Origin of the sequence: Mesorhizobium sp. BH1-1-5, from assembly GCF_020165615.1 — a bacterium.
Taxonomy (GTDB): Bacteria; Pseudomonadota; Alphaproteobacteria; order Rhizobiales; family Rhizobiaceae; genus Mesorhizobium.
Map to the genome: position 1 here is coordinate 1 of NZ_JAIUIM010000032.1, position 55,311 is coordinate 55,311.

Below are 55,311 nucleotides of genomic sequence, written 5' to 3' on the forward strand. Positions count from 1 at the left end.
ACGCTAACGCTGTCACCTATTCCCTGTCTCACAACAGGGGTGCAGTCCAACTGCCTACTGCCTACTGCCTACTGCCTACTGCCAGACGCTCTTTGCGCCACGCCGCCGGCGCCACCCCAACCGACTGGCGGAAGAACCGCGAGAAATAGGCTGGGTCGTTGAAGCCGGTCTCATAGGCGATGTCCTCGACCGTGCGGATGGTGAAGAGCAGCAGCCGCTTGGCCTCGACCAGGCGCCTTTCGCCGATCGCCTGACGCACGCCGGAGCCCAGCACCTGATGCGCCGCCTTGTCGAGCAGATGGCGCGTGGTGCCGAGTTCCTCGACATAGCGCTCGACCGGCCAGTCGTCGCGGAAGTGTCGGTCGATCAGCCGCCTGAGCCGGCCGCCCAGGGCGACCGCCGCGGGCACCATGATCGCATGCGACTGGGCGTCGAGGCGGGCGATGTGCGACAATGCCACTGCGACCAGCGGCGGCAGGATCTTTTCCGCGCCGGCTTGAGCCTCGGCATATTCGGCCTGGATCATCCTGACCGTGTCGCCGAGCCTTTGCCAAAGCGCTTCCTCACCACGTGCGGTGATGAGAACCGGCTGGTCGAGCGCCAGCGCCGAGTGCTCGGCGATCGCCGCGAGCGCCGCGTCCGCGACCGAGACGACGATCGCGTCGGTGCCCGGCTCGATGTCGAACCCATGCACCACGCCGCTCGGCATGAAGCTGACCGTCGGTGCCGAAAAACTCCAGGTCCTGTCCTCGATCCGGTAGATGCCCTGCCCGCTCGTCCAGAACGTGACCTGCGCCATTTGCGGGTGTTTGTGGGCCAGAACCTGGCCGCGGTGCACCGAAGCGCGGGCCTGCACGGTCTCGACATGCAGGAAGCCGACGTCGAGCGCCCGTGCCGGCTCGCCGTAGACGAAGAATTCCGGAATGGCGGTCTGGCCCATGAGCAGCCGGAAAAAGTCCAAGCGGTTTTGCGCTTTCGTCCATAAACCATTAGCTCGGCTCCCGCTACTCTCCACCAATCAAGGGAGGATCATGATGCGATCGGAAGAATTCCGGGCCGACAAGTCGCGGCCGTTCACGGGCGCCGAATATCTGGCGAGCCTACGCGACGGGCGCGAGGTCTATATCAATGGCGAACGGGTGGCCGACGTCACCAGCCATCCGGCGATGCGCAATTCGGTGCGCTCGCTGGCACGCCTCTACGACGCGCTGCATGATCCCAACCAGCAGGCGGTGCTGACCTCGCCGACCGACACCGGCTCCGGCGGTTTCACGCACAAATATTTCCGCGTCGCGCACTCCTCCGCCGAGCTTGCCGCGCAGCAAAGCGCGATCGCGCATTGGGCGCGCATGACCTATGGCTGGATGGGCCGCACCGCCGACTACAAGGCGGCGCTAATGAACACGCTCGGCGCCAATGCCGAATGGTACGGACCGTTCAAGGACAATGCGCGCGCATGGCACAGCAGAGCCCAGGAAGCGGTCCTGTTCATGAACCATGCCATCGTCAATCCGCCGATCGACCGCCACAAGCCGGCCGAGCAGGTGAAGGACGTTTTCGTGCACATCACCAAGGAGAACGATGCCGGCATCTGGGTGTCGGGCGCCAAGGTGGTGGCGACGTCGTCGGCGCTCACCCACTATAATTTCCTGGCGCAGAGCTCGGCGACGGTGACGGAGGATCCGTCGCTGTCGGTGATGTTCATCGTGCCGATGAATGCGCCGGGCATAAAGATGTTCTGCCGCGTCTCCTACGAACAGACCGCCAACACTGTCGGCCATCCCTTCGACTATCCGCTGTCGTCGCGCTTCGACGAGAATGACGCGATCCTGGTGCTCGACAATGTCTTCATCCCCTGGGAGGACGTGCTGGTGCTGCGCGACGCGCAAAAAATCCTGTCCTTCCATCCGGCGTCGGGCTTCATGCATGGCTACTGCTTCCAGGGCTGCACGCGCTTTGCGGTAAAACTCGACTTTCTCGCCGGCTTGCTCGCCAAGGCGCTGCGCGCGACCGGCGGCGATGCCTTCCGCGGTAACCAGGCGGCGCTCGGCGAGGTGATTGCGCTGCGCCACATGTTCTGGAGCTTCTCCAACGCGATGGCGCACAATCCGATTCCCTGGGCCAACGGCGCGGTGCTGCCCAATCTCGAGGCCGCGCTCGCTTACCGCACCTTCATGTCGGAAGCCTATCCGCGCGTCATCGACACGGTGCGCCGCGTGATCGCTTCCGGGCTGATCTATCTGCCCTCCTCGGCGCGCGATTTCGACAATCCGGAAATCGACCGCTATCTCGCGCAGTATGTGCGCGGCTCCAACGACATGGGCCATGTCGAACGCATCAAGATCATGAAGCTGTTGTGGGACGCGACCGGCACCGAATTCGGCGGCCGCCACGCGCTCTACGAGCTCAACTATGCCGGCGCGCCGGAAGAGGTGCGGCTGCAGGTGCTGAAGGGCGCGGAGCGCGGCGGGCGGCTGAAGCAGATGGAGGAACTCGTCGACCAATGCATGGCCGACTATGACGAGAAGGGTTGGACCGGCGACACCTGGCTGCCACCCCTCGGCGCCCAGGCCAACTGACGGAGGCCAGCCATGGAAGCGGCCATGACGTCACAAGTCGCGAGGCTGGAATTCCGCGAGGCGATGGCGCGGGTCTGCGCGCCGGTCAACATCGTTACCACCGATGGTTCGGCCGGGCGCGGCGGCTTCACCGCGACCGCCATGTGCAGCGTCTCCGACGATCCGCCGACGCTGCTGGTGTGCATGAACGAGCGCTCGGCGCAGACTGCAATGTTCCTCGCCAACCAGCGTTTTTGCGTCAATGTGCTGACCCAGTCGCACATGCATCTGGCGGCAAAATTCGCCGGCGCGATCCGCGACATGACCGAGCGCTATCAGGCCGCGCGGTGGCAGACCATGCCGTCCGGCATGCCGGCGCTGCTCGACGCGATCGTCAGCTTCGATTGCGAGATCGGCGCGGTGAACAAGGTCGGCACGCACAATGTGATGTTCGGCCGCGTCGTCGACATCCGTCACGGCAGCGACGAGGCGGCGCTGCTGTATGTCGGCCGCAACTACATGCAGCCGAGCGCGCTGGGGAGTTTTGGCGGGTGAGAAGCGCCCTTCCCTTCTCCCCTTGTGGGTGTCGCCGAAGGCGACGGATGAGGGGTGCTCCAGCGGAGTGAGACGCTGGCGTTCCCTGGAACACCCCTCATCCGTCTCGGCGCTGCGCGCCGATCCACCTTCTCCCACAAGGGGAGAAGGGAAATCCTAGCCCTCCATCGACTCCGACTGGATCAGGCTATCCAGCATATCTAGCAGGCGCTCATGCTCCGCGGCGCCGTAGCGCTTCTCGATTGCCTCGTAGATGGCGGTGCGCTCGGGCGCCAGTTCCTCGATCAGCGCCACGCCGGTCGGACTGATGGCGAGCAGCGCGCGGCGGCCGTCATCCTTCACCTTGTTGCGGGATATGAACTCCCTCTCCTCCAGCGCCTTGATGATGCGGGTGAGGCTCGGCGGCAGGATCGAGGCGCGGTTGGCGAGTTCGGTCGCCTCCAGCGGGCCAGTCTCGGCGAGAACGCGCAGCACGCGCCACTGCTGCTCGGTGATATCATGGCGGGCGAGCATCGGCCGGAAATGCGCCATGATCACTTCGCGGGCGCGAAGCAGAGCCATGGGCAAGGAGCGGCGGGTGCTGGGCGGTAGCAAAATCAGGTCTCCGAAAAATTCCAGTCCAGTACGACTCGCAACAAAGGTCTAGGGCGGGATCGCAGCTATATCCGCGATTTTGCCGAGAGCGGCAATCCCACCCCGGGAGTTGCATCCGCAGAGAGAACGACGCTTGACATTCCCGCGTCAAGATGTAATTCACATGTTAACTACAAGACGGGTGCTGCCGGCGGAGGAACCCTTGCCCCATATGTCGATCGAATATTCGGCGAATCTCGACGCGAAGCTCGACATGGGCGAACTCTGCGCGCTGGTCTCGCGCACCATCCTCGAAACAGGCTTGTTCGAACCGGGCGCGGTCCGGGTGCGCGCCTTCCGCGCCGAAGCCTATGCGATTGCCGACCGGCTCCCGGAGAACGGCTTCATCGACATGAACTTCCGCATCGGCAAGGGTCGCAGCGCGGCGGAAAAGAAGAGCGCCGGCGTGGCCATCTTCGCGGCGGTCACCGATCATCTGGCATCGCTGTTCGCCACGCCGCATTTCGCGCTATCGCTGGAGATCCGCGAGATCGACGCTGAGCTAAGCTGGAAGAAGAACGCGATCCATCCGCGCCTGCGTGGCAAATAACCGGGCGCGGCAAGCAATCGACAGGAAGCACACCCATGGCGGCATTGGACGACAATCTGAAGAAGGCCGAGGCCTATCTCGAACGCTTCCGAAAAGGCGGCGTGCTCAACCAGATCGCCGGCGAGGCGGTGCCCGCGGCCGACGGTTCGACCTATGAGACGATCTCGCCGATCGACCTCAAGCCGATTGCCACCGTGGCGCGCGGCAAGGCCGCCGACATCGACCGCGCCGCCAAGGCCGCGAAGGCCGCGTTCAAGGACTGGGCGGCGATCTCCGGCGATGCGCGCAAGAAGCTCATGCACAAAATCGCCGACGCCATCGTCGCGCGCGCCGAGGAGATCGCCTTCGTCGAATGCATGGACACTGGACAGTCGTTGAAATTCATGGCCAAGGCGGCGCTGCGCGGCGCCGAGAATTTCCGCTTCTATGCCGACCGCGCGCCGGAGGCGCGTGACGGCCGTTCGCTCAGGGCGCCCGGCCAGCTCAACATGACGACACGCGTGCCGATCGGCCCGGTCGGTGTGATCACGCCGTGGAACACGCCCTTCATGCTGTCGACCTGGAAGATCGCACCGGCCTTGGCCGCCGGCTGCACGGTGGTGCACAAGCCGGCCGAGCTGTCGCCGCTCACCGCCCGGCTGCTGGTCGAGATCGCCGAGGAAGCCGGCCTCCCCAAGGGCGTGTGGAACCTCGTCAACGGGTTCGGCGAGGATGCAGGCCGGGCGCTGACCGAGCACCCCGACATCAAGGCGATCGGCTTCGTCGGTGAAAGCCGCACCGGCTCGATGATCATGAAACAGGGCGCAGAGACGCTGAAGCGCGTGCATTTCGAGCTCGGCGGCAAGAACCCCGTCATCGTCTTCGCCGACGCCGACCTGGAGCGCGCTGCGGACGCCGCCGTCTTCATGATTTATTCGCTGAACGGCGAGCGCTGCACCTCGTCGTCGCGCCTTTTGGTCGAGGCCTCCGTGCACGACAAGTTCACCGACCTTGTGGCGGAGAAGGCCAAGCGCATCAAAATCGGCCACCCGCTCGATCCCGAGACCGTGGTCGGTCCGCTAATCCATCCGGTGCACGAAGAAAAAGTCCTCTCCTATATCGAGATCGGCAAATCGGAAGGCGCGGTGGTCGCCGCCGGCGGCGGCAAGTTCGATGGCCCGGGCGGCGGCTGCTATGTCAGCCCGACGCTCTTCGTCGGCGCCACCAACAAGATGCGCATCGCCCAGGAGGAGATTTTTGGGCCGGTGCTGACAGCAATCCCGTTCAAGAACGAGGCGGAGGCTCTGGCGCTGGCCAACGACACGCAATACGGCCTGACCGGCTATCTCTGGACTTCCGACGTCACCCGCGCGCTGCGCTTCACCGATGCGCTCGACGCCGGCATGATCTGGGTGAATTCGGAGAATGTGCGACATCTGCCGACGCCGTTCGGCGGCGTCAAGAGCTCGGGTATCGGCCGCGACGGCGGCGACTGGTCGTTCGACTTCTACATGGAAACCAAGAACATCGCGTTCGCCACGGCGCCGCATTCGATCCAGAAGCTCGGCGGCTGACCGGAGACACAAATGGCCCTGCCCCAACCCAACCTCTACCCCGCCTTCAACATCGTGCGGCTCAGCCATGTCGAGCTCGCCGTCACCGACCTGGCAAAATCCCGCGCCTTCTATGTCGACACGCTCGGCCTGCAGGTGACCGACGAGACCAGCGGCGCGATCTATCTGCGCGCCATGGAGGAACGCGGCCATCACTGCATCGTGCTGCGCAAGGCGACAACGCCCGAAGCGCGCGAGCTCGGCTTCAAGGTGTTCTCCGACGAGGATATCGACAAGGCCGAGCATTTTTTCAAGGAAAAAGGCCTGCCGGTGGAATGGGTCGAACGGCCCTACCAGTCCCGCACCTTCCGCACGCGTGATCCGCACGGCATCCCGCTCGAATTCTATTCCAGGATGGAGCGGCTGCCGCCAATCCACCAGAAATACGCTCTCTACAAGGGCGTGAAGCCGCTGCGCATCGACCACTTCAACTGCTTCTCGCCGAATGTCGACCAGTCGGTGGCCTTCTACAACGAACTCGGCTTCCGCGTGACCGAATACACGCAGGACGAAGAGACCGGTAAGCTGTGGGCCGCCTGGACGCACCGCAAGGGCGGCGTGCACGACATTGCCTTCACCAACGGCCTTGGCCCGCGCCTGCACCACGTTGCCTTCTGGGTGCCGACGCCACTCAACATCATCGACCTGCTCGACCTGATGGCGACCACCGGCTATGTCGGCAACATCGAGCGCGGACCTGGACGGCACGGCATCTCCAATGCCTTCTTCCTCTACATCCGCGATCCGGACAACCATCGCATCGAGATCTATTGCTCGGACTACCAGACGGTCGATCCCGATCTCGAGCCGATCAAGTGGGATTTGAAAGACCCGCAGCGCCAGACGCTGTGGGGCGCGCCGGCGCCGCGAAGCTGGTTCGAGGAAGGCAGCGTGTTTGCCGGTGTCGAGCCGCGCAAGTCCGATCTGGCGGCCTCGCCGATCGTGGCGCCTTGATGGGCTGTTAGGAGATGTTCGCGTTCCTTCGCCCCCCTCTCTGTCCTGCCGGACATCTCCCCCTCAAGGGGGGAGATTGGCTATTCACCGGAGTATCAGCATGAGCGCGAGACGGCTCGCCACCTTTACCGTCGGCGGCAAGATGCGCTACGGCGCGATCACCGATAAGGGTGTTGTCGATCTTTCGTCGCGCCATGCCGAATGGCCGACGCTGCGCGAGGTGATCGCGGCCGGTGCGCTCGTGAGACTCGCCGAGGGGGTCGAAGGTCTCGCCGCCGATTTCAGCGTCGAGGACATCGCCTACGAAATCCCGGTGCCCTCGCCGGAAAAGATCATCTGCGTCGGCGTCAACTACCCGGACCGCAACGAGGAGTACAAGGACGGGCAGGCTGCGCCCTCAAATCCGTCGCTGTTCATCCGTTTTCCGCGTTCCTTCGTCGGCCATGGCGCGGCACTGGTGCGGCCGCCGGAATCGCCGCAGCTCGACTATGAGGGCGAGGTCGTCATCGTCATCGGCAAGGGCGGGCGACGCATCGCCGAAGCCGATGCGCTCGGCCATATCGCAGCACTTTCGCTCGGCAACGAAGGCACGATCCGCGACTGGGTGCGCCACGCCAAGTTCAACGTCACGCAAGGCAAGAATTTCGACCGCACCGGCTCGATCGGACCGTGGCTGGTGCCGTTCACCAACGAGGCGCAGATCGCCGACATCGCGCTCACCACCCGCGTCAATGGCGAGATGCGCCAGCAGGACCGCACCGGGCGCATGATCTTCTCCTTCCGCAAGATCATCAACTACATCTCGACCTTCACCACGCTGGCGCCGGGCGACGTCATCGTCACCGGAACGCCGACGGGTGCCGGCGCCCGCTTCGACCCGCCGGTCTGGCTGAAGCCGGGTGACGTCATCGAGGTGGAGGCGGAAGGCATCGGGCTTCTGCGCAATGGCGTCGTCGACGAAGAGGCAGCCCGATGATGACGGAAAGCCAAATCGAGGACGCCGCCCGCAGGCTGTTCGAAGCCGAGCGCGACCGGCGCCAGATCAGACTGCTCAGCCTCGATTTTCCAGAGGCGACGATGGACGACGCCTACCGCGTGCAGGCGGCGCTGGTGAAGCGCAAGGCCGCATCGGGACTGACGATCAAGGGTTGGAAGATCGGCCTGACCTCGAAGGCGATGCAGTCGGCGCTCAGCATTGACATTCCGGATTCCGGCATCCTGTTCGACGACATGTTCTTCGAAGATGGCGGCACCGTGCCTGCCGATCGTTTCATCCAGCCGCGCATCGAGGCCGAGATCGCCTTCGTCATGAAGGCGCCTTTGGCTGGTCCCGACATTTCGGTCGACGACGTGCTCGACGCCACCGATCACATCACGCCGGCGCTTGAAATCCTCGACACCCGCATCGAGCGGATGAACAAGGAGACCGGCAGGATCCGCACCTTCTTCGACACGATCTCGGACAATGCGGCCAATGCCGGCATCGTCGTCGGCGGCCGCGCCGCCGGCCCACGCGAGGAGGATCTGCGCTGGATCGGCGCGATCGTGTCGCGCAACGGCGAGGTCGAGGAGACGGGCCTCGGCGCCGGCGTGCTCGATCATCCCGCCAAGGGCATCGTCTGGCTCGCCAGCCGGCTGCACCAGTACGGCATGCGGATCGAGGCCGGCCAGGTCGTGCTGTCGGGCTCCTTCATCCGGCCGGTCGAATGCCGGCATGGCGACCGGATCGTCTCGGATTTCGGGCCCTTTGGCGCGATCCGCATCGCCTTCGCCTGATCCAGGCATTTCTCAGCTTCTGAAAGAAAAAAGGCCGGGCGCGAAAGCGGCCCGGCCAAGAATGAAGGTCATAACCTTCAGAGGGGAACACCGCCCGGCGCAATGGGAGGAAAACACCGAGCGATGCCTCTTATTTGGGGCCTAAACGGTGTATTTTCCACGAACGGAATTCCAAAAAAGATCGGAAATGCGAAAAAATCTCGCGCAATCATCAGGAATCCTCAGCCGGCGGCCGATGCTTTTTCCAGAAGGTCGGCATAGTGACGCCGTGAAACGTCTGGATGCGACCTCAGACGGCTCTTCAGCACATTGGCCCCGACATTGCGGAAGAGCGGATTGTCGGGGTCGCTGGCCGGGCCGCGCGCTTCGGCGGCGAGTTCCTCGGGCAGGTCGAGCAGCGGGATCGTCGCGTCGAGGCGGGCGCTGAAGAAGAACGGCACGGAAATGCGCTCGACGCCGGCCGGCGGCGTCACCACGCGGTGCACAGTTGCCCTGAGATAGCCGTTCGAGGCGAGCTCGAGCAGTTCGCCGATGTTGACGACGAGCGTTCGCGGGATGGGATCGACATCGACCCAGCTGCCATCATACTCGACCTGCAGGCCCTTGTTCTCGTCCTGCAGCAGCAGGGTGAGAAAACCGCCATCCTTGTGCGCGCCGACGCCCTGGTCGTCACCGGTGGCGTCACGGCCAGGATAGCGCACGATCTTCATGCGATGGTTCGGCTCGCCGCGATAGATCGGGTCGAAAGCGTCTTCCGGTTGGTCGAGCGACAGCGCGAAAGCCTTGAGCAGCCGGATCGCCACGTCGGTCGCCTTGGCTTGCCAGGCAAGCAGCGCGGACTTGAGATCGGGAAGCGCGGCCGGCCACTGGTTCGGGCCTTGCAGCCGCGTCCAAGCCGGCACGCCCAGCCCTTGCGAAACGGCCGGGCGCTCGACCCCGATGTCCAACTGCTCGCGCCAGTCGGCCTTGCCCCCGGTCAGCTCGCCACCGGCGCGCGTATAGCCACGAAACTGCGGCGACTTCACCATCTCGATGCCGAGCTTGTCGGCTTCCGGCAGGGCGAAGAAGCGGCGCGCCGCGTCGAGCACCGCATCGATTTCCGGCTGGGTGATGCCGTGGCCGCTCAGATAGAAGAAGCCGACATCGCGGGCTGCCGTGCGCAAATCAAACAAGAAAGTTCGAAGCTCCGACGGGCCCTGCTCCAGGCGGTCGAGATCGAGCACCGGAATTATTCTGAGCATGGACAGGCTCCTCTTGGCGTAACTCTTGTTTTTCGCAATTCCGTACGGAAAACCGCTGCACTTTCCTTGGAATTGCTCCAGCGCCCTGCCGCAAGATGACATGCGCGCCATTGCGGGTGAAGAACGCGCCGACCAATCTCATTGCAAACGGCGCAAGCCGGCGCTCAATTCCCGGCTTTTGCGGCAAATTGCGTTCGCGACCCCATCCATGCCCTGCCCTGTCAGCGATGATCCAGCCTTGCGACCAGCCGGTCGCCGATCCATTGGATGCCGCAGACCAGCACGATCAGCACAATGACCACGGCGACCATGACGCTGGTCTCGAAGCGCTGGTAGCCATAGCGGATGGCGAGGTCGCCGAGGCCGCCGGCGCCGATGGCGCCGGCCATGGCCGAAGCGCCGACCAGCGTCACCAGCGTCACCGTGAAGCCGGCGACGATGCCCGGCAGCGCTTCCGGCACCAGCACTTCGCGGATGATCGTCCAGCGGTTGCCGCCCATGGCGCGCGCCGCCTCAATCAGGCCGTGGTCGACCTCGCGCAGCGACACTTCGGCGATGCGCGCGTAGTAGGGCGTCGCCGCGATCGACAGAGGAACGATCGCCGCCCAGGTGCCGATCGAGGTGCCGACGATCAGCCTCGTCACCGGGATCAGCGCCACCAGCAGGATGATGAAGGGCACCGAACGGAAGCCATTGATGATGGCGCCGAGGATGCGGTTGAGCCAAAGGCTCTCGGCGATGCCGCCGCGATCGGTGGCAACCAGGGCAAGGCCGAGCGGCAGGCCGAAGACCAGCGAAATGATGCCGGACGCTCCGGTCATCAGCACCGTCTCCCAGATCGAGCGGAGCAGGAGTTCAAACAGGATCGGCGACATGGCCAAGCACCTCCACCCGCGCCCCGCGGTCTTTCAGGAAAGCGATAACTGCCGCCAGATGCGCGGCGTCGGCTCCAGGGACCGCCACGAACAGCGTGCCGACCGGCTGCTGCTGCACGTGGTCGATACCGCCATGCACAAGCCGGAACGGGCCGGGCACGTTGACGCTCAGCTCAGAGAGCAGCGGGCCACGCGCGGCCTCACCGGAGACATCGATCCTGAGGATCGTTTCCGCGCCTTCGCCTTTGGCCAGTCGGCTGGCGATCTCCGGCGGCAGTTGCGGCCGGATGCCGCCGAGCAAGCTGCGGGTGATCTCCGATTTCGGGTTGGCGAAGACCTGCCAGACGGCGCTCTCCTCGACGATGCGGCCGGCATCGATCACCGCCACGCGGTCGGCGATGGAACGGATCACCTCCATCTCGTGCGTGATGAGCAGGATGGTCAGCCCGAGCCTGGAATTGATGTCCTTGAGCAGCGCCAGGATCGAGCGCGTCGTCTCCGGATCGAGGGCCGAGGTCGCTTCGTCGGACAAGAGCAGCGCCGGGCGCGCGGCGAGCGCCCTGGCGATGCCGACACGCTGCTTCTGTCCGCCCGACAGCGAGGCCGGATAGGCTTTGGCCTTCTCCGACAGGCCGACGAGCTGCAGCAGCTCGGCCGCGCGCGTCATGCGCTCGGCGCGCGGCCACCCTTCGATCTTGAGCGGCAGCGCGACATTCTCCTCGACGGTCTTCGCCGACAGAAGGTTGAAGTGCTGGAAGACCATGCCGATGCGGCGGCGCAGCGGCTGCAGCTCGCGTTCGCCCAGACGGCCGATCTCGCGGCCCTCGATGAAGACCTCGCCGGAATCGGGCCGCTCCAGCCCGTTCAGACAGCGGATCAGCGTCGACTTGCCGGCGCCGCTGCGGCCGATGATCCCGAGGATCTTGCCCTTCTTCACGTTAAGCGAAACGCCGTCGAGCGCCGCCGTCGCGCCGAAGCGGCGCTTCAGGTCGACGAGGCGGACGACGTCTTGCGATCTCGCGGGATCGATAACGACCGGGTCGCCTATCTCGGCCGTGACGTGCTGGTTCATCTCTGTTTCCGTTTCAGTGCCGCTCAAACGCGACTGCGGCCCGCTCAACAGCGGACCGCCAACTTCCGACGGCCAGGCCCCGATCAATAGGCGCTGATCCCGGTGCCCTTGTAGACCTTGTCGAACTCGGCTTTGACCGCCTCGTTCTGGTAGGAGGCGACCAGCGCCTTCACCCAGGGCTCGTTCTCGGTTCCTGCCTTGACGGCGATGAAGTTGCGGTAAGGGTTGTCGGCCACCGGTTCCTGCGCGATGCGGTTTTCAGGGCCGAGGCCGCTTTTCAGCGCCCAGTCGGTGTTGACGACGGCGGCATCGAGATCCTCCACCGAGCGGCCGACGATGCCGGCGTCGAGTTCCTTGATCTCGAACTTCTTCGGGTTGTCGGCAATGTCGGCGGTGGTCGCCAGGATGCCGGTGCCGTCCTTGAGCTTGATCAGACCCTCATGCTCCAGGACGTGCAGAGCACGGCCTTCGTTGGACGGGTCGTTCGGCAGGCCGATGACGGCGCCCTCGGGCAGGTCGGCGACCTTGGCGTGCTTCTTCGAGTAAAGCCCGATCGGCCAGACGCCGGTATAGCCGACCGGCACGATGTGGTAGCCCTGCGTCTTGATCTGGTTGTCCAGATAGGGCTTGTGCTGGAAGGCGTTGGCGTCGATCTCGCCGCGCTCCAGCGCCTCGTTGGGCTGGGTGTAGTCGTTGAAGACGACGGTCTCGATCGTCAGCCCTTGCTTGGCCGCCTCGGCGGCGACGACGCGCCAGACATCCTCATCCTCGCCGCTGATGATGCCGACCTTGATCGCCTTCTTGTCTTCGGCGAAGGATGGCGACGGTCCGGCGAAGCCGACCACGGCAAGCGTCGTAGCGAAAAGCGCGGCAAGTCCGGCGCGCCTGGTGATTGACGTAACGAGAGAATTTGAAGCGTTGCCGCGTTCGGACATGATGCGTTCCTTGCGATCCTGAAATCACTTTGGCCTGGCGGGATGCGAAGCCTTGATATCAGCATCACCAATGCTGCCCGGTCAGGCAAAGAAGCGCTTTTCCTCTCAAGCGGAACGCAGAAAATATTCTCTCAAAGATTTTATGACTTGGAGCATGCCGACCGCTGGCGAACCGGTTTGGCCCGGTCAAGGTCCGAAGCGATGACGCTTAAGAGGCTTGCCGCGCAGCGCGCCAGCTCAATCGGCCATTCCCCCGCAGGCGAGGCACCGTCGGCAGGCCTCGCACTTCCTGGATGCCGAAGCCCAGACGCGTCAGGCAGGCCCGCGCCAGGGCCGCATTGCTGTCGATGACGATCAATCCGTTCGTGTCACCGAGGCTGGCCGATACAACCGACAGTTCGGTGCAGCCGAGAAGTGCCGCATCGGCACCAGCCAGTTGCGCGAGATGAAGCGCCCGCTCGGTTTCAGCCGCGGCCTGCGCGATCGAGCCGGCCTTGACGAGGCCGATGGCGCTGTCGACGCGTTCCTGGAACTCTGTGCCCGCCGGAAGGCAAGGATCGAAACCCGCCGCCGATATCCTCTCCTGATAGAAGCCGGAGGCAAGCGTGCCCCGGGTTGCGAGATTCGCAACCCTGCCCCGGTCCAAGCCGCGGCGGATTTCCGCCGCCACCGCGTCGCCGATGTGGATGATCTCGGCCTGCGAGTTCGCCACCAGCTTTTCATACCAATGATGAGCGGTGTTGCAGGGCATGGCGATGCAGGCAACGCCGAGCGCGTTCAGCGTCGAGACCGCGGCCGTCAGCGGCGCCAGCGGCCCGTCATGTCCGGCCAGGATCGCTTCGGTCCGGTCGGGCAGTTGCGGCACGCTGAGGATGACGGAAGGCACATGCTCGTTGTCGCTGAACGCCTCGGTCATCCGGGTCAGCTTGAAATAGAAGTCCGCCGATGCCAGCGGCCCGAGACCGCCGATGATGCCAAGCTGGGGACGAATGCTGTCGTCGATCATCGGACGGGCTCGGCTTCGAACTCGCCCGCGACCGTTTCATCGGACTGCGTCGTCTCCCTGTGGTTGGGCGCGATCATGGCCGTGCTCGCCGCCACGGTGCAGACGCTGGACAGCGTCATGAACGTATCGACGGCCGCATCCACCGCCACGAACAGGGCGAACGCTGCCTCGAAGGGAAGCTTCAGGTAACCGCAGACGATCGACATCTGGGACAGGATGAGCAGGCTGCCCATGCCGCCGGTGGTCAGCGCCAGAAGTGCGGAGACGATGCCGACGAGCAAGAGATCAGGGATCGCCAGTTGATGGCCGTAGAGCTGGGCGATGAACAGGGCACCCGAGGTGTAGACCAGCGCCGGGCCTGTTCGCAGCAAAGCCGCCTGCAGCGGCACGAGCAACTCGACGACGACAAGGTTGAAGCGCAGGCGCTCGCTCAACAGGTTGATGACCCATGGCAACGAAGCGACCGAGGAGCGTGTGGTGATGGCCACCATCAGGAGCGGCTGGCAGGTCCTGATCGTGGCCCAGTAGCTCCGTCGCGACCGCATGGCGATAATTGCAAACGCGCCGGCGAGGAAGGTCAGGCAGGAAAGGCCCATCACCAGCAGGTAGCCGCCCATCAGCATCAGCGGCTTGGTGCCGGTCGACGCGGTCTGGTCCGCGATCAGGATGAAGGTCGCGAAGGGCAGCCCCCAGACGAACCAGTTGGTCAGCACCGTGCACGCCCGGTACACCGCGTTGAGCGCTTGCGACAGGCTGAGCGACGAGGGCTGCGGAATCTTGCCCATCGCCAGACCGAAAAGCAGGCAAAATAACAGGACCTGGATGGTCTGGCCCGAGGCCAACGCGTTGAAGACGTTGTTCGGCACCAGGTCCATGAAGATCGAATGCCCGGCGTTCGGATCGCCGGTCGATGGCGGCGGCTGGAACGGGAATGCGAGATCGGTGGAGACGCTGCCCTGGGAATTGATGAACTCGCCGAGCTCGATGCGCGACTGCGGGTTCTCGATCTGGCCGGGCTTGAGGATCAGCGAATAGGTGCCGCTCACCAGCACGGCAAGGAACGACACGACCAGAACGGCTATGCCCACCTTGCCAAGATAGCGGACCGATTTCGGATCCTGGACCATCGCGGTGATGGAGAAGATGACGGACGAGACCAGATAGGGCAAGACGACCATCTTTAGGAAATTCAGGTAGATCTGCGCAACCGGACTGATGGCGTGGGCGAAGGCCGGGTAATAGAGGCCGCACAGGATCCCGGCCAGGATCATGATCATCGTCGTCAACGGCGAGCGCAGGATGCGCTTTGCCGCCAGGCGCCAATCGAAAGACATGGGAGCGGCTACATCCGAGACGGCCATTGTCAGGCTTTGCTCCCCTGACGATAGCGCGCGATGATCTCGTCAGTGCTGAGGACCTGCTGGCCTCGCGCCAGATCGAGATAGAGATCGACGAAGGCCGCCAGATGGGGATTGGCCGGGCTGACGCCGACCGCGATCGTGTCGACCTTGTCCGTCAGCGTGATCGAGCGCGCGACGACCGTCATCGACGGATCGTCGACCATCAGCTTCTTGATCTCGAAATCGTCGCGATAGGCAAGGTCGATCGTGCCGTTGCGGATCGCATCGATGACCGTGTTCCAGCCCGCGAAGCGCTGGATCGTGGCGTGCGGGAATGTGGTCGCCGCATAGGTGGCGAAGGATGAGCCTTCGATCACGCCGAGATCGCCGGAGAAATCGCGGATGATCTGTTCGGGCGGCTTGCCTTGCGCGATGCGCGCCAGGTTCACGCGGTTGGCAAGCAGCCCCTGGTGCAGCATGGCGTAGGGCCGGGAATAGAGGATCGAGCGACCGCGCTGAAGAGTGCGGCTCAGCTTGCCGATCGCCAGATCCGCCTCGCCGGACGTCAGCAGTTGCACCATGGCGTCGAAGGTCACGGCGGACCGGTCGAACACCGGTTCGACGCCAAGCTCCGCGGCTATGCCGCGCGCCAGGTCCATGTCGATGCCGCCGTCCCCCGAGCCGTCGGCCGGGAAGAACGGATCGGAGGCGAAGGCCGGCATGGCGATGCGCAGCTTGTTGTCGCCGACGATGGGTTTGGGAGCGTCTTGCGCGTGGGCCGGCGTAGCCAAGGCCTGCGCGATCAGCAGCCCCCCGCCTCCGGCTGCAAACAGCGTGCGACGTGTAAGCGGCATGCGCGTTCTCAATTCGTGCGGGGAAGCCGGACAACAAACCTGATAAATGCGCAGTATGCACGCCGAAGTTAAGTAAAGGTATCTTTTATTTTTCGCTTTTTTACATTGCGGATCACTAAAATGACATCAGGAAATATGCAGATTTCCTAAAATAATAAGACAGCGACGAGGCGCGTTATTGTCCAGTTCGCGCAACGGGTCGTCAGAACGTCTCTACCCAGGGCCTGAGATCGACCTCGAAGCTCCAGGCGCTGCGATGCTGACGATGGGTGGCGAGATAAGTCTCGGCGATCGCATCGGGTGACAGGTGGCTGTCCGTCCGCTCGGGCGTCCTCGCGGGCGAGGCGATCTGGCCATCGATGATGAAATGCGCGACGTGGATGTTCTTCGGGCCGAGCTCGCGCGCCATCGATTGCGCCAGGCCGCGCAGGCCGAATTTAGGCATGGCGAAACCGGCGGAACCGGAAAAGCCTTTGAGGCTTGCGCTGGCGCCGGTGAACAGGATCGAGCCTGAGCCCCGCGCTATAAGCCGGAGCGCCGCCTGCTGGCCGACCAGGAAGCCGCCATAGGCGCCGACGAGCAAGGCTTGCTTGACCGCCTCGGGATCGAGCTCGGCGATCGGGCCGCGCGTGCGGCCGCTGGCGTTGAAGACGGCGATCTCAAGCGGACCAGCCTTGTCGGCCGCCTCGAACAGCCGCTCGACGGAGGCCGCGTCAGACACGTCGGTTTCCACGGCTTGGGCGCCGGTGTCCTTGACCAGCGCGGCCAGCTTGTCGACGTTGCGCGCGGCAAGGACGATGCGGAACCCCTCCTTGGCGAGGAGCCGTGCCAGCGAGGCGCTTAGCCCCGAGCCGGCGCCCGCGATCACCGCAACATTGGCTGCCATAGCGTTCCTCCTTGAGGTCCCTCGTTGTCGAACCTGCAGGCTCGCGCCTTCGGCGACAAGAGGCAAGCACGTGGATGCTCGATTTCCGCCATTTGGCGCAAAAGGCCATCTGGATGGGCGCGGCGGAAGACTTGCCTGCCGGGCCAATCCGTCCGACACGTGGATCAAAGACGATTCGAGGACAAAACCATGGAACCAATCTGGGCGGTCGGCCTGATGACCGGCACGGTGCTCGACGGCAATATCGACGTGGCGTTGATCAAGACGGATGGCGAGCGCATCGCCGACACCGGCACCTACACGCTGGCCCCCTACCCGCAATCGATCCGTGCCTTGCTGGAAGAGACGCTGCGCCAGGCGCGCGCCTGGAATTTCGAGGGACCGGAGCCGGCGATCTTTCGCGAAGCCGAAGAAGCGCTGACGCGCGCGCAGTCGGCTGCGGTCAGAGACCTGGTCGAGAGCCAGGGCATGAGCATGGCCGATATCGGCGTCGTCGGCTTCCATGGGCAAACCGTGCTGCATCGCGCGCCGCAGCCGGGCAAGATCGGCAGGACTCGCCAGCTGGGCGACGGCGAACTGATGGCTTCGCTGCTCGGCGCCAAGGTCGCCTATGATTTCCGCTCAGCCGATGTCGCGGCCGGCGGGCAAGGCGCGCCTCTGGCCGCCGCCTACCACGCGGCGCTGCTGAAGGAGACGGACGCCAGCGGCGACACCGCCGTGCTCAATCTCGGCGGCGTCGGCAACATCACCTGGTGGGACGGCAAGGGCGATATCGTAGCCTTCGACACAGGGCCGGCCAATGCGCCGGTCAACGACTTCATCAAGGCGCAAGGGCTCGGCGAGATGGACCGGGACGGCAGACTGGCCGCAGCCGGCAAGGTCGACGAGGAAAGGCTCGCCCGGCTGCTCAAGCATCCCTACCTCACCAAGCCCTACCCGAAGTCGCTCGACCGGTTCGACTTCACCGCGGCGATGGCAGAGGGGCTCGGCGCGGAGGATGGCGCAGCGACGCTGACGGCCTTCACCGTGTCGGCCGTCGGCAAGGCGCTCGACCTTTTGCCGCGCCGGCCGAAGCGGCTCGCGGTGAGCGGCGGCGGCCGCCACAACCCGACGATGATGGCAATGCTCGAAAGCCGCGCCGACGTCGAGGTGGTGCAGGCCGAGACGCTTGGATGGAAGGGCGACGCGGTGGAAGCGGAATGTTTTGCTTTCCTCGCCGTGCGCGTGCTGCGCGGCCTGCCGATCAGCTTTCCGAGCACCACCGGCGCGCCTGAGCCGATGCGCGGCGGAAAGCTCGCGGGTTAAGTCAACTTCTTCTGCAGGAAGATGCGGCTGCGGCCGGCGGGAAAGTCAGGCAGTTCGCCGAACGGCCTGTAGCCCTGGCGCTGATAGACCTTCTCGGCGATGGGATTGAAGGTGTCGATCCAGGCGCCGTGGCAGCCACGTCCGATCGCCTCTTGTTCGGCAGTGTCGAGCATGCTGGCGGCCATGCGGCGGCCACGTAGCCTTTCGTCGACCCACAGCCACTGCACATAGAGCCAGCCCCAGGCGGTGTAGCCGGAAATGCCGGCGACGATGTCGCCATGCTCGTCGCGCACGATAACCGCGAGCGGCTTCCGGCCCGATGCGCCAACATCGGCATCGTTGAAGGCACTGAGACTCCCACTCAGGAAAGCGAGGTCCTGCGGCAAGGGCTCGGCCGTGACTTCAAGGGTCGTCTTCATCGCGCTTTTCGCTCCGGCCGATACTGCGCCCAGCCATATCGAAGGAGCCACGGCGTCGGCAAGCCAACCTCGGCCCTGAAAATAATTCCCACACCACGTATCCCGGAGCGCGCGTCGTACGTCCTACGAGCGTCACCACGCAACAGGAGAAACTTCGATGAGGAAATTGATCGTCGGCAGCTTCATTTCACTCGACGGCGTTATCGAGGCGCCGATGAACTGGGCGTCGCCCTTTTTTGTCGGAGATGCGCTGGAACATTCTTATCAGAAGGCCGGCGAGGCAGAGTACTTCCTGCTCGGCCGCGTCACCTACGAGCTGTTTTCCAGCCGGTGGCCGCAGATCCAGGGCAGGTATATGGACCGCATGAACGGGATGAAGAAGCTGGTCGCGTCGCGGACCCTGAAAGAGGTCGGCTGGAACGCTTCCCTGCTCGAAGGCGACGTCGCGGAGGGTCTCGCCGCGATCAAGGCGCAAGGCGGCGGCGACATACTGAAATACGGCATCAGCCAACTCGACCAGACCTTGCTCGCCAGCGGGCTGGTCGACGAATATCAGCTGTCGATCCTGCCGACACGGGTCGGCTATGGGAAGCGCGCCTTCCAGGATGTCGACCCATCCCTGGTCAGGTTGGAGCTCACGGACACACGCCGGTTCGAGAGTGGCATCGTGACGCTGACCTATCGCGTGCTGAAATGATCTTGGCGCGCACGTATCCTTTTCCCGCTGCCATCCGTCCTGGAGTCAGCCGGCGATCATGCCGGTCGGCGAGCACGGAGACCATCGGGCTATGTTGAAGACCTACGCAGGAAGCTGTCATTGCGGCAAAGTGCGGTTCGAGGCCGATATCGATCTCAGCCGGGGAACCGTCAAATGCAATTGCTCGACATGCGCCAAGACGCGCTCCTGGGTGGGCTTCGTCGGTCCGCGGCACTATCGCCTTGTGTCCGGCGCCGAGGCGCAGACCGAATACCAGTGGACCCCGCCGGGCCGGAAAGCGCCCAGCGTCCAGTATCATTTCTGCGCGACCTGCGGCGTGCGCATGCCGGCGCGTGGCGACGTTCCGGCGCTTGGCGGCATCGTCTACGCCATTCCGATGGCGGCTCTCGACGGGATAGACCCGGAAGAACTGGCGGCGGCGCCGGTGATGCATGTCGACGGCAGACATGATCGCTTCGATCGGACTCCCGACGACATCAGGACGATGTAGCATGGCGGACCTTGCCTCGCGGGAAGCGCATACGGAGTTCGTGTCGCCATGACGATGCAGCCAAGACTTGAGCCTAGCGGGCTCTTCGACATTCGCTACGCCGCATTCCTGGAAACGGTTGCGCATCTGCGGGAGCGGCTGCACCGCTATTGCACGCGCATGACTGGCTCGGCGCTCGACGGTGAGGACGTCATGCAGGAAACGCTGTTCGAGATCTATCGCAAGATCGAGAAGATCGACGATCCTGGCGCGCTTCGTTCATGGATGTTTCGCACCGCGCATAACCGCTGCATCGACTTCCTGCGCAACCGGAAAACGCGCCAGCGCGCCGAGGCCAATTTCGCGGTCGATGAGATCGTCATGCCGGGCGAGCTCGTGGGCCAGAGCGCCGGTCGCGCCATAGAACGGCTGGTGATCCACCTGCCGCCGAAGGAGCGCGCCTGCATTCTGCTGAAGGACGTCTTCGACCATTCGCTGGAAGAGATAGCCGATCTCGTCGGCTCGACGGTCGGCGGCGTCAAGGCGGCCTTGAGCCGCGGCCGCGCCAAGCTGGCCGCGCTGCCGGGCCAGCCGGCCGTTCGCCCGGAGCCTTCGCCGGATCCCGAGCTGTCAAAACTGCTCAACCGCTATGTCGAACTCTTCAACCGCCGTGACTGGGACGGCGTGCGGGCATTGACCAGCGCCGACGCGCAATTGCGGGTGTCGGACTGCTTCAGGGGGTCTTTGTCGGATTCGATCTATTTCGTCGAATATGAAAAGGGCAAGGACAACTGGAAAATGGCGATCGGCGCGGTCGATGGCGAGATCGTGCTGCTCGTGCTTCACCGCGGCGAAGCCGGCTGGGAACCGGCCTATCCGGTTCGGATCGAAGCGACCGAGGGTGCCGTCATTCGGATCAGCGACTATTATGCGTGTCCGTGGCTGCTGAAGGTGGCACGCATGGTGACCGTTGCGAACCCAGACTGATCGGTCAGCCCGCTGACCGCCAAGCCGCGGCGGCCGCCGCCACCAGCATCAATCCCGCGGCGATCAGAGCGCAGTTGGCAAAGCCGAGGCTCGTGTAGAGCGGGCCGAAGCCTGCCGTGCCGATTGTGACGGCCAGATAGGTGACTGCGCTGTTCAGCCCCATGATGGTGCCGCGTCGCGACGCGTCGAGGGCGGTCAGGCGCATGACCAGCACGTTGAGCCCGAAATGGTTGGCGAGGCCCCAGACGGCTATTGACGCAAGCAGCAGGCCGAAGCCGCCGCTCGCCAAAGCGATCGCGACGTAGACGGCGGCGACCAGCAGATAGGCGAAGGGCATGACGCGGCGCGCGCCGAGCCGGTCGATGACACTGTCCAGTAATGCGGCCGCGCCGAAGCCGAGGCCATAGGCGACCGCCGCCAGGCCGTTGGCGCTGACCGGCTCGCCGAGAGACTCGTGCAGATGGTCGCCGAGATAGCCGTAGACGCCATAGAAGGCGGTCATGAAGGCGCCGCAGGCAATGAGCAGCGGCACTATGCCGGGAACGGTGAGCGCGCCGAGCGGCGAAGGCGCCGGGCCGGTTTTCCTGGTGTCATGCAGCGAGCTCATCGCCAGGCCGGCAACGGCCGCTCCCGCCAGCAGCGCCACGGCCGCGAAGACGGCGCGCCAGTGGATTAGGTCGGCGATCACGGCCGACAGCGAGACACCGGCGACCATCGAGAGCGTCCAGCCGGTCAGCACCACGCCGATGGTGCCGCTCTCGCGGCCGGGCGGGGCGATCGCGGCCGAGCTGGCGTAGATCGCCGGCATGGCGATGCCGGCAGCAATGCCGGCAACGAGTTGCGCCGTGACGAGCAACACGACCGTCGGCGCCAAAGCACTGGCGACGAGCGCCAGAGCCAGCAACAAGAGTGCGCCCTGCAACATGCGCCGCGCGCCGATCCTGTCGATGTAGCGGGCGAGGAAGAGCGCGCTGGCGGACGTGCCGAGGCCGAAGGCGGCGGCCGCCGTCATCACCGCTGGCACGCTGGTCCCGAACGATGCAGCCACCGCCGGCGCGATCGGTCCCAGAACCAGCGAGTTGGAGCCGATAACGGCGATGCAGCCCGTCAGCAGATAGGCGGCGGCCGGTATCGGCGCCCGAGGCGCGCCGGTCATAATTGCAGATTGATTGGTGTTCGACATATCTCCATAATGGCCGAATTAAATTCCGCATCAATGGAGAATTTCCATATGGACGCAGAAACAGATGACATTCAGCGGAACAAGCAGCCCGTCCGTGAGATCGACCCGATCGACCGAAAGATATTAGGCGTTCTCGTGGAGGACGCGACCATCAGCTATGCCGATCTGGGCGAGCGCGTCGGCCTCTCGCCGCCGGCGGCGCATGAGCGGGTCAAGCGGCTGAAGCGCAGCGGCGCTATCCGCGCCACCTCGGCGATCATCGATCCGAGGGCGGTGAAGAAGCCGCTGCTCGCCTTCGTGCATATCGACACAAGGGGCTGGGGCAAGACGCCGGAGCTGATGGCGGTCTCCAAATATCCGGAGGTGGAGGAAATCCACACGGTGGCCGGCGACACCTGCATGCTGCTCAAGGTACGCACCGAGGACACGCGGGCGCTGGAGGGATTGCTGGCCCGCCTCTACGACACGCCTGGCGTTACCTCGACGCGCAGCTATGTCGTGCTGTCGACCTATCTCGAGCGTCCGGTGCAGCCGGAGATCACGAGCGAGTGGCCGGCACCGAAGCACATGGCAAACCCGATGTATTAGGCCGCCGCCAACTGACGGCGCCTGGCACGCGCCAGCAGGTAGAAGGCCGCGACATGTGTGATCATCAAAAGCGGCACGTAGAGGATCGGGATCGCATAGGTCGCGCCCAATTGCCCGGCGTGGCCGGGAAGGTCGAGCACGACGCCGTGGTAGTAGTCGCCGGCAAGGTCGACCACGCCGACGACATTGAAGGCGACGACCAGAGGCCAGAAGATCGCGGGCCTCGCCGCCAAGAGCAGCGCCAACATGGCGAGCAGGCCGGTGGCGAAGTCGCCATAGGCGGCGAAGCTTGCGAAGCCAGGAGCAAGGTCGGGGCCGACCACGCCCGGAATGAGGAAGACGAGCCCGAAGAAACGGAAGCTGTGCAGCGTGGCGATGGCGCGCTGCGCCTCCATCGGCTCCATCGATCTCAGCCTTGGCCAGACATAGGCGGCGAAGCAGAGCAGCCACGGCACGTAGCCAAGTGCGAGATGAATGTTGAAGATTACGGCCGGTGACATCTTCGCCTCCCTCAATGTTAGTTTTCGCAATTCCGGACGGAAAACCGCTGAACACTTTTCCTGGAATTGCTCAGTTGACCGGAACGGCCTCGAACACCGCCGTCAGGATGCCCAGCCGTCCCTCCATCAGATTGCGTCCGAGATTGGTGGCGAATTCGGCGAAACCCTGCCCTATGACGACGCCGAGATTGAGCGAAGGCGGCGGGCCGGAAGCGCGTAGCTCGGCGAACCAGGCCTTGGCGGCAGCCGTGTCGTCGCGGCGGACGAGCGTGCCGAAGCCGGCGGCTTCGATCGCTTCGCAGGTCGCGTCGGCCGGCAGCAGAAAGCTTTCACCCGGCGTCCTTGCCCAAGGCACCGGATAGTGTGGGTCGCCGCCGTTGAGCACGACGTCGAAGGTCGCGAATTTTCCACCCGGCTTCAGCACGCGCCTGATCTCGCGATAGAGCAGCGGCCGGTCGGTTATGTTCATCGCCACATGCTGCAAAAGCGCGGCGTCGAACATGCCGTCCTTGAAGGGAAGCGCCAGCGCGCTGCCGGTTTCGAACGACACTTTGCCGTCCTGCCCGGTTCGCGCGGTCAGATAGCGCGCGGCCTCGACAAAGGGTTCGCTGAGGTCGACGCCGGTTACCTTGCAGCCATAGGTCGCCTCGAGGAAGCGAGCCGGCCCGCCAACGCCCGATCCGACGTCGAGCACCGACATGCCGGCGGTAATGGCGGCGAGATTGGCGAGTTCCGCTGTCGCAGCCAGCCCGCGGGTGTGGAACTGGTCGAGCGTCGCCAGTTGCTCGGGCTTCAACCGCCCTTCCTCAGGGCCGAAGACCGCCAGCGCGGTCCTCAATCGATCGGTCAATCCTGTTGCGCGATAGTGATCGCGCACGCGGTCCAGTTCATCGGTCATTGCCACTTCCCTTTGATGTTCCAGGTCACGCAAGAGATATGGCGGCTTTCTGCGAGCGACTATCCGCGATAATGTCGATGGGTCATGAAGCAGAACTTCACAGTCAGGCATGGCGCCCTCGACGGCGTCGAAGCCTTCTTGAGCGTGGCCAGGCACCGCAATTTCCGCAAGGCGGCGGCCGAGCTTGCCGTCACGCCGTCAGCGATCAGCCAGGCGATACGCACGCTCGAGGCGCGCATCGGTGCTGCGCTCTTTATCCGCACGACGCGCAGCGTCGGCCTGACGGAAGCGGGTGAGCGCTTTTTCGCCCGCGCTCGGCCTGCCTTCGAGGAGTTGATCGCCGCGAGCGAGATCGCGCGCGGGATTGGCCAGCGGCCAGCCGGGCTGTTGCGCCTTTCAGTGCCGCCGGCCGTCGTGCCGATGCTGCTGGAGCCGATGATCGCCTCCTTCTGCCAGGCCTATCCCGAGATCGAGCTGGAGATCGTCGCCAGCGGCGAGTTGGCCGATCTCGCCGCCGAAGGATTCGACGCCGGCATCCGCATGGGCGATCTGATCGCGCCCGACATGGTCGCGATCCGGCTGACGCCGTCCTTCCCGATGATGGTCGTCGGCAGTCCCGATTATCTGCGCCGGCGCGCCACGCCAGAGCGCATCGAGGACCTGCGCGACCACGCCTGCCTGCGCCTGCGCCGCTCGAACGGCTCGGTTGCGCCCTGGTCCTTCATCGACGGCAACAAGACGATAGAGGCGATCGTCTCGGGGCCGCTGATCGCGCATGACTATCCGTCGCTGCTCGGCGCGGCGATCCAGGGTGTCGGGCTGGCCCAGGTGCCCGGTCCGATCGCCGAAGCGCCGATCGCCGATGGACGCCTGCAGGCGCTGCTCGGCCGCTTCGCGGTGACCACGCCGGGCGTTTTCCTCTATTACCCGGAACGGCACCAGGTGCTCCCCAAATTGCGCGCCTTCATCGACCACATCAGGCAACCGGCCGGCGCCCCGAAGCGACCGAGCGGGCAGAAGCAAAATTGACGTCTCATGGCGTCGGCTGTGTTCGCGGATATTCGAGCTGCATGGCGACGAAATCCGTGGTGCGTGCGCCGTAGCGCGCCGTGATATTATCGAGCGTCCGATCCAGGGCCTTTGCCGGCGGCACGTCCACCATGGCCTGCACCTTGCGATCCACCGGCCAGTCGGCTGCGACCCTATCAGGCAGGATGCGGATGCCTTCGCGGCTGACGACGGCGCCATCCTTCGCGGCAAAGGTGACCGCGCCGGAACGAAAGGTTCGCGACCATGCGTCCGCCGCAAGCGCCAGCGACACCTCGTCCATGCCCGGCGTCAGCGGGATGCCGAGTTGCTCGTGGTTGAAGAAAGCGAGCGTGTTGCCGATCGCCGTCAGCGCGAAAGGCCGGGTGAATTTGAAGGCGTCGCTGTCATGGCGCGCGTCCCAATGGTCGAGGCCGAGATCGCGGGCGACGGCTTCGGCTTTCTCATGGCCCGCAATCGCCTCGATCAAGGTCAGCATCATCGGCATCGACGCGGTGATGCCGGTGGTGGTCGCGACATTCCCGTCGACGACGTAGCGACGGTCGGCGACATAGCGGATCGTCGGATGTTTCTGGCGCAATTCCTTCAGCGAATACCAATGCGTCGTCGCACGCTTGCCATCGAGCAAGCCGCTGGCGCCCACCACCGTGGCGCCGACGCAGACGCCGATCACCATGGCCCCCTTGGCCGACTGCGCCCTGATCCATTTCAACACGTCCGGATCGTCGTCGCGCATCATGGCGGGAACGATGACGTAGTCGGCGCCTTCCGGATGCTGGGCGTCGAAGGCCGCCGTCGTCGCATCCGGCTCGACGCGTAGGGCCGGGTGCAGTTGAACCGGTCCCGGCCGTGTCGCCAGCGCGACGACATCCGCGACGTCGGCGCGGCGCAGGATGCCGTATGGCATCAGATAATCGGTGGTCTCGGTGCCGTCATTGACGCCGATAATCGCGATCAGCGGGCGAGGCCGTTTCGGCTTCAGCGCCGCGAGTGTGGCCTCGGCTTCCCTGGCGTCAATCGCCGGCTGCACCGCGGCCAGCGACGCGGAAGGCAGCGAAAGCAGCCAGCCGGCGCCGACCACCGCGAAAATCAGCAGGACGCCGAGGACGCTCCACAACACGACACGCAGGCTCATGGCTTGGTCCTTCCAGTCTTTAACGCTTGACCCGCAACCTAGCTCCGTTAGGCTTTGGCCGAAATGACATATATCGGGCAAAAACTGCCATGCGGGCGATAGGCATCATCATCCATCCGGGTTTCCAGTTGCTGGACGTCGCCGGCCCCGCGGCGGCCTTCGAGCTGGCCGAGCACTATCAGCCCGGCAGCTACAGGCTGGATATGCTGGCGCCAGGCGGCGGCGAGGTCGAGAGTTCGTCCGGCATGCGGTTGGCGGCACGACCTCTTTCCGATGCCGGGACGCTCGACACGGCCGTCATTTCCGGCGGCGAGATCATCCGTTCGATGGCCGCGGCCCAGGAGATCGTGGTGTGGCTGCGGCTGGCAAAAGTGCGCCGGACGGCAAGCGTGTGCACCGGCGCCTATCTGCTGGCGGAGGCAGGGCTGCTCGACGGACGCAGCGCCACCACGCATTGGTGGAGCACCGACGATTTCGCCCGCCGCTACCCGAAGGTGAAGCTCGATGCCGAGCGCATCTTCATCCAGGACGACGGCGTGTGGACATCGGCCGGGATCTCCGCCGGCATAGACCTGGCGCTGGCGCTGATCGAGGACGATCTCGGCCCGGCGATCGCGCGCCGGACCGCGCAGCAGCTCGTCGTCCATCAGCGCCGGCCTGGCGGGCAGTCGCAATTTTCAGGGCTTGTGGAATTCGGCGGACGGTCAGGCCGCTTCGTCGAGCTGATCGACTGGATGCGCGGCAAGCTCGCCGAGCCCTTGACCGTCGAGCGCCTCGCCGACCGCGCTGCGATGAGCCCAAGGCATTTCGCCCGCGCTTTCACCACGGAGACCGGCGCCACACCGGCCAAGGCCGTCGAGCGGCTGCGCCTCGAGGCCGCGCGAATGGCGGTGGAAACCAGCAGCGCGCCGCTGGATCATATCGCCGAGGCTAGCGGCTTCGGCGACGCCGGGCGCATGCGCCGTGCTTTCATGAGGAGCTTCGGCCAGCCGCCGCAGGCGTTGAGGCGCGCGGCTGTGAGGCCCTGAGAAGCACGGCGTCAGCCGGAGCGAGACGCTATCAGCGCTTGGATGCGCTCGGCGTCAGCAGGCGTCGCGGGGTTGTAGACGATCATGCCGAGCTCGGGGCGTCCGTCGACCGCGAAGACCGAGAACTCCAGCTCGATCAGTCCGATATCGGGATGCCGCAGGCGCTTCACGCCCTCGCCATGGGCCGGAACGATGTCATTGTCGCGCCAGAGCGCCTCGAATTCCGGACTGATCCGGCAAAGCTCCTCGACGAGCTGGGTGATTTCCGCGCCTGCGCCTGCCCGCGTGGCATCCGCCCTGAAGGATCCGACCACGAAGCGCGCGACACTCTGCCAATCGTCCTGCGCGTCGCGCACGCGGGGATTGCCGAACATCAGGCGCAGGATGTTGCGCTGCTCGCGCGGCAGCTTGGAATAGTCGGTCAGCATCGCGGCCGCGGCGCGATTCCAGGCGACCACGTCCCAGGTTGCGGTCTTGATGATCGCAGGGCTGGGGTCCAAGGCGTCAAGGACGCGTTGCAGACGCGGCGTCACGCTGTCGACGTTTCTGTAGCGGACTTCCGGCGGCCGGCCGAGCCCCAGCATGAACAGATGCTCGCGTTCGGGCTCGGTCAGCATCAATCCCGTCGCAATGCGGTTCAGCACATCGGCGGACGGAGCGCCGCCCCGCCCCTGCTCCAGCCAGGTGTACCAGGTCGGGCTGATATTGGCGCGCTGCGCCACCTCCTCGCGGCGCAGCCCTTGGGTGCGCCGTCGCCCCGTGGCGAAGCCGAACGCGGCCGGATCGAGGCGCATGCGGCGATCGCGCAGGAAATTGCCGAGCTGGTTGACGGTCTGCGCAGGCATGGTGATCCTGTTGACAATTATACCATGATAAGGTCACTACTTTAACAGGATGATTTATAGCGCAAATAAGGCCTCCGAACAACCACAGGAGACCTCCCATGCGTGTATTCCTTACCGGCGCGACCGGCTTCATCGGTTCCAGGATCGTGCCTGAACTTCTTGCAGCCGGCCATCAGGTGCTCGGCCTGACCCGCTCCGACGCAGGCGCGCGCGCGCTTGCCGCCGCCGGCGCCGAGCCGCATCGCGGCGACATCGAAGACCTCGACAGCCTGCGCGACGGCGCGTCGAAGTCGGATGCGGTGATCCACACCGCCTTCGACCACAATTTCTCGAATTTCGTGGCGAATTGCGAGAAGGACAAGCGCGTCATCGAAGCGCTGGGCGGAGCGCTCGCCGGCTCGGACCGGCTGTTGATCATCACGTCGGGTGTCGGCATGGGCTCTGGCGAACATGGAGAGCCGGCGAAGGAAGACGTCTTCAACACCGAACATCGCAACCCGCGCATCCTGTCCGAGCTTACCGGCGCGGCGATGGCCGAGAAGGGCGTCAAAGTATCGGTGGTGCGGCTGCCGCAGGTGCATGACACGGTGAAGCAGGGGCTGATCACGCCACTGATCGCGCAGACGCGCGCCAAGGGCGTGTCGGCCTATCTTGGCGAGGGCCGCAACCGTTGGTCGTCGGCGCATGTGCTGGATGTCGCGAAGCTCTACCGCCTGGCGCTGGACAAGCAGGAAGCCGGCGTGCGCTACAACGCCGTCGCCGAGGAAGGCATTGCCATGCGCGAGATCGCGGAAGTGATCGGCGCCGGCCTCAACGTGCCGGTGGTCTCGCTGTCGCAGGAAGAAGCGGCGGACCATTTCGGATGGCTTTCCATCTTCGCGGGCCTCGACATGCCAGCGTCCAGCGAATGGACGCGTGCGCATCTCGGCTGGCAGCCGACCGGACCTGGCCTCATCGCCGACCTCGAGCGGATGGATTATTCGCAAGCCGCCGCGGCTTAGCGCCATGTCTCTTGGCGGTTCGGCGATCCAGCTGAACCGCCTCATGTTCCTAAGCGCGCAGCAAATCCGCCAGGCTGTCCGACTTCTCGACCTTGTCGGTGAGATCCAGTCCCGACAAAAGGTCGACCAGATGGCTGTTCATCAGGGCGGCCGCGTCGGTGCTGTCGCCGGCCTCGATCGCATCGACCAGGGCGTGATGGGCATGCTTTTCGCAGGTGGCGTCGCGGCGCTTCCAGTAGAGCGCGATGATCAGCGAGGAGTGCGAGACGAGGTCGCGCACGAAATTGGTGAACACCGAATGCGCCGCGATCTCGGCAATGCCGACATGGAAGCGCGCCGACAGCATGATGGCGTCGCTGTCGCGGCCGTCATGCAGCGCCTCGTGCTCCTTCTCCAGATGCGCCCGCAATTGCACGATATCGGACGGCACCGCCGTCCTGGCGGCAAGTGCTGCCACCTTGGGTTCGATCAGCGCCCTCGCCTCGAACACTTCCCGCGCCTCGGTCTTCGAGGGCTGCGCGACGAAGGCGCCGCGATTTGGCTCCAGCCGGGCCAGCCGGTCATGCGCGAGCGCCTGCAAGGCGGAGCGAACGACGGTGCGGCTCACCGAATAGATCGAGGCCAGTTCGTCCTCCGGCAGCTTGGTGCCTGGCGCGAGACGATGGCTGACGATGGCATCCCTCAACCCATAATAGATCGGCGACCAGCGCGCCGCCGGCTTGTCGTCTCGATCTTCTTCCCTGAGTACCGTCAACATACTTTCAATGCGCAGGCCCGAAATGGCCCGATCTGCCCCCAAATCGCCGGCAGCCCGTCCAATCTAGTATCGCTCGCGCGGCGGTCAATCCCACCTGTCCGGGCGCCGGCCGTCCGGCGGCATGAAGCCGCCTAGACGATCTCGGCTTGCGTGGGCGACAGCGGTGCGAACATGCCGGCGAACCGCTTGCCGCGCGGAGCCGCATAGCCGCCGATCTTCGATGTCTTCAAGCCGACCTTGAACAGGCTCTCGGCCAGCGTGACGGCACAGACGACGCCGTCCAGCACCGGAACGCCGTGCTCCTCGGACAGGCTGTGCGCAAGGTCGGCCATGCCGGCACAGCCAAGCACGATCGCTTCGGCCCTGTCCTCGCTGATGGCGCGCGCGATCTCCTGCGAGATCCGGTGTCTTGCATTCGAGCCCGGACGTTCGAGCTCGAGCACGGCGACGTCCGACGAGCGCACCTTGGCGCAGCGCGACGCGAGGCCGTATTTCGCCAGATTGTGCTCGATCGCCGGAACCGAACGGGCAAGCGTGGTGACGACGCTGAACTTGCCGGCGACGAGGCTCGCCATATGGAACGCCGCCTCGCCGATGCCGATGACGGGAGCCTCGGTGGCGCAGCGCGCCGCGTCCAGCCCGGTGTCGTCGAAACAGGCGATGACATAGGCATCGGCCGCCGGCGCCTTGCCCATCTCGGCGATGATGCCCGGAATGGCGAAGACCTCGTCGAAATAACCTTCGATGCTCGGTGGGCCGTCGGCCGGATTGACGGCGACGATCTGGGTCGAGCCGGAGGCGACACTCGCCGCCGCCTCGCCGATCTTGGCGGTCATCGATTGGGTGGTGTTGGGGTTGATGACGAGAATGCGCATTCCAATCAGCCTCAGATCTCGCCGCCGAGATAAAGACGCTTGACCCGGTCGTCGGTCAGCAATTCGGCGGAGTTGCCGCTCAGCGCGACACTGCCGGTGGTCAGCGCATAGGCGCGCTGCGAGATGCGCAGCGCCATGCGCGAATTCTGCTCGACCAAAAGCACGCTGACCTTCTCGTCGCGGTTGATGGCGACGATCGACCGGGCGATGTCCTGGACGAGCTTGGGCGCGACGCCGAGCGACGGCTCGTCGAGCAGCAGGAGCTTCGGCTTCGCCATCAGCGCGCGGCCGATGACCAGCATCTGCTGCTCGCCGCCGCTCATCGTGCCGGCAGCCTGCGAGAAACGCTCCTTCAGCCGCGGGAAGCGCCCCAGCACCATCTCCATCGACGCGGCGATCTCGGCCTTGCTGGTGCGGGTGAAGGCGCCCATCAGGAGGTTGTCCCTGACCGACATGAAGGGGAAGACGCGGCGTCCTTCCGGCACCATGGCGATGCCCATCTTGACGATCTCGTCGGGGGCCGCGCCGTCGATGCGCTTACCGCCATAATGGATTTCGCCGGACCTGATCTTGCGCAGACCAGTGATGGCGCGAAGGATCGACGACTTGCCGGCGCCGTTGGCGCCGATCAGCGCGACGGTCTCGCCCTCATTGACCTCGAGCGAGACGCCCTTCAGCGCATAGACGTGGTCGTAATAGAGCTCGACATTGGCAAAGTTCAGGATCTGGTTCATAGGCCGATCGCCTCGTCTTCGCTGCCGAGATAGGCTTCGATCACCTTCTCGTCGGCCTGGATTTCCGACGGCGTTCCCTCGGCGATCTTCTGCCCGAAATTGAGCACGACGAGCCGGTCCGAAATCTTCATCACGGCCGGCATGTCGTGCTCGACGAGCAGGATGGTCAGGCCGCGCTCGCGCAGGCGCCGCACCATTTCCACCATACGCATGGTCTCGTCGTGGTTCATGCCGGCGAAGGGCTCGTCGAGCAGCAGGATGGACGGGTTGGTGGCGAGGCCGATGGCGATGCCCAGCGCCCGCAAATGGCCATGCGGCAGGTTGCGGGCAGTCTCATTGGCGAGCGAGGAGAGGCCGAGCAGCGTCAGGATCTCGTCGGCCGATTGGCCGAAGGCCGCTTCGTCCGTCTTCGCCGCGCCGGTGCCGAGGAAGAAACCGAAGAGGCTCGCCTTGGAGCGCAGATGGTGCGCGATGATGACGTTGTCGCGCACGCTCATGTTCCTGAAGATCGTCGTTTCCTGGAAGGTGCGCACCACGCCCCTGCGGGCGGCGATATGGGGAGCAAGACCAGATATGCGTTCGCCCTTCAGCCGCACTTCGCCCGTCGTGGGCTTGAGGAACGACGAGATCAGCTTGAACAAAGTCGACTTGCCGGCGCCGTTCGGACCGATCACCGACAGGATCTCCTTCTCGCGCACCGAGAAGGAGACGTTGTTGACCGCGACGAGACCGCCGAAGCGCTTTGTCAGGCCGGAGACTTCGAGCATTTCGGCCATGGCTCAACCCTTCTTCCGGGTCATTTCGGCAAGGCTGAGCAGGCCGTTAGGCAGCACCAGCATCAGGACGATCATCAGGCCGGAATAGATGAGCAGCTGGAACTGGCCGGTCTGGAACAGGAGGTCCCAACCGAAATAGAGCACCAGCGTGCCGAGCATCGGTCCGAACACGTAACCCAGGCCGCCGAGGAAGCAGTTCAGCATGAAGTTGACGGAATCGGTGACGGTGAAGCTCGACGGGTAGATCGACTGCGAGATGGCGGCAAAGATGGCGCCGGAAACACCGCCGAAGAAGGACGAGACGGCATAGGCGATGACGCGCAGATAAGCGATGTTGACGCCGATCGAGGAAGCAAGCTCCTCATTCTGCTGAAGCGACTGGCAGAGCTTGCCGATGCGCGAATTGACCAGCCGGTACATGACCGCGAAGCAGACTACCATCACGGTCACCGCCAGCAGATAGAAGGCGAGCCGCGAATTCTGCAGCGTGGCGAAATCGGGGATCAGCGTGACGCCGAAGACCGACAGCGCGCCGGGCAGCGGGATGCTGACGATGCCCTTTGCTCCGTTGGTGATCGGCAGCGCCAGCGCGAGCAGCCGCGCCACCTCGGTCAACACCAGCGTGACCATGGCGAAATAGACGCCGCGCAGGCGCAGGATCGGCAGGCCGATCAGCACGCTGGCAGCGGCGCAGAACAGCCCCGCGACGGGCAGCGTCAGCCAGAACGACCAGCCATGGTTCATCACCAGTATGGCGGAGACATAGCCGCCCATCAGCGCATAGGCGCCCTGGCCGATGTTGATGCGGCCGATATAGAAGGTGAGCCAGACACCGGCGCTGGCGATGCTGAGCAGCGCCACCGAGGTCAGCGTGTAATAGAGGTCGAAGCGGCCGCTCGACGAGATGGCGGCCGGCACGGCGACAAAGACGATCGCGAGGAAGGCGACGACCGCGGCGATCCTGGTGTTGCGATTGAGGGTCATTGCGCGATCAACCCCACGGCTTGCCCATCAGCCCGTTGGGACGGACCGACAGGAACACCATCAGGGCGGCGAAGATGACGAGGTAGGTCACGTCGCCATATTCGCGCAGCACGGTGAGGCCGACCGACTCCATCATGCCGAGGATGAAGCCGCCGGCGATCGCGCCGCCGACGACGCCGGCGCCGCCGATCATCACCATCAGGAAGGCCTTGATCGAGATCGGCCCGCCAATGCCGGAATTGACGCCGGTGATGGTGACCAGAAGCCCACCGACGACACCCGCGAGCATGGCGCCCATGGCGAAGCCGATCATCGAGTAGCGGTCGACGCGGACGCCCATGAGCTGGGCGGCGACGCGGTCCTGGGCGAGCGCCCGCATGGCGCGGCCAACCCGGCTGTATTGCATGTAAAGGACGAAAGCGGCGATGAAGATGATGGCCAAAGCGCCGACGACGAGCCGGTCATAAGGCATGATGACGCCGGCATCGTTGAAGACGCCCTTGACGATCTTGGGAACGCCGCGCTGCTTTTCGCCGAACAGAAGCAGGATGACGGCGTCGAAGAAGAAGGCCGTCGCGGCGGCGAGCAGCATGGTGCTTTCCTCGCGGTGGCTGCGCCTGATGACGGTGCGGAAGAGGAATTTCTCCATCAGCGCGCCGATGACGGCGAGCGTGACGCCGGAGGCGAGCAGCGCCACCACGAAAGGCAGCCCGAGCTGGCCATAGATGGTGTAGGTGATGAACCCGCCCAGCACATACATCTGGCCGTGGGCGAAATTGAGCACGTTCATCAGGGCGAAGATCAGGGTCAGGCCCAGCGCGATCAGCGCGTATTGAGCACCGAGATACAATCCGTTGGCGATGACCTGTTCCATGGATACCTTCGATCTTCCGCGGGATCCGGCCTATCGTCCGGCCCCCGCGGCAAGCTTGAGGAAATGACGTTCGAAGGTAACGCTAGTCGACGGAGCCGACGAACAGGGTTTGGAAAGCGCCATCCTTGTATTCGTTGACCACCATCGGCACCGAGAGCTGGCGCTTCTGGCCGAACGACGTCGTGCCGACATAGCCCAGCTTGGCGTCCCCCTTGAGAAAGGGATTGGGCGCGGTGAAGGTGTCCATGGTCTTCTTGAATTCCGCGACGTCATTGATGGCGGCAGGATTGGCCTTCAGCGTATCGATTATGTATTCCAGCGCGTAAACCTTGGTGTTGGATTCATCGTTATATTCGCCGAACATCTTGGTGTAGCGGGTGACGAACTCTTTCATCGTGTCGGAGGCGATCTCCGGCGTGGAAGCGCCGCCGACGGAGATGAAGCCGTTGGCGTATTCGCCGGCGCCTTCCTCCAGAACCTTGGCGTCCTGTGCCGTTTCGGTCGAGATCAGGCCTTCATAGCCGAGCTCGCGGGCAGCGCGGATGAGCAGCGGCGCGTTGGCCGGCGCCACGCCGGACAAGACGAGCAGGTCGGGCTTCAGCGCGACGATCGGCGTCAGCACCGGCGTGAAGTCGCGGGTGTCGTTCTGGTAGGTGTCGTTCTGGGCGACGATTTCGAGGCCGAGCGCTTTGGCTGCCTCGACGCCGCCGTCACGCTGGCTGAGCGGATCGGACTCATTCGCCGCGACAAAGGCGATCTTCTTCACGCCTTTGTTTTCCTTGAGGTATTTGTAGATCGCCGGACCGGACTGATAGTTGGCGATCATGCCGAGTACGGCATTGGAGGCCGGCTTCTGGTAGAGCGCCTTGGGGAAAGCGTAGGGGAAATAAATGATGCCGTTGGCCTCGGCGACCGGGCGCACCGCGGCAGCACCGTCATCGACATTCGGGCCCACGACATAGTGGACGCCTTCCTGCGCCATTTTCTCCATGCCGGCGATGGCACGCTTGGGATCCTTCTGGTCGTCGAAGGTGACGATGTTGACGTTGTAGGTGTCGTTGCCAATCTTGACGCCGCCTGTCTCGTTGATCCAGGCGGCGCGGGTCTGCATCGAGCGCACGTTCGAGGTGCCCCAGGCGGCCGCCGGACCGCTGGTGACGCCGACAAAACCGATCTTCAGTTCCTTGTTTTCAGCCTGCGCATACGAAATGCCGACAGCGGCAATCGCCAGGGTCGAGACGGCGCCGAGCGCCATTGATTTCAAAGTCGAGCGACGGTTGATCATAGCTACAGTTCCCCTTGGTTATCGCGCTTTGTGTTTTGCTCGTAGGCTGCGCGTATAGCGTAAGGGAAACCGGCTGCGGCATATTGTCAACATCTTTCTTCAGTATTGTATACAATATTTTGACCGAATGTGTGCGATGACCTTGCCAAGCCCTTACAGGATCAGTATTCAAGGAGGCCTGGTCCGGGCGAAGAAAGCCACCCCAGCGACTCGGATAAGTTCGTAAGGACCATAAACGCAAAGAGGGTCGAGGCTTATGGCCCCCGTGGGATCCTACTTCCCGCAATAGTGGTCGTTGATATCGTTCACGGCATTCGCGTCCGGTCCGACGCGGTGATATGCGCAGGCGCCCGCCGCCGTGTTGGTCATCTGCTGGTCGTAGTAGCGCGGACCGCCGAACAGCGTCTCGATGATGTCGTCGCTGGCCGGGACATAACGCTCCTGTTCGGTGACGCGGTGGCGATGCTCGCCGGCGGCAGCCGGGCCCATCATCGCGGCTGCGGCGGCAAGCGTGAGCGCGGCGATTGCAAAATGTTTCGTCATGGCAGCGACCTTCTGGCAATTTGGATCTGCAGCATATCCAAAATCGCCAGCGGAGCAAAAGTTCTCGTTTCCCGCTTTCGACCCGGCTAGTGCAGATGTCGCAGCTTGTCGGGATTGCGCATGACGTAGATCGCCGTGATCCTGCCGTCCTCGATGTCGAGCGCCGTGGTCTGGAGCTCGCCATCGACCTCCAGCGTGACGAAGCCGGGCAGGCCGTTGATGAAGCCGTAGCGGATAAGCTTGGAGCGGTTATCCTTCAGCCATGCCGCCACGACCGCGTATTGCGTCATGACCGCCTCGAATCCGAGCGCCGGCTCGGTCGCCGCCGGGCGCTTGCCGCCGCCGTCGGCGTGGGCGGTGACATCGGCGCTCAGCATCGCGCCAAGCGCTTTCATGTCGCCGCTGCGCGAGGCGTTGAAGAAAGCCTCGGCGATCTCCAACCCGCGCTGCTTCTCGATCTTAAAGCGCGGCCGCGCCTCGCGGACATGCTCACGCGCGCGGGCGGCAAGCTGGCGGCATGCGGCGGGGTCCCGCTCGATCTCGGCCGCGACTTCCTCGAACTGCAGGCCAAACACGTCATGCAGCAGGAAGGCGGCGCGCTCGAGCGGCGACAGGCGCTCCAGCGCCAGCATCAGCGGCAAGGTGACGTCGTCGGCCTCGTCTTCCTCGACGAGCGGCTCGGGCAGCCAGGGGCCGACATAGGTCTCGCGCTGGTGGCGCGCGGATTTTAGCTGGTCGAGGCAAAGCCGCGTGACCGTGCGGCGCAGGAACGCCTCGGGCTGGCGCACCTCGGCGCGCTCGGTCCGCATCCAGCGGATGAAGGCCTCCTGCACCACGTCCTCGGCATCGGCGACCGAGCCAAGCATACGGTAGGCGACCCGCATCAGCTTCGGGCGCAGCGGCTGGAATTCCGCCGCCGCGCCCGTGAAAGCCGGCTCCGTCGTCAAGCCGCGGCCGCTTTGTTGGCGGCCTGGACGGTGGCCTTGTTGGCAGCCTTGATGGCCGCCGGATCGACAAAGCCGCCGAAGCCGACCGCGATGCGGTTCCAGCCATTGATTATGTTGATCATCAATGTGAGCTTCACGCGCTCCTCCTCGGAGAAATGCTCTTCCAGCGCTTCATAGGCCGCCTCATGCGTATGGCCTTCGCAAATCCTGGTCAGCGCCTCGGTCCAGCCGAGCGCGGCGCGCTCGCGGTCGGTATAGCACGGCGCCTCGCGCCAGGCCGACAACAGATAGATGCGCTGCTCGGTCTCGCCGCGCTCGCGGGCATAGGTCGAATGCATGTTGATGCAGTTGGCGCAGCCATTGATCTGCGAGGATCGGATCTCGACGAGCTCGGCAAGCACCGGATCGAGGCTGCCGGCGATGGCCAAAGAGGCGCGGTGCCACTCCTTCATCAGCGAAGGGGCGGCGGCAAGGGGGTCAAGTCTGACAGTCATGGTCGGTTCCTTTCGTTTGTTTCCGACTTCAAGACGAGCGAGGTTTCGTCTGATGTGACATGGCGCCGAAATTTTATGCGCCGCCGCCGTCGAGCAGTTGCGCTGTTTTGATTCAAATAGCCCGCCGCAGCCGAAAAATAACGGCGGCCGCGACGACGGATTCTCGACAATGGCCGGAGCCGATGGCGGCTATCTTGTGCGCTTTCAGCCCGAGGCTACCGGCCCGGGACGCATGGGAATGGACACCGGACATGACAGCCAGAGTGATCGTCCTCGACGCCAAGCCGCTCGGCACAAGCGATGTCGCCGAGATCGCGCGGCGCAATGCCCGGCTTGTGCTCGGCGAGGAAGCCATGCGCCGCATCCGCGCCAGCCGCGCCCTCATCGAGCACCTCACCCAGCTCGGCAAGCCGCTCTACGGTGTCACCACCGGGCTTGGCGCCTGTGTCGACACGCCGCTGGCGCAGGCCGACCTTATCGCCTTCCAGCACAGCGTGCCGCTCAGCCACTCGATGGGCGCCGGACCGTCGCTGCCGACCGAGGCGGTGCGGGCGCTGATGGTCGCGCGCATCTGCGGCATGGCAGCGGGCGGCACCGGCACCTCCGAGGGCGTCGTCATGGGCCTGGTCGCGGCGCTCAATGCCGGCGTCCATCCGGTCATTCCGAGCTGGGGCTCAGTGGGCGCCGCGGATCTCGCGCCGCTCGGCCATCTGGCGCGGGCGCTGCGCGGCGACGGCGAGAGCGAGTACCAGGGCAGGATCATGCCATCGGCCGAGGCGCTCAAGCTCGCCGGGCTCGAACCCCTCGACCTGCGCGAGAAGGACGGCCACGCCATCATCGTCGCCAACAGCCTGTCCACAGGAACGGCCTGCCTCGCGCTCGAGGAGGTTGCGTGCCTGATCGACTGGTCGCTGGCGGCGGTGGCGCTGAACTACGAGGCATTCCGCTCATCGCTCAAGGCCATCGACGAGGACGCGCTGGCGGCGCGGCCGGCCTTCGGCCAAGTCGAGATCGGCGCAAGGCTGCGGGCGGAGCTTTCAGGCTCCGGGCTGTGGCAGGAGAACGCCGCGCGGCGCCTGCAGGATCCGCTCAGCTTCCGCTGCGTGCCGCAGGTATGGGGTGGCCTGCTGCATGCCTATGAGCAGGCGAAGCTCGCGACGGAGATCGAGCTTGGCCATTCCGGCGACAATCCGGTCATCCTGCCCGAGGCGGAGCGGGTCGTCTCCAACGGCAATTTCGACCTAACGGCCTTCACGCTGACCTGGGAAAATCTTGGCCAGGCGCTGGCGCATTGCGCGGTCGGAACCGCCAACCGGTCGATGAAGCTGATGTCGCCGACGGTGGCGGAGCTGCCGCGCTTCCTGTCGGCCAGAGGCGGCAGCCGCCAGGGTTATGCCGAACTGCAGAAACCAGTCGCGGCGCTCGAAGCGGAAATCCGCCACCTCGCCAATCCGATGTCGCTCAGCCCTCTCGCCATCTCGGACGGCGTCGAGGACCAGTCGTCGATGGCGCCGCGCGTGGTGGCGAAGACCGCCGGCATCATCGAGCGCCTGCGCTATCTGGTGGCGATGGAGCTGATCTTCGCGTCGACGGGCGTGGAACTTCGCGGCGTGCTGGACAGCATGGGCGACGGCCCGCGGCGCAGCTACGACGCCGTGCGGGCTCTCGTCGCCCCGCTCGACGACGACCGCGAGATGAGCGCCGACATGGCGCGCGTCGCGCGCATGGTGGCGGGGCCGCGGCCGTAGCGAGCCAGGAGGCCCGCGTAACCGCCGCACCGGTCGACGCAGCACCCGTTCGGGATGCTACGGCCTCAATGGTAGTAGATGCCGCCGTCGACGTTGAGCGCCTGGCCGGTGACGAAGGCCGACAGGTCCGAGGCGAAGAACAACACCGGTCCGATGATGTCTTCCGGCGCGCCGAGGCGCTTCAGCGCGGCGACGTCCTCCCAATGGCGGATCGCCGCCTCGCTGCCAAGATTGTTCTTGCCCATCTCGGTCAGGATGATGCCAGGGCAGATCGCGTTGACGGTAACGCCGTCCATGCCGACCTCCTGCGCCAGCACGCGGGTGAGCGTGATCACCACCGCCTTCGTCGCGGCGTAGTGGCCCTGCGTCGGCACGCCCTGGCGGCCGGCGATCGAGGCGATGTTGATCACCCTGCCCGATTTCCTGGCGCGCATATGCGGCAGCACCGCCTGGCACATCATCAGCACGCCCTTGGCGTTGATGTCGAAATGCGCGTCCCAATTGGCCTCGTCGAGATCCTGCAGCAGGCTGGGCTTCAGGATGCCGGCGTTGTTGACCAGTACGTCGATGCTGCCCGCCGCCTTGAGCAGCGCCTGCGCGGTCGCTTCGATGTCCTTCTTCTTGCTGACGTCCATCGTGTAGACATAGGCCTTGCGGCCGGCCGCCTCGATCTCGCCCTTGGTGGTGTCGAGTTCCGCCGCCTGCGAGGGCAGATCGGTGATGGCGACGTCGAAGCCCGCTTCGGCGAGCCCCTTCGCGAGCGCCCTGCCGATGCCGCGGCTCGCGCCGGTCACGAGAGCCGTCTTGCCCCTCGCCTCAGGAAGAATGGTCATGCTGCTTCCACCTTTGATGTCTTGACCGGAAGCGAGTTCATCGCCGCGACCGTGTCGTCGAATGAAACGAGTTTGCCGTCGGAGCCCAGCCCCATCGCCACCTTGGCGGCGACCGCGCTGGCAAAGCGCGCGGACTGCTTGAGGTCCCAGCCCTTGACGATGCCGACGATGATGCCGGCGGTGAAGGAGTCGCCGCAGCCCGTGGTGTCGAAAACCTCGACCTCGAAGGCCGGTAGATGAAAATCCTCGCCATGTTCGGGCGAGACATAGACGCCGCCGGCGCCAAGCGTCAGGATACAATTCTTCACGCCCCTCGCCTTGAAGAAGGCGGCGACGCGGGCCGGTTCGCGGTCATGCGCCATCTCGCCGGCCTCATCGATGCTCGGCACGAAATAGTCGATGTAAGGAAGGCACGGCTCGACCAGCTTCCAGGTCTCCGGCGTCGCCTGGATCAGATCGAAGGTGGTGACGCGGCCAAGCGCCTTGGCGCGCTTCAAAAGCCTGACGGTCGGCTCGCCGTCGAAGCGCTTCAACAGGCCGGTGCCGCCGACATGGACGACGGTCGCGTCGAGCGCCGCATCGAGATCGGCATCGGCAACTTCGAACAAGGTGGCCGTGCCCGGCACATGCAAAGCGGGACGTTCGCCGTTCGGCCGCACCGGCAAAATGGTGGACGAGGTCTGGACGCTACCGTCGCGGCGCACGAAGCTCGTCTCCAGGCCGTATTTCTTCAGCTTGGCGAGGAACCAGTCACCCATGTCGTCGGTGCCGAGCGTGGTGACGGCCCGCGTCTTCAGGCCAAGGATGGCGCAGTCCATGCCGGTCGCGCCCGCGGTGCCGGCGACGGTCATGCGGATCTCCTCGATATAGTCGGCGCGGCCGCCTTCGGGGATGCGCGAGACCGGTCGTCCCAGGATGTCGAGGACGTAGAAGCCGATCGAGCTGACGTCGAATTGGGGCATGGCTGACTGACCTTTCGAATTCAATGAGCGGCGCGGCGCAGGCCGAAGCTCGCGGCCAGCACCAGGAAGACGAGCACGCCGATGCCGACCTGCTGCCAGTAGAAATTCCAGCCGACGAGCAGCAGCCCGTTCTTGACGATGGCGAGCAGCAACACGCCGAGCAGCGTACCGATGACCGAAGGCTTGCGCTCGCGGCTCAGCGTCGTGCCGATGAAGGTGGCGCCGATCGCGTCGAGCAGGAAGGCGTTGCCAGACAGCGGCACGTAGGACTTCACCGTCGCCGACAGCAGGATGCCGGTGACGCCGGCGAGCAGCGCGCACAGCACATGCACCATCGACAATTCGCGCGGCACGCGGATGCCGGAATACCAGGCCACGCCCGGCTGCGCGCCCATGGCCTGGACATAGCGGCCGAAGACCGAGCGATGGAGCAGGAGATGGACCGCGACGGCGAGCACGATCAGCACGATGACCGGCGTCGGCATCCCGAACAGAGCGGTGCGGGCGATGGCGTTGAACTGGTCTGCTGCATAACCACTTGTGAGATAGATCGGCTGGCCGCCGCTGGTGGCGAGCTGCTGCGTGCTCTGGCCGATGAAGAGCACGCCGAGCGTCGCGAGGAACGGGCTGATGTTGAGCCTGGTGATGAGGATCGCGTTGAGGATGCCGACGATCAGCGCGGCGCCGAGCCCGCCCGCGACGCCGACCACGCCGCTGTAGCCGGCGGCCAGAAGCATGACGAAGATCATGCTCGCCATGTCGACGGAGACGCCGACCGAGAGATCGATGCCCCCCGACGAGATGACGATGGTAAGGCCGAGCGCCACGATCGCCAGCATGACGACGTTGTTGACCAACACGTTGAAGAGGTTGGCAGGCGTCAGGAAAGTCGGGCTCGCCACGGCGAAGAAGATGACGATCGCGGCAAAGGCGATGAGCACGCTGTATTTGGCGAGGAAGCCGCGCAAGCTCGCCTTGGTGTTGTTGTCGTTGGCCGAGACGCTCATCGCGAACCCTCCGAACCGCGGGCAAAGGATGTGATCGCCACCACCAGCAGGATCAGCGCGCCCTGAACGCCGTTGACCCAGTAGCTGGAGACGTTGAGCAACTGGAAGCCGTTGGCCAAAAGGCCGATGAACAGCACGCTGAGCAGCGTGCCGCCCATGGTCGGCACGAAGCGGCGGGAAAAGACGGTGCCGAGCAGTGCCGCGGCCAGCACCGACAGCAGCAGCTCGCCGGAGCCGGGTGTGCTGGCCGACAGGCGCGATACAGTGAGGATGCTCGCCACCGCCGCGCAGAAGCCGCTCAGCACATAGGTGAAGGACACATAGAATGGCACGCTGAGGCCCGCCGCGCGGGCCGCTTCGGGATGGCCGCCGACCGCGTAGAGCCTGAGCCCGAACGACGTGCCATGGACAATCACGATCATGATCGCGGAGAAGACGATCAGCGCCCAGGCCAGCGCGGAGATGCCGAGGAAACTCCCCGAAACCAGCACGCCGAGTAGCGGGGAGGATGCGCCGACGACCGTGTTCTGGGTAAGCGTTAGTTCCATGCCGGCAGCGACATTGAGCACGGCAAGCGTGGCGAGCAGCGGCAGGATGCCGAGGCCGACCACGGCAAGGGCGTTGAGCGCGCCGACCGCCATGCCGACGGCGATCGCCGCAAGCACCGAGAGGAAGTCGCCATAGCCCATCGACAGAAGCGTCGCATAGACGGCGGCACAGAGCCCCATATTGGCGGCGATCGACAGGTCGATGCCGCCTTCGGTGACGTCCGAGCCACCGCCGATGATGACCGCGGTCATGCCATAGGCGAGCACGCCCAGGATCGCCGATTGCTCGACGACGTTGATCAGGTTGAAGGTCGAGGTGAAACCAGGCGCGAAGATGACGAAATAGGCCATGATCGCGGCAAAGGCGGCGATCGCGCCGAGTCGCACGACGAGCGCTCCGAAGCGCCGGCCGGCGCTCTTGGCGGTGGCTTGTTTTTCGTCGGAAACGCCGGCTTCGGTGTGGAGGACAGTCGCGCTCATGCGGCCACTCCATCAGCGTTCGAGCGCGCGCCGGACGAAGCCGCCAGCAGCGCGTCGCTGTTCATTGCAGGACCGGAGAAGCTGCCCGCAAGCCGACCGCGATAGACCACCAGCACGCGGTCGCAGACCCCTACCAGCTCCAGCAGGTCGGAGGAAAGAAGCAGGATCGCCGCGCCCTCGCCCGCCAGGCGATTGAGGAGGTTGTAGATCTCGACCTTGGCGCCGACATCGACGGCGACCGTCGGCTCGTCCAGCACATAGACGCGCGACTGGCAGCTCAGCCATTTGGCGATGGCTACCTTCTGCTGGTTGCCGCCGGAGAGCTCGCGCACCAGCGCGTCGCGATGCGGCGTCTTGATCGACAGTTCCTTGATCAGTCCGTCGACCGCCTGGTTCTCACTGCTCCGGCTGACCATGCCAGTCCGCGAATAGCGGCGCAGGCTGGCCAAGGAAATGTTCTCGCGCACCGACAGGCCGAGCGCCACGCCGTGGGCGCGACGATCTTCCGGCAGCATCGCTATGCCGTCGCGCACCGCCTTGACCGGCGTCGACAGCGACAGCTCCCTGCCCTCGACCTTGACCTGGCCGCCATCGGCGGTCTTGAGGCCAAACAGGCACTGGACGATTTCCTTGGCGCCGGAGCCCAGCAAACCGGTCAGGCCGACAATCTCGCCGGCGCGCACGTTGAAGCCGATGTTTTCGAAACTGCCGCCGAGGCGGAGATTGGAAACCTCAAGCACCGGCGCGCCAAGCTCGACCGCGCGCTTCGGAAACATCTCGCCGACATCGCGGGCGATCATCATCGAGATGATCTCGTCGATCGGGGTTACGCGCGGATCGACCGTGCCGACATCGGTGCCGTTGCGCATCACGGTGACGCGGTCGCAGAGCTTCTCGATCTCCTGCATGTAATGGGAAATGAAGACCACGGCGATACCGTCGTCGCGCAGCCGGCGCAGCACGTCGAACAGGCTGTCGACCTCGCGCTTGACCAGCGCCGCCGTCGGCTCGTCCAGCACAAGCACAGAGGCCTTTTGCGCCAGAGCGCGGGTGATCTGGACGACCTTCTGCTGCGCGGTCGTCAGGTCCTTGACCAAGGTCCCGGCCGGCAGTTCCATGCCGAAGAAGCGCTTCAACAGGTCCGCGGCCTTGCGCTCCATGGCGCGTCGGCTGACGAACGGGCCAAGGCCGATTTCGTGGCCGAGGAAGACTGCCTCGCCGACAGTCGCGGTCGGCACCAGGAGCCTGTCTTGATGGATGAAGTGCACGCCGAGTTTTTCGACCGAAGCCGGCGTCAGCGTGCTGGCCGTCTCGCCATTGATGACGATCGAGCCGCTGTCCGGCTTGATGATGCCGGCTAGCACCTTGATGATGGTCGACTTGCCGGCGCCGTTCTGGCCGACAAGGCCGAGGATCGAGCCGCGCGCGATCTCGAGGTTCGCGTCTTCCAAGGCGCGCACCGGACCGAACCGCTTCGATATGCCCGTCATCGACACAGCAATTTCACGCTTTGCTGTCTGCATGGCCGTCAATCCCGATTGGATGTGGCGGGCAGCCGCGTAGGCGCGGCTGCCCGCCGTTTCGTTCCGTCTTATTTAACGCCTGCTTTCTCGGCGGCGTCGAGGAACGGCTTTCCTTTTTCGGCGGCATTTTCCTTGTTGATCAGCACTGACGGAACGAAGGTGAAGGGCGGCACCTTCTGGCCGGCCAGGTACTTGGCGGCGTTGTCGACCGAAGTCTTGCCGATCTCATAGGGCTGCTGCGCCGCGACCGCGCCGGCCGACGACTTCGGATCCATCACCATCTTGATGACTTCCGGGCTGCCGTCGATGCCGTAGGTCTTGACCTCGTTGCGGCCGGCGGCTTCGACCGCCTGCGTGGCGCCGATCTGCGGCACGTCCCAACAGGCCCAGACTGCGCCGATCGAGCCTTTCTCGGGCGACTTGGTCAGCATGTCGGTGACGTTGGAATAGGCGCTCTGCACCGTGTTCGGGATGACGTCGCGCAGCTCCGGCTCGACGATCTTCACATCCGGGAACGAGGTCAGCACATATTTCAGCTGGTCGTAGCGGATCTTGCAGACCGGCACGCTGTAGAAGCCGTTGAAGACCAGCACATTGCCCTTGCCGCCCATGTCGGCGACCATCTGCAAGGCGATCTCGGCGCCGATGTTGTAGTTGTTGGAGGTGGTGTTGTTGATGGCGTGCGGCGTCGCGGTGTCGACCGTGAACAGCGGGATGCCGGCGTCGCGGATCTTCTGCAGCCACGGGTTCAGCACTTCAAGGTTGCCGAGCTGCTCGATGATGGCGTCAGGCTTCTGCGCGATCAGCGTCTGCAACTGCGCGATCTGCTGCTGGTCCTTGCGGCCGGCATCGAGCGCGATCACCTCACCGCCGAGCTCCTTGACGCGGTCCTGGATACCCCGGAACGCCATCAGGTCCCAATAATGGTCGGTGCCGATGGCAGAGACGCCGATGCGCTTGCCCTTGAGCGACAACTCCTCTGCCGTCGCGCCGGAGATGGCGGCAAGGCTGCAAGCCGCCGCCAACCCCAGGGCGAGCGCCTTGACGAGGCCTTTCATGGATCTGGTCATTTCATTTCCTCCCTTGTTGATCGCTCCGGGCCTTCCCGGAGGGTATGCGAAACAGTGGATCGCTGCCTCCTCAGGCAGCGGCGTCATTGTCGCGCAGGCCATAGCTCGCCATGCGCTTGATGACGTTTTCGATCTCCTCGTCGGACAGGATCGGCGGCTCGCCGATCTGCAGAGCGCCGTGATACTGGCGCGCCAGCGTCTCGACCTCGACGGCCAGCCACATCGCCTGGGCAAGGTTCGACCCGACGGCGATCATGCCGTGCTGGGCAAGCAGGCAGGCCTTGCGGTCGCGCAACGCCTCCACGGCATGCGCTGAAAGCTCTGCCGTGCCGAAGGTGGCGTAGGGCGCGCAGCGTATGTCGCTGCCGCCGGCTACCGCGACCATGTAATGGATCGCCGGTATCTTCCGGCCCATGATGGCGATCGTCGTGCAGTAGGTCGGATGCGCGTGGACGACGGCGTTGACCTCGGGCCGCGCCTTCATGATGTCGAGATGGAAGCGCCATTCGCTGGACGGCGGCAAACGTCCGTCGACCTCGCCATCCCAACCCATGAAGACGATGTCTTCCGGCTGCAGCGCGTCATAGGGTGTGCTGGTCGGCGAGATCAGCATGCCCTCGCCGTGGCGCCGGCTGATGTTGCCTGAAGTGCCCTGGTTGATGCCCAGCGCGTTCATCTGGATGCAGGCGTCGATGATTGCCTGGCGCGCATCGAGGTCCGAAAGGGTCATGCGATATTCCAATCCTTACCAGGCCGTGTAGCCGCCATCGATCGACAGGATCGCGCCGGTGACGTAGCTCGAGGCCGGCGACGCCAGGAACAGGATCGCCGAGGCGATCTCCTGCGGTGTGCCCAAGCGCCCCATCGGCGTCATGTCGATCCAGGTGTTGAAGAGTTCAGGGCGCTCGCGCATCTTCAGCGTCATCTCGGTGCCGACATAGCCCGGCGCCAGCGCGTTGACGCGCACGCCCGATTTCGCCCATTCGACCGCGAGCGCCTTGGTCATCATGTGCACGGCGCCCTTGCTCACCATGTAGGACGGTGCCGTCTGCGGGCGGTTGATGATCAGGCCCGACATCGAACCCAGATTGACGATCGAACCCTTCTTGCGGGCGACCATCGAGCGGCCGAAAGCGCGCGAGGCCCAGTAGACGCCGTTGACGTTGACATCCATCACCAGGCGCCATTCCTCGTCCGGCGTGTCGATCGCGGTGTTGAGGCGCGCGATGCCGGCGCTGTTGACCAGGATATCGACCTTGCCGAAGTCCGCGACGATCGCGGTTGCTATCGCTTCGACCGCTTGCGGATCGGTGACATCGAGCACGCGACCATCGACGCTTGCGACCCCCGCGGCCTGGAGCGCTTCGGCAGCGGCCTTCAGTCCATCCGCATTCATGTCGAGCAGGACGATTCTCGCGCCGCAAGTTCCGAGCGCCTTGGCGGCCTCCAGGCCGATCCCGCTGGCGCCGCCGGTGACGACGGCGACCTCGCCTGCCAGATCGAATTGCGACCGGTAATCCATGCACGTCCTCCATCAGAACGGACTTGAGCGCGGGCAAAACTCCACCCTCGCCGCCGAAGCAGCGTCGCAAGCCGACAGGTCCTGATAAATGCCTCCGGGTCAGGCTCCTCCCGACCCCATGACAGGGACGTTACAGAAGCTTCCCGGGTCCGTCAATCTGGTTATAACCAGAAAACAGAATCTTTTTTGATGACTAAGAAATCAGGTGCGATCGACGCCGTTCACGGTCGCCGAAGGCTGCTCGACCGCCATGTGGATGCGGGCGACGGAGGAGTTGTAGAAGGCCTCGTAATATTCGAGCGCGGCGCCATCGGCGTCATAGGCGATCGACTCGATCTCGATCAGCGGCGTGTTGGCGGCGACGCCCATCTGATCGGCCTCTTCCTTGGTGGGAAGTGCAGCCCGCAGCCAGCGGTCGGCGCGCTTCACCGTCAGGCCGAAGACGGCGCGGATGGTGCCGAAGATCGACTGGTTTTCCGACAGGATGTTCTCCAGCCCGGGCACCCGATGCCCCGGCAGGCTGATGCGGGTCATGGTGATCGGCGCGCCGTCGGTCATGTAGACGCGGCTGATGCGGACCACGCTGCCATTGGCGGGAATGCCGAAGACCTTGGACTCCTTGTCGCTCGGCGGACAGCGATAGATCTCCAGCGTTCGGGTCGAGACCTTGTGACCCTTGGCGGTCAAATCGTCGAACACGCCGAGATTGGCGGTCATGAAGTCGACGTGCTCGCGGGGAGCGGCGACGAACATGCCCTTGCGCGGCATCTTGATGATGCGGCCTTCATTCGACAGCGAGCCGATCGCGGCGCGCACCACGGGGCGCGAGACACCGAAGAAATCGCACAGCGCCTGTTCCGAGGGAATGCGCGAATTGGCGGCCAGCAGGCCGGTGTTGATCGCTTCCTCGACCTGGTTGCGCAACTGCACCCAGAGCGGTGCCGCCTCATCGCGGTTGAGCTGGACTTTTGAGCCGATCGAGCGGAAAGCCTCGGCCGCCTCGGCATCTTCCTGGTCGTAACGAGGACGCCCGCGCATTCTGGTTGCTTGTTCCATCATCGGTCTTCAGGCTGCGGGCAAACTGCCCGGTATGAATGTTTGCCGCGAGTCAACGCGCAGCAGCGGCCCTACCGGAGCCCGCCAGCCATTTTCTCGCTCTCCGGCAAGTTTCGCAACCATAGCATGGCGGCTGCCCCCAGAAGCGGTCCGGGAACCAAGAGCAGGAAGGCCCAGCGCCAGCCGCCGATGAAATCGGCGAAACGCGGCGTCAGCCATATGGCGAGCACCGTCAGCGCGAAACCGGCGCCCAGTTGCACCGACAGAGCGGTGCCGACGAAGCGGCGGTCGGCAAGCTCGGTGACGGCAGCCGAGAACTGTGCCGAATCGCCGATCACCGAGATGCCCCAGACGATGGCGACGAGCATGAACAGCCACAGCGGGCCGGTGAACAGGAAGCCCATCAGCAACGCGCAGCTTCCCGAGACCAGCATCATGCCGGCCGTGGTGGCGGTGCGGCCGATGCGGTCCGACAGATAGCCGCCGAGCAGGCAGCCAAGGATGCCGGAGGCGACGACAAGGAAGGTCGAGAGCGAGGCAGTGGCGGCCGTCCCGATCGCCTGCGCTTCGAAGGCGGCGCGCGTATAGGCAAGCAGCCAGGCCCACATGGCGTAGAGCTCCCACATATGGCCGAGATAGCCGAGATTGGCGAGCAGCAGCGGTTTTTCGCGAAACACCTGGCCGATGCGCGAGGGCTCGAACACCGCCTTGCCGAAGGGATAAGGTCCCTCCCTGGCAAACAGCAGGAAGAGCAGCGCGCCTGCCGCCGTCGCCACGCTGGCGGCGGCGACCACCGGCCGCCAGTCGAGCGCTGACGAGACGGCGCGGAAGAGATGCGGCAGCGCCGAGCCGACGGTCAGCGCGCCGATGACCGCGCCGAGCGCCAGTCCCCTGTCGCGCGTGAACCAGGTGGCGACCAGCTTCAACGCCGGCGGATAGACGCCGGCGAGCGCTGCCCCGGTGACGATGCGCGCGGCGATCACGCCGGCCGGCCCGGGATGAAGCAGCAGCGTTGCATTCGCGAGCGCGGCGACAAGCGCCGCGGCCGCCATCAGGCGGCTGAGCCGCACAAGATCGGGAAGATTGACCAGGCTCGCCGCCAGCGCGCCGATGACGAAGCCTACCTGGACGCCATTGGTCAGCCACGCCTCGGCACTCGCGCCTAGCGCGAGCTCCTGCTTCAGTTCGGGAAGGATAGCGGTCGCCGAAAACCAGGTGGTCAGCGACAGGACGACCGCCAGGCAAAGCAACGACAGCACTCGCCAGCGCTCGCCATCGGCCGCCATGCCAAGCCGGCCGACCGTGCTCATGCGGTTTGCAGCGGCACGGTGAAGACCGTGGCCGTACCGGTAAGGCAAAGCTCGCCCTGGCCGTTGCGCACGCTGGTCTCGATCTTGCAGATCGGCTTGTCGGGGCGCACTTCCTTGACCTCCACGCGTCCGGTGATCTCCTCATCAACGCCCACGGCCTTGACGAACTTCCACGCCACTTCGAGGAAAACGGTTCCGGGCCCGGGCAGATCCTCGGCGACCAGCGCATTGAGGATGCCGGAGGTGACGCCGCCCTGGACGATCAGCTTGCCGAACACCGACTTCTCGGCCAGCGCGCGGTCGTAATGCAGCGGATTGCGGTCGCCGGTGATGTCGGTGAAGGCCTCGATGTCGCTGACGCGCGTGCGCCGCGTGCGCTCGGCAAAGGCGCCGACCTGCGGGCGGCCTTTCACGACACCCACCCAACCGTCCTTCGTCTCGTTACTCATTGCGGCTTCTCCTCTGCTCCGGGTTCGATTGGTTTGAAGGCCGGCAGGACACGGCCGCCGATGGCTGTCGGCGCAAGAAGCAGCATGTCCCCGATCTGTAGCGGCCGTGTGCCGGCCAGGATGAAGCTCAGCATCGTCGGGCCTTCGGCCAGCTCGATCAGGCCGACCACGTAGGGTGCTGCCGGCAGCCAGCCGGGATGGCCGGGCTTGTACACCTCCGAAAAGGATTTGAGCCGCCCCCTGCCCGATGCGTCCTTCCAGACCAGGCGTTTGCTCCAGCAATGCGGACAGATCGGGCGTGGATAGAACACGGCCTTGCCGCAGTCCTCGCAGTGCTGGATGGTCAGGCGCCCTTCGGCGGCGGCATCCCAGAACGGTTTGGTCAGCGCGGTGATCGTCGGGCCAGGGGTTTTCAGCGTCTTCAAATCGACGGACATCAGGCGGCTCCCAGCACCAGCGCGGTCGCTTCGCTCATCGTCGCGCCATTGCCGGTGACCAACGCGAGCCCGGCCTTGCCGATCTGGCGTTCGCCCGCCTCGCCGCGCAGCTGGCGCACCGCCTCGACGACATGGGTCATGCCGCCGGCAAGGTCGGGCTGGCCGAAGCCGAGCTGGCCGCCATGCGTGTTGAGCGGCTTGTCGCCCTTGTGCGAAAGGTCGCGATCGCCGAGCCACGCGCCGAACTGGCCCGGCGCGCAGAGGCCGGCATCCTCGATCGTCGTTGCGACCATGATTGTGTAGCAATCGTAGAGCGACAGAAGGTCCATCTCGTCGGCATGGGTGCCGGACTGTTGGAAGGCCCGCGCCATGGCGCTCTTCAGCGGACCGGAAGTCAGGCTCGGCGCCTGGCTGACGGCGCGATGCGTGACCTTCTCGCCGGCGCCGAGCAGATGGACGGGCGGCCTGCGCAACGACCGCGCGCGTTGGGCCGAGGTGACGACGACAGCTTCGCCGCCGGCGACCGGCATGACGATTTCGAGCAGATGCAGCGGCGAGGCGATCATTGGCGAGGCCAGCACCGCTTCGACATCGGCCGGCTTGCTATAAAAGATCGCATCGCGATTGAGCTGGGCGTTGGCGCGCGCCGCGGCGGCGATCATGGCGAAGTCCCGCGCGGTTGAACCGTATGCCGCCATATGCGCCTGCATCAGCAGCGCATAGGAGATGTTGGCGCCCGAGGCGCCGAAGGGCACGTCGAACTCGCGGATCGGATTGCGGTTTGGCGAGCGGGGCGCCGCCTCCTCGCGGTTGTTGGCGAGCACGCACAGCACCGCCTCGCACATGCCGGCCTCGATCGCCGCCGCCGCACGCCAGACCATGCCGGCGCCGGACGCGCCGCCGAGGTCGACGACATTGGCCATGGTCGGTGCGAGACCCAGATATTCGGCGATGGTCGCTGGAACATGCTGCGGCGTCTCGCCGACCTGCGGTCCGACCAGCAGCCCGTCGATTGCCGCCGGCTCCAGCCCGGCATCGAGCACCGCCAGGCGCGAGACCTCGGCGATCATCTCCAGCGTCGTCACGCCGCTGGTCAGGCGCCGCGGCTTCAGCTCGCCGATGCCGACGATCGCTCCCTTCGACCGGCTCATGCCGCCTTGCTCCGGTCGAGCGCGCGATATTCCTCGAGACACGCCGGATTGGCGAGCGAAGCTATGTTCTTGACCGGCTTGCCTTCGAGCGTCGTGCGGGCCGCGCCCTCCACGCGCTTGCCGTTCAGCGTGTAAGGCACGGCCTGCACCGCATGGATGCGATGCGGCACGTGGCGCGGCGAGGCGTCGTCGCGGATCGCGCGGCGGATTTGCGCGGCAAGCTCGGAGGTCAGCGCATAACCGTCATTGAGCTTGACGCAGAGCACGATTTCTTCGTCGCCTTCGACCGGCGCCCCAAAGACGAGGCAGTCCTCGATCTCGGCGAAATTTTCGCAGGCTGCGTAGATTTCCGCCGTGCCGATGCGCACGCCACCGGGCTTCAGTGTCGTATCCGAACGGCCATGGATCACAGCCGAGCCATAGGCGGTCATCTCGGCAACGTCGCCATGCGTCCAGATCTCGCGGCGGGCGGCGAAATAAGTGGCGTGGTAGCGTTGGTCGCCGTCCCTGCCCCAGAAGGTCAGCGGCATCGACGGAAACGGCTCGGTGCAGACGAGATCGCCTTGCCGGCCGATGATGGGCGCGTTGCGCTCGTCCATCACTGCGACCGCGAGGCCAAGCCCTTTCACAGTCAGTTCGCCACGGCGCACAGGATGGATCGGCGATCCCAGCAGGAAGCAGCCGATGATTTCGGTGCCGCCGGAGATCGAGGCAAAGATCATGTCGCGCTTCACGTGCTCGTAGACCCAGTCGAATTGCCCCGGAGAGACCGGTGCGCCGGCCGACAGCAGCGAGCGCAGCGATGACAGATCGTGCGAGCGCCCCGGCGCGTAGCCTTCGGCGGCGAGCGTGGCCAGATATTTCGGGCTGGTGCCGAAATGGGTGACGCGGGCGCGTTCGGCCATTGTCCAGAGCGGACTGGGGTCGAGCCCGTCGGCAGTCTTCAGGATCGGCGCGCCGTCATAGAGCACAACCGTCGCGCTGCAGGCGAGACCAGAGATCAGCCAGTGATACATCATCCAGGCGGTGTTGGTGTACCAGCTCATGACATCGCCCGGGCGAACGTCGCCATGCAGCAGATGCTCCTTCAGATGCTGGAGCAGCACGCCGCCGCTGCTGTGGACGATCGCCTTCGGTGCGCCTGTCGTGCCGGAGGTGTAGAGTACGTAGGCCGGATGGTCGAAGGGCACACGCTCGAAACTGAGTGGGCCGTCGCCGCCAAAGTCGTCGAGCGAAATACAATGCGCCGCGCAGTCCGGCTTGGAACCCGGTTCGCCGGTCAGCACCAGCGTCGTCACCGTCGGCATCGCCGCGACGATCTCGGCCAGCCTGTCGGAGATGTCGTGCTCCTTGCCCGCATAGCGGTAGCGTGGTGCCGCGAAGAGCACCTTGACGCCGATCTGGCCGAGGCGGTCGACGATCGCGGCGGCGCCGAAATCCGGCGAGCAGGACGACCAGACGGCGCCGACCGACAGCGCCGCCAGCAGCGCCACGAGACCTTCGACACGATTGGGGAGGATGCCGCCGACGCAGTCGCCCTTGCCGACGCCGGCAGCGCCCAGGCCATGCGCAGCCCTGGCGACGAGCCGGCGCAACTCGCCGAGCGTGATGGTGCGGAAATGACCACTCTCATCAGCCTCGATGAGAGCAACCTTGTCCTCATCACCGCGCATCAGGTTTTCCGCAAGATTTAGCGAAGCTTCCGGAAGGAAGCGGCTCCCGGTCATCGGCGCATTGTCGTCGCGCAAGAAAGAGATCGCGCCGGGATCACCGATCACCCCGGCGAAATCCCACACTGCCCGCCAGAATGCGCCGGGATCGCCGATCGACCAGCGATGCAACGTCTCGTAGTCGCGCGGGTCGAAGCCGTTGGCTATCGAAAAGCGCGCAAGATTGGACGATTGGAACGCGGCCGGCGCCGGCGTCCAAAGCACGGATGACATGGATTTCCTCCCGCAATGCAGGCCGAGCTCGATGCCGCGACCTTGCTTGCCGATGCATTTCATGATTATTGGTTATAACCAGAATGTCAAGCGGCGATCCCGCCTATGTGGATCGCGCGGGCGGAGGATCAGAAATGGACGCCGTGCATATCGTTGCCGCGAAGCGGACACCCATCGGCAAGCTGAACGGCGCGTTTTCCGATCTTTCGGCAGCAGAGCTGGGAGCGCAGCTGATCCAGGCGATGCTTGCCGATGCCCTGCTTGCGCCCGATGCCGTCAGCGAGGTGATCATGGGTCAGGTGCTGACCGGCGGCGCCGGACAGAACCCGGCCAGGCAGGCTGCCCTCAAGGCCGGCCTGCCGGTCAGCGTCCCAGCCATGACCGTCAACAAGGTCTGCGGCGCCGGCCAGAAGTCGATCCATCTCGCCGCCCAGGCCATTCGCTGCGGCGACGCCGATTGCGTGATCGCCGGCGGGCAGGATTCGATGACCTCGGCGCCGCATTTCATTCACGGCGCCCGCGCCGGCATCCGCATGGGCGACCGGACCGTCAAGGATTCCATGATCACCGACGGGCTGTGGGACGCCTTCCATCAGGTGCATATGGGCGTGACCGCCGAAGCGCTGGCGCAGCGCTACCAGATCACCCGCGAGGAACAGGACCGTTTCGCGCTGCGCTCGCAGGAGAAGGCCGACGCCGCCATCCGGGCAGGCAGATTCGACGACGAGATCGTCCCCGTGTCGATCAAGACAAGGCAAGGCGATGTCGTCATCGAGCGTGACGAGCATCCCAATCCCTCGACCACGATCGAAGGCCTCGGCCGGCTGAGACCGGTCTTCGATGCAGCGGGAACGATCACCGCCGGCAACTCGTCGGGCCTCAACGACGGCGCCGCGGCGGTGCTGGTGATGTCGGAAGCGCGGGTGAAGCAACTCGGCATGACGCCCCTCGCCCGCATCGCGTCCTATGCTTCCGCCGGTGTCGAACCGATGGATATGGGGCTCGGTCCCGTCGCTGCTTCACGCCTGGCGCTCGAGAAGGCGGGATGGCAGACCCGCGATCTCGACGTGATGGAGATCAACGAAGCTTTCGCCGCGCAGGCCATCGCGGTCAACCGCGAGATGGGCTGGAACGAGGACATCATCAACATGAGCGGCGGCGCCATCGCGCTCGGACATCCGCTGGCCGGTTCCGGCTGCCGCATCGTGGTGACGCTGCTGCACGAGATGATCCGCCGCGACGCGCGAAAAGGATTGGCCTCGCTCTGCATCGGCGGCGGCCAGGGCGTCGCGATCTGCCTGGAGCGGTGAGCGCGGGCGATCGCCCGGTGACCGGCCGCGCGTCAATCGCGCGATAAGGACAGTCCCGCGAGAAGCGGAGCGTACGCGGCCAGCCTGCGGGATACGAACTCAGTGAAGAGCCGCACGCGCTCCGTCTTGCGCGTCTCCCCCTGTGTGAGAAGCCAGAGCGTTCCGTACATATGCAGGTCGGTGCCCGGCACCCTCGCCAGCAGGGGGTCGGCATCGCCGACGAAGCACGGCAGTGTCGTCATCCCGAGCCCTTGCCGTACCGCAGCGATCTGCGCCTCGCCGTCCGTGGTCCTGAACGGAACCCCCGTGGTGCGAACCTCACCCTCGCCGGCCCAGTCCGGAACTCCATGAATGCTTATGACGATCCAGCGGATGGGATCAGGTGCGCCCGCACGCCACGCCGCCAGTCGATCGCGGGACATGTAGACACCTCCGAAGATCTCCGGTCCCTTCAGGCCGTGAAGATTGAGCGGCAGGGTTTTGCGGTCGTAGACGACGCGGATCGCGACGTCGGCCTCCCGGTTGGTCAGGTTCGCCAGCTCGCCGGACGACAAGATTTCCATCTCGATGTCCGGATGCAGACGCGCGAAATCGGCGAAGTCCGGCATGAGCAGATGTGTCGCCAGGGGCGGCGCCAGCGTTACCCGCAGGAGACCGCGCACGCTCTGGTCGCGCCCGAAGACGCGCGTCTCCAGCAGGTGCGACGACGCTTCCATCTGGTGCGCGAGCTCGACGACTTCCTC

At 65.0% G+C, this 55,311-nt stretch carries 58 protein-coding genes (1 of these 58 only partly in view); 17 read left to right on the plus strand and 41 right to left on the minus strand.

Translation table 11 applies throughout. The annotated features are described in order from the left end of the window. Positions 1–61 precede the first annotated feature (61 nt). Complete coding sequence (locus tag LB572_RS29755) at positions 62–961, minus strand: helix-turn-helix domain-containing protein (RefSeq protein WP_318014088.1); 900 nt, start codon at positions 959–961, stop codon at positions 62–64. A 73-nt stretch (positions 962–1,034) separates the two neighbouring features. Here LB572_RS29755 and LB572_RS29760 point away from each other — a divergent pair, with 73 nt between their 5' ends. Continuing rightward, positions 1,035–2,579, plus strand: coding sequence for a 4-hydroxyphenylacetate 3-hydroxylase family protein (locus LB572_RS29760; protein WP_140802656.1), 1,545 nt, complete (start codon positions 1,035–1,037; stop codon positions 2,577–2,579). 24 nt (positions 2,580–2,603) lie between these two features. Further along, positions 2,604–3,113, plus strand: a complete 510-nt coding sequence (locus LB572_RS29765; protein WP_224670247.1) for a flavin reductase — start codon at positions 2,604–2,606, stop codon at positions 3,111–3,113. A gap of 156 nt (positions 3,114–3,269) precedes the next feature. On the opposite strand, the gene hpaR is transcribed toward LB572_RS29765, so the two are convergent. After that, entirely contained in the window at positions 3,270–3,674 is a 405-nt protein-coding gene (hpaR, locus tag LB572_RS29770) for a homoprotocatechuate degradation operon regulator HpaR (RefSeq protein ID WP_224670248.1), read from the minus strand. Between the two features lie 235 nt (positions 3,675–3,909). On the opposite strand from hpaR, the gene LB572_RS29775 reads away from it, so the two are divergent. The 5 genes from LB572_RS29775 (at position 3,910) to hpaH (ending at position 8,618) form a co-directional block, all read left to right on the plus strand. Then, positions 3,910–4,296: a 5-carboxymethyl-2-hydroxymuconate Delta-isomerase gene (locus LB572_RS29775; RefSeq protein WP_224670313.1), complete on the plus strand. Its 387-nt coding sequence runs from the start codon at positions 3,910–3,912 to the stop codon at positions 4,294–4,296. Positions 4,297–4,331: 35 nt separating this feature from the next. Then, positions 4,332–5,849, plus strand: coding sequence for a 5-carboxymethyl-2-hydroxymuconate semialdehyde dehydrogenase (gene hpaE, locus LB572_RS29780; RefSeq protein WP_224670249.1), 1,518 nt, complete (start codon positions 4,332–4,334; stop codon positions 5,847–5,849). A 12-nt stretch (positions 5,850–5,861) separates the two neighbouring features. Continuing rightward, positions 5,862–6,842, plus strand: a complete 981-nt coding sequence (gene hpaD, locus LB572_RS29785; RefSeq protein WP_224670250.1) for a 3,4-dihydroxyphenylacetate 2,3-dioxygenase — start codon at positions 5,862–5,864, stop codon at positions 6,840–6,842. Between the two features lie 142 nt (positions 6,843–6,984). Beyond that, the gene (locus LB572_RS29790) at positions 6,985–7,818 is read left to right on the plus strand and encodes a fumarylacetoacetate hydrolase family protein (RefSeq protein ID WP_412033607.1); all 834 of its coding nucleotides are present in this window, start codon (positions 6,985–6,987) and stop codon (positions 7,816–7,818) included. Beyond that, complete coding sequence (hpaH, locus tag LB572_RS29795) at positions 7,815–8,618, plus strand: 2-oxo-hept-4-ene-1,7-dioate hydratase (RefSeq protein WP_224670252.1); 804 nt, start codon at positions 7,815–7,817, stop codon at positions 8,616–8,618. The genes LB572_RS29790 and hpaH overlap by 4 nt, the downstream gene beginning before the upstream one ends. 221 nt (positions 8,619–8,839) lie before the next feature. On the opposite strand, the gene LB572_RS29800 is transcribed toward hpaH, so the two are convergent. The 8 genes from LB572_RS29800 to LB572_RS29835 all read right to left on the minus strand — a co-directional run bounded on the left by LB572_RS29800 (position 8,840) and on the right by LB572_RS29835 (position 16,827). After that, the gene (locus tag LB572_RS29800) at positions 8,840–9,859 is read right to left on the minus strand and encodes an isopenicillin N synthase family dioxygenase (RefSeq protein ID WP_224670253.1); all 1,020 of its coding nucleotides are present in this window, start codon (positions 9,857–9,859) and stop codon (positions 8,840–8,842) included. 221 nt (positions 9,860–10,080) lie between these two features. Next, positions 10,081–10,734: a methionine ABC transporter permease gene (locus LB572_RS29805; protein ID WP_140802583.1), complete on the minus strand. Its 654-nt coding sequence runs from the start codon at positions 10,732–10,734 to the stop codon at positions 10,081–10,083. Beyond that, positions 10,715–11,806 carry a methionine ABC transporter ATP-binding protein gene (locus LB572_RS29810; protein WP_224670254.1) on the minus strand — a complete coding sequence of 364 codons (1,092 nt, stop codon included), beginning with the start codon at positions 11,804–11,806 and terminating at the stop codon, positions 10,715–10,717. Before LB572_RS29810 ends, LB572_RS29805 begins: the two co-directional genes overlap by 20 nt. 83 nt (positions 11,807–11,889) lie before the next feature. Next, complete coding sequence (locus tag LB572_RS29815) at positions 11,890–12,741, minus strand: MetQ/NlpA family ABC transporter substrate-binding protein (protein ID WP_224670256.1); 852 nt, start codon at positions 12,739–12,741, stop codon at positions 11,890–11,892. 208 nt (positions 12,742–12,949) lie between these two features. Further along, entirely contained in the window at positions 12,950–13,747 is a 798-nt protein-coding gene (locus tag LB572_RS29820) for an aspartate/glutamate racemase family protein (protein ID WP_224670257.1), read from the minus strand. After that, positions 13,744–15,081 (minus strand): dicarboxylate/amino acid:cation symporter, encoded by a 1,338-nt coding sequence (locus tag LB572_RS29825; RefSeq protein WP_224670258.1) that lies wholly within the window; start codon positions 15,079–15,081, stop codon positions 13,744–13,746. Before LB572_RS29825 ends, LB572_RS29820 begins: the two co-directional genes overlap by 4 nt. A 29-nt stretch (positions 15,082–15,110) precedes the next feature. Further along, positions 15,111–15,941: a substrate-binding periplasmic protein gene (locus tag LB572_RS29830; RefSeq protein ID WP_224670259.1), complete on the minus strand. Its 831-nt coding sequence runs from the start codon at positions 15,939–15,941 to the stop codon at positions 15,111–15,113. Between the two features lie 202 nt (positions 15,942–16,143). Then, complete coding sequence (locus LB572_RS29835) at positions 16,144–16,827, minus strand: SDR family NAD(P)-dependent oxidoreductase (protein ID WP_224670260.1); 684 nt, start codon at positions 16,825–16,827, stop codon at positions 16,144–16,146. A 189-nt stretch (positions 16,828–17,016) separates the two neighbouring features. Here LB572_RS29835 and LB572_RS29840 point away from each other — a divergent pair, with 189 nt between their 5' ends. After that, positions 17,017–18,132 carry an anhydro-N-acetylmuramic acid kinase gene (locus tag LB572_RS29840; RefSeq protein ID WP_140802589.1) on the plus strand — a complete coding sequence of 372 codons (1,116 nt, stop codon included), beginning with the start codon at positions 17,017–17,019 and terminating at the stop codon, positions 18,130–18,132. On the opposite strand, the gene LB572_RS29845 is transcribed toward LB572_RS29840, so the two are convergent. Further along, positions 18,129–18,551, minus strand: coding sequence for a GNAT family N-acetyltransferase (locus LB572_RS29845; RefSeq protein WP_224670261.1), 423 nt, complete (start codon positions 18,549–18,551; stop codon positions 18,129–18,131). The genes LB572_RS29840 and LB572_RS29845 overlap by 4 nt on opposite strands. Positions 18,552–18,708: 157 nt before the next feature. Between LB572_RS29845 and LB572_RS29850 the strand changes: the two genes are divergently transcribed. From LB572_RS29850 to LB572_RS29860, 3 genes are all read left to right on the plus strand, one after another. Further along, positions 18,709–19,248 (plus strand): dihydrofolate reductase family protein, encoded by a 540-nt coding sequence (locus LB572_RS29850; RefSeq protein WP_224670262.1) that lies wholly within the window; start codon positions 18,709–18,711, stop codon positions 19,246–19,248. Between the two features lie 91 nt (positions 19,249–19,339). After that, on the plus strand, positions 19,340–19,759 hold the full coding sequence (locus tag LB572_RS29855; protein WP_224670264.1) for a GFA family protein: 420 nt from the start codon (positions 19,340–19,342) through the stop codon (positions 19,757–19,759). 48 nt (positions 19,760–19,807) lie between these two features. After that, positions 19,808–20,725 carry a sigma-70 family RNA polymerase sigma factor gene (locus LB572_RS29860; RefSeq protein WP_224670266.1) on the plus strand — a complete coding sequence of 306 codons (918 nt, stop codon included), beginning with the start codon at positions 19,808–19,810 and terminating at the stop codon, positions 20,723–20,725. A 4-nt stretch (positions 20,726–20,729) separates the two neighbouring features. On the opposite strand, the gene LB572_RS29865 is transcribed toward LB572_RS29860, so the two are convergent. Then, positions 20,730–21,908, minus strand: coding sequence for an MFS transporter (locus LB572_RS29865; RefSeq protein WP_224670267.1), 1,179 nt, complete (start codon positions 21,906–21,908; stop codon positions 20,730–20,732). 48 nt (positions 21,909–21,956) lie between these two features. Between LB572_RS29865 and LB572_RS29870 the strand changes: the two genes are divergently transcribed. After that, the gene (locus tag LB572_RS29870; RefSeq protein WP_224670269.1) at positions 21,957–22,496 is read left to right on the plus strand and encodes an Lrp/AsnC family transcriptional regulator; all 540 of its coding nucleotides are present in this window, start codon (positions 21,957–21,959) and stop codon (positions 22,494–22,496) included. Here LB572_RS29870 and LB572_RS29875 read toward each other — a convergent pair. After that, positions 22,493–22,996, minus strand: coding sequence for a hypothetical protein (locus LB572_RS29875; RefSeq protein ID WP_224670271.1), 504 nt, complete (start codon positions 22,994–22,996; stop codon positions 22,493–22,495). The two genes, LB572_RS29870 and LB572_RS29875, sit on opposite strands and share 4 nt — an antisense overlap. Positions 22,997–23,066: 70 nt before the next feature. Then, positions 23,067–23,894 carry a class I SAM-dependent methyltransferase gene (locus LB572_RS29880; RefSeq protein ID WP_224670272.1) on the minus strand — a complete coding sequence of 276 codons (828 nt, stop codon included), beginning with the start codon at positions 23,892–23,894 and terminating at the stop codon, positions 23,067–23,069. 84 nt (positions 23,895–23,978) lie between these two features. On the opposite strand from LB572_RS29880, the gene LB572_RS29885 reads away from it, so the two are divergent. Beyond that, a complete protein-coding gene (locus tag LB572_RS29885) occupies positions 23,979–24,923 on the plus strand; it encodes a LysR family transcriptional regulator (protein ID WP_140802598.1) in 945 nt (314 codons plus the stop codon). Positions 24,924–24,927: 4 nt separating this feature from the next. On the opposite strand, the gene LB572_RS29890 is transcribed toward LB572_RS29885, so the two are convergent. Then, a complete protein-coding gene (locus LB572_RS29890; RefSeq protein WP_224670273.1) occupies positions 24,928–26,076 on the minus strand; it encodes a DJ-1/PfpI family protein in 1,149 nt (382 codons plus the stop codon). Positions 26,077–26,165: 89 nt separating this feature from the next. Here LB572_RS29890 and LB572_RS29895 point away from each other — a divergent pair, with 89 nt between their 5' ends. Continuing rightward, entirely contained in the window at positions 26,166–27,104 is a 939-nt protein-coding gene (locus LB572_RS29895; RefSeq protein WP_224670274.1) for a GlxA family transcriptional regulator, read from the plus strand. An 11-nt stretch (positions 27,105–27,115) separates the two neighbouring features. Here LB572_RS29895 and LB572_RS29900 read toward each other — a convergent pair whose 3' ends face one another. Next, complete coding sequence (locus LB572_RS29900) at positions 27,116–27,949, minus strand: helix-turn-helix transcriptional regulator (protein ID WP_224670275.1); 834 nt, start codon at positions 27,947–27,949, stop codon at positions 27,116–27,118. 98 nt (positions 27,950–28,047) lie between these two features. Between LB572_RS29900 and LB572_RS29905 the strand changes: the two genes are divergently transcribed. Next, positions 28,048–28,950, plus strand: coding sequence for an SDR family oxidoreductase (locus LB572_RS29905; RefSeq protein WP_140802602.1), 903 nt, complete (start codon positions 28,048–28,050; stop codon positions 28,948–28,950). A 49-nt stretch (positions 28,951–28,999) separates the two neighbouring features. On the opposite strand, the gene LB572_RS29910 is transcribed toward LB572_RS29905, so the two are convergent. From LB572_RS29910 to LB572_RS29955, 10 genes are all read right to left on the minus strand, one after another. After that, positions 29,000–29,707 carry a GntR family transcriptional regulator gene (locus LB572_RS29910; RefSeq protein ID WP_224670276.1) on the minus strand — a complete coding sequence of 236 codons (708 nt, stop codon included), beginning with the start codon at positions 29,705–29,707 and terminating at the stop codon, positions 29,000–29,002. 131 nt (positions 29,708–29,838) lie between these two features. Beyond that, positions 29,839–30,582: an aspartate/glutamate racemase family protein gene (locus LB572_RS29915; RefSeq protein WP_140802604.1), complete on the minus strand. Its 744-nt coding sequence runs from the start codon at positions 30,580–30,582 to the stop codon at positions 29,839–29,841. An 11-nt stretch (positions 30,583–30,593) separates the two neighbouring features. Then, a complete protein-coding gene (locus tag LB572_RS29920; protein ID WP_224670277.1) occupies positions 30,594–31,316 on the minus strand; it encodes an ABC transporter ATP-binding protein in 723 nt (240 codons plus the stop codon). After that, positions 31,313–32,092, minus strand: a complete 780-nt coding sequence (locus LB572_RS29925) for an ABC transporter ATP-binding protein (protein ID WP_224670278.1) — start codon at positions 32,090–32,092, stop codon at positions 31,313–31,315. Before LB572_RS29925 ends, LB572_RS29920 begins: the two co-directional genes overlap by 4 nt. Positions 32,093–32,095: 3 nt before the next feature. Further along, a complete protein-coding gene (locus LB572_RS29930) occupies positions 32,096–33,076 on the minus strand; it encodes a branched-chain amino acid ABC transporter permease (RefSeq protein ID WP_140802607.1) in 981 nt (326 codons plus the stop codon). 7 nt (positions 33,077–33,083) lie between these two features. Then, complete coding sequence (locus tag LB572_RS29935) at positions 33,084–33,950, minus strand: branched-chain amino acid ABC transporter permease (RefSeq protein ID WP_224670279.1); 867 nt, start codon at positions 33,948–33,950, stop codon at positions 33,084–33,086. Positions 33,951–34,032: 82 nt separating this feature from the next. Further along, positions 34,033–35,235, minus strand: coding sequence for an ABC transporter substrate-binding protein (locus tag LB572_RS29940; RefSeq protein WP_140802609.1), 1,203 nt, complete (start codon positions 35,233–35,235; stop codon positions 34,033–34,035). Between the two features lie 273 nt (positions 35,236–35,508). Continuing rightward, complete coding sequence (locus LB572_RS29945) at positions 35,509–35,778, minus strand: hypothetical protein (protein ID WP_224670280.1); 270 nt, start codon at positions 35,776–35,778, stop codon at positions 35,509–35,511. An 86-nt stretch (positions 35,779–35,864) separates the two neighbouring features. After that, positions 35,865–36,725 (minus strand): sigma-70 family RNA polymerase sigma factor, encoded by an 861-nt coding sequence (locus LB572_RS29950; RefSeq protein ID WP_224670281.1) that lies wholly within the window; start codon positions 36,723–36,725, stop codon positions 35,865–35,867. Further along, positions 36,722–37,219: a carboxymuconolactone decarboxylase family protein gene (locus tag LB572_RS29955; protein ID WP_140802611.1), complete on the minus strand. Its 498-nt coding sequence runs from the start codon at positions 37,217–37,219 to the stop codon at positions 36,722–36,724. Before LB572_RS29955 ends, LB572_RS29950 begins: the two co-directional genes overlap by 4 nt. Before the next feature lie 251 nt (positions 37,220–37,470). On the opposite strand from LB572_RS29955, the gene LB572_RS29960 reads away from it, so the two are divergent. Further along, positions 37,471–38,967, plus strand: a complete 1,497-nt coding sequence (locus LB572_RS29960; protein ID WP_224670283.1) for an HAL/PAL/TAL family ammonia-lyase — start codon at positions 37,471–37,473, stop codon at positions 38,965–38,967. Between the two features lie 65 nt (positions 38,968–39,032). On the opposite strand, the gene LB572_RS29965 is transcribed toward LB572_RS29960, so the two are convergent. From LB572_RS29965 to LB572_RS30030, 14 genes are all read right to left on the minus strand, one after another. Then, the gene (locus tag LB572_RS29965; RefSeq protein WP_140802613.1) at positions 39,033–39,800 is read right to left on the minus strand and encodes an SDR family NAD(P)-dependent oxidoreductase; all 768 of its coding nucleotides are present in this window, start codon (positions 39,798–39,800) and stop codon (positions 39,033–39,035) included. Next, positions 39,797–40,762, minus strand: a complete 966-nt coding sequence (locus tag LB572_RS29970) for a carbohydrate kinase family protein (protein ID WP_224670284.1) — start codon at positions 40,760–40,762, stop codon at positions 39,797–39,799. Before LB572_RS29970 ends, LB572_RS29965 begins: the two co-directional genes overlap by 4 nt. Before the next feature lie 20 nt (positions 40,763–40,782). Continuing rightward, positions 40,783–41,769 carry an ABC transporter permease gene (locus LB572_RS29975; protein ID WP_224670285.1) on the minus strand — a complete coding sequence of 329 codons (987 nt, stop codon included), beginning with the start codon at positions 41,767–41,769 and terminating at the stop codon, positions 40,783–40,785. Further along, positions 41,766–42,797: an ABC transporter permease gene (locus LB572_RS29980; RefSeq protein ID WP_224670286.1), complete on the minus strand. Its 1,032-nt coding sequence runs from the start codon at positions 42,795–42,797 to the stop codon at positions 41,766–41,768. Before LB572_RS29980 ends, LB572_RS29975 begins: the two co-directional genes overlap by 4 nt. Further along, a complete protein-coding gene (locus LB572_RS29985; RefSeq protein WP_224670287.1) occupies positions 42,794–44,320 on the minus strand; it encodes a sugar ABC transporter ATP-binding protein in 1,527 nt (508 codons plus the stop codon). The genes LB572_RS29980 and LB572_RS29985 overlap by 4 nt, the downstream gene beginning before the upstream one ends. 68 nt (positions 44,321–44,388) lie before the next feature. Next, entirely contained in the window at positions 44,389–45,390 is a 1,002-nt protein-coding gene (locus tag LB572_RS29990) for a sugar ABC transporter substrate-binding protein (protein ID WP_210241999.1), read from the minus strand. 70 nt (positions 45,391–45,460) lie between these two features. Next, positions 45,461–46,120, minus strand: a complete 660-nt coding sequence (locus LB572_RS29995) for an L-fuculose-phosphate aldolase (RefSeq protein WP_224670288.1) — start codon at positions 46,118–46,120, stop codon at positions 45,461–45,463. Between the two features lie 15 nt (positions 46,121–46,135). Next, positions 46,136–46,912: an SDR family NAD(P)-dependent oxidoreductase gene (locus LB572_RS30000; protein ID WP_224670289.1), complete on the minus strand. Its 777-nt coding sequence runs from the start codon at positions 46,910–46,912 to the stop codon at positions 46,136–46,138. A 201-nt stretch (positions 46,913–47,113) separates the two neighbouring features. Further along, positions 47,114–47,950 carry a GntR family transcriptional regulator gene (locus tag LB572_RS30005; RefSeq protein ID WP_224670290.1) on the minus strand — a complete coding sequence of 279 codons (837 nt, stop codon included), beginning with the start codon at positions 47,948–47,950 and terminating at the stop codon, positions 47,114–47,116. Between the two features lie 89 nt (positions 47,951–48,039). After that, entirely contained in the window at positions 48,040–49,278 is a 1,239-nt protein-coding gene (locus LB572_RS30010) for an MFS transporter (RefSeq protein WP_140802620.1), read from the minus strand. Next, positions 49,275–49,727: a MaoC family dehydratase gene (locus tag LB572_RS30015; protein ID WP_140802621.1), complete on the minus strand. Its 453-nt coding sequence runs from the start codon at positions 49,725–49,727 to the stop codon at positions 49,275–49,277. The genes LB572_RS30010 and LB572_RS30015 overlap by 4 nt, the downstream gene beginning before the upstream one ends. Continuing rightward, positions 49,724–50,164: a Zn-ribbon domain-containing OB-fold protein gene (locus LB572_RS30020; protein ID WP_140802622.1), complete on the minus strand. Its 441-nt coding sequence runs from the start codon at positions 50,162–50,164 to the stop codon at positions 49,724–49,726. Before LB572_RS30020 ends, LB572_RS30015 begins: the two co-directional genes overlap by 4 nt. Continuing rightward, entirely contained in the window at positions 50,164–51,315 is a 1,152-nt protein-coding gene (locus tag LB572_RS30025; protein ID WP_224670292.1) for a thiolase family protein, read from the minus strand. Before LB572_RS30025 ends, LB572_RS30020 begins: the two co-directional genes overlap by 1 nt. Next, positions 51,312–53,258 carry an acetoacetate--CoA ligase gene (locus LB572_RS30030; protein WP_224670293.1) on the minus strand — a complete coding sequence of 649 codons (1,947 nt, stop codon included), beginning with the start codon at positions 53,256–53,258 and terminating at the stop codon, positions 51,312–51,314. Before LB572_RS30030 ends, LB572_RS30025 begins: the two co-directional genes overlap by 4 nt. A gap of 134 nt (positions 53,259–53,392) precedes the next feature. Between LB572_RS30030 and LB572_RS30035 the strand changes: the two genes are divergently transcribed. Next, on the plus strand, positions 53,393–54,568 hold the full coding sequence (locus LB572_RS30035; RefSeq protein WP_224670294.1) for an acetyl-CoA C-acetyltransferase: 1,176 nt from the start codon (positions 53,393–53,395) through the stop codon (positions 54,566–54,568). Positions 54,569–54,600: 32 nt separating this feature from the next. Here the strand turns inward: LB572_RS30035 and LB572_RS30040 are convergent, their stop codons facing one another. Beyond that, positions 54,601–55,311: the 3' portion of a LysR family transcriptional regulator gene (locus tag LB572_RS30040; RefSeq protein ID WP_224670295.1), read on the minus strand. 186 nt of this gene lie beyond the right edge of the window; only the last 711 of its 897 coding nucleotides appear in the window; the start codon falls outside the window, past its right edge; it ends in the stop codon at positions 54,601–54,603.

Bases quoted from the DNA above. Each gene is read 5' to 3' on its own strand.
- LB572_RS29760 (WP_140802656.1), top strand. From the start codon at position 1,035: ATGCGATCGGAAGAATTCCGGGCCGACAAGTCGCGGCCGTTCACGGGC.
- LB572_RS29765 (WP_224670247.1), top strand. From the start codon at position 2,604: ATGACGTCACAAGTCGCGAGGCTGGAATTCCGCGAGGCGATGGCGCGG.
- hpaR (WP_224670248.1), bottom strand. From the start codon at position 3,674: ATGGCTCTGCTTCGCGCCCGCGAAGTGATCATGGCGCATTTCCGGCCG.
- hpaE (WP_224670249.1), top strand. From the start codon at position 4,332: ATGGCGGCATTGGACGACAATCTGAAGAAGGCCGAGGCCTATCTCGAA.
- hpaD (WP_224670250.1), top strand. From the start codon at position 5,862: ATGGCCCTGCCCCAACCCAACCTCTACCCCGCCTTCAACATCGTGCGG.
- LB572_RS29790 (WP_412033607.1), top strand. From the start codon at position 6,985: ATGCGCTACGGCGCGATCACCGATAAGGGTGTTGTCGATCTTTCGTCG.
- hpaH (WP_224670252.1), top strand. From the start codon at position 7,815: ATGATGACGGAAAGCCAAATCGAGGACGCCGCCCGCAGGCTGTTCGAA.
- LB572_RS29800 (WP_224670253.1), bottom strand. From the start codon at position 9,859: ATGCTCAGAATAATTCCGGTGCTCGATCTCGACCGCCTGGAGCAGGGC.
- LB572_RS29805 (WP_140802583.1), bottom strand. From the start codon at position 10,734: ATGTCGCCGATCCTGTTTGAACTCCTGCTCCGCTCGATCTGGGAGACG.
- LB572_RS29810 (WP_224670254.1), bottom strand. From the start codon at position 11,806: ATGAACCAGCACGTCACGGCCGAGATAGGCGACCCGGTCGTTATCGAT.
- LB572_RS29815 (WP_224670256.1), bottom strand. From the start codon at position 12,741: ATGTCCGAACGCGGCAACGCTTCAAATTCTCTCGTTACGTCAATCACC.
- LB572_RS29820 (WP_224670257.1), bottom strand. From the start codon at position 13,747: ATGATCGACGACAGCATTCGTCCCCAGCTTGGCATCATCGGCGGTCTC.
- LB572_RS29825 (WP_224670258.1), bottom strand. From the start codon at position 15,081: ATGTCTTTCGATTGGCGCCTGGCGGCAAAGCGCATCCTGCGCTCGCCG.
- LB572_RS29830 (WP_224670259.1), bottom strand. From the start codon at position 15,941: ATGCCGCTTACACGTCGCACGCTGTTTGCAGCCGGAGGCGGGGGGCTG.
- LB572_RS29835 (WP_224670260.1), bottom strand. From the start codon at position 16,827: ATGGCAGCCAATGTTGCGGTGATCGCGGGCGCCGGCTCGGGGCTAAGC.
- LB572_RS29840 (WP_140802589.1), top strand. From the start codon at position 17,017: ATGGAACCAATCTGGGCGGTCGGCCTGATGACCGGCACGGTGCTCGAC.
- LB572_RS29845 (WP_224670261.1), bottom strand. From the start codon at position 18,551: ATGAAGACGACCCTTGAAGTCACGGCCGAGCCCTTGCCGCAGGACCTC.
- LB572_RS29850 (WP_224670262.1), top strand. From the start codon at position 18,709: ATGAGGAAATTGATCGTCGGCAGCTTCATTTCACTCGACGGCGTTATC.
- LB572_RS29855 (WP_224670264.1), top strand. From the start codon at position 19,340: ATGTTGAAGACCTACGCAGGAAGCTGTCATTGCGGCAAAGTGCGGTTC.
- LB572_RS29860 (WP_224670266.1), top strand. From the start codon at position 19,808: ATGACGATGCAGCCAAGACTTGAGCCTAGCGGGCTCTTCGACATTCGC.
- LB572_RS29865 (WP_224670267.1), bottom strand. From the start codon at position 21,908: ATGTCGAACACCAATCAATCTGCAATTATGACCGGCGCGCCTCGGGCG.
- LB572_RS29870 (WP_224670269.1), top strand. From the start codon at position 21,957: ATGGACGCAGAAACAGATGACATTCAGCGGAACAAGCAGCCCGTCCGT.
- LB572_RS29875 (WP_224670271.1), bottom strand. From the start codon at position 22,996: ATGTCACCGGCCGTAATCTTCAACATTCATCTCGCACTTGGCTACGTG.
- LB572_RS29880 (WP_224670272.1), bottom strand. From the start codon at position 23,894: ATGACCGATGAACTGGACCGCGTGCGCGATCACTATCGCGCAACAGGA.
- LB572_RS29885 (WP_140802598.1), top strand. From the start codon at position 23,979: ATGAAGCAGAACTTCACAGTCAGGCATGGCGCCCTCGACGGCGTCGAA.
- LB572_RS29890 (WP_224670273.1), bottom strand. From the start codon at position 26,076: ATGAGCCTGCGTGTCGTGTTGTGGAGCGTCCTCGGCGTCCTGCTGATT.
- LB572_RS29895 (WP_224670274.1), top strand. From the start codon at position 26,166: ATGCGGGCGATAGGCATCATCATCCATCCGGGTTTCCAGTTGCTGGAC.
- LB572_RS29900 (WP_224670275.1), bottom strand. From the start codon at position 27,949: ATGCCTGCGCAGACCGTCAACCAGCTCGGCAATTTCCTGCGCGATCGC.
- LB572_RS29905 (WP_140802602.1), top strand. From the start codon at position 28,048: ATGCGTGTATTCCTTACCGGCGCGACCGGCTTCATCGGTTCCAGGATC.
- LB572_RS29910 (WP_224670276.1), bottom strand. From the start codon at position 29,707: ATGTTGACGGTACTCAGGGAAGAAGATCGAGACGACAAGCCGGCGGCG.
- LB572_RS29915 (WP_140802604.1), bottom strand. From the start codon at position 30,582: ATGCGCATTCTCGTCATCAACCCCAACACCACCCAATCGATGACCGCC.
- LB572_RS29920 (WP_224670277.1), bottom strand. From the start codon at position 31,316: ATGAACCAGATCCTGAACTTTGCCAATGTCGAGCTCTATTACGACCAC.
- LB572_RS29925 (WP_224670278.1), bottom strand. From the start codon at position 32,092: ATGGCCGAAATGCTCGAAGTCTCCGGCCTGACAAAGCGCTTCGGCGGT.
- LB572_RS29930 (WP_140802607.1), bottom strand. From the start codon at position 33,076: ATGACCCTCAATCGCAACACCAGGATCGCCGCGGTCGTCGCCTTCCTC.
- LB572_RS29935 (WP_224670279.1), bottom strand. From the start codon at position 33,950: ATGGAACAGGTCATCGCCAACGGATTGTATCTCGGTGCTCAATACGCG.
- LB572_RS29940 (WP_140802609.1), bottom strand. From the start codon at position 35,235: ATGATCAACCGTCGCTCGACTTTGAAATCAATGGCGCTCGGCGCCGTC.
- LB572_RS29945 (WP_224670280.1), bottom strand. From the start codon at position 35,778: ATGACGAAACATTTTGCAATCGCCGCGCTCACGCTTGCCGCCGCAGCC.
- LB572_RS29955 (WP_140802611.1), bottom strand. From the start codon at position 37,219: ATGACTGTCAGACTTGACCCCCTTGCCGCCGCCCCTTCGCTGATGAAG.
- LB572_RS29960 (WP_224670283.1), top strand. From the start codon at position 37,471: ATGACAGCCAGAGTGATCGTCCTCGACGCCAAGCCGCTCGGCACAAGC.
- LB572_RS29965 (WP_140802613.1), bottom strand. From the start codon at position 39,800: ATGACCATTCTTCCTGAGGCGAGGGGCAAGACGGCTCTCGTGACCGGC.
- LB572_RS29970 (WP_224670284.1), bottom strand. From the start codon at position 40,762: ATGCCCCAATTCGACGTCAGCTCGATCGGCTTCTACGTCCTCGACATC.
- LB572_RS29975 (WP_224670285.1), bottom strand. From the start codon at position 41,769: ATGAGCGTCTCGGCCAACGACAACAACACCAAGGCGAGCTTGCGCGGC.
- LB572_RS29980 (WP_224670286.1), bottom strand. From the start codon at position 42,797: ATGAGCGCGACTGTCCTCCACACCGAAGCCGGCGTTTCCGACGAAAAA.
- LB572_RS29985 (WP_224670287.1), bottom strand. From the start codon at position 44,320: ATGCAGACAGCAAAGCGTGAAATTGCTGTGTCGATGACGGGCATATCG.
- LB572_RS29990 (WP_210241999.1), bottom strand. From the start codon at position 45,390: ATGACCAGATCCATGAAAGGCCTCGTCAAGGCGCTCGCCCTGGGGTTG.
- LB572_RS29995 (WP_224670288.1), bottom strand. From the start codon at position 46,120: ATGACCCTTTCGGACCTCGATGCGCGCCAGGCAATCATCGACGCCTGC.
- LB572_RS30000 (WP_224670289.1), bottom strand. From the start codon at position 46,912: ATGGATTACCGGTCGCAATTCGATCTGGCAGGCGAGGTCGCCGTCGTC.
- LB572_RS30005 (WP_224670290.1), bottom strand. From the start codon at position 47,950: ATGCGCGGGCGTCCTCGTTACGACCAGGAAGATGCCGAGGCGGCCGAG.
- LB572_RS30010 (WP_140802620.1), bottom strand. From the start codon at position 49,278: ATGAGCACGGTCGGCCGGCTTGGCATGGCGGCCGATGGCGAGCGCTGG.
- LB572_RS30015 (WP_140802621.1), bottom strand. From the start codon at position 49,727: ATGAGTAACGAGACGAAGGACGGTTGGGTGGGTGTCGTGAAAGGCCGC.
- LB572_RS30020 (WP_140802622.1), bottom strand. From the start codon at position 50,164: ATGTCCGTCGATTTGAAGACGCTGAAAACCCCTGGCCCGACGATCACC.
- LB572_RS30025 (WP_224670292.1), bottom strand. From the start codon at position 51,315: ATGAGCCGGTCGAAGGGAGCGATCGTCGGCATCGGCGAGCTGAAGCCG.
- LB572_RS30030 (WP_224670293.1), bottom strand. From the start codon at position 53,258: ATGTCATCCGTGCTTTGGACGCCGGCGCCGGCCGCGTTCCAATCGTCC.
- LB572_RS30035 (WP_224670294.1), top strand. From the start codon at position 53,393: ATGGACGCCGTGCATATCGTTGCCGCGAAGCGGACACCCATCGGCAAG.